The following is a 57,671-nucleotide window of genomic DNA, read 5'->3' as shown; positions in this document are numbered from 1 at the left end:
TTGCAATCCATCGACGGCCCGGGTAGTTTTCCCCCAACTTCACCAACCTCAGGAGGCACCTCCTCCCCCCCCAATCATGAATAATTTCACCCCACGCGCCCAACAGGTCCTGGCCCTTGCCCGCAAGGAGGCAGACCGCTTCAACCACAATTATGTCGGCACGGAGCACCTTCTCCTTGGCTTGATCAAGCTCGGCCAGGGTGTGGCGGTCAACGTGCTGACCAAGCTCGGCCTGGATCTCGAAACCGTGCGCATGCAGGTGGAGCAGCAGGTCGGCTCCGGCCCAGAGACCAAGATGGTGGGCAACATCCCCTATACCCCGCGTGTGAAAAAGGTGCTGGCCCTGGCCTCCAAGGAAGCCAAGGCGCTGAACCACAGCTACGTCGGCACGGAGCACATTCTGCTGGGCCTGCTACGCGAAGGCGAAGGCGTGGCTGCGCAGGTGCTGCGCAACCTCGATGTGAACCTAGACAAGGCCCGCAGTGAGATCCTCAAGGAACTCGACCCCAACTTCTCCTCCCAGAACGAGGAAGAAGCGGAAGAAGACAGCGAGCCCGTGAGCCCGACTGGCAACAATCCGACCGGTGACAAGAAGAAGAATGAGAAGACACCGGCGCTGAAGGCCTTTGGCCGTGACCTGACCGAACTCGCCATCAAGGGCGAGATGGACCCCGTCATTGGCCGTGCGGATGAAATCGCCCGTGTGATCCAGATCCTCTGCCGCCGCACCAAGAACAACCCAGTGCTGATTGGTGAAGCAGGTGTGGGCAAGACCGCCATCGTGGAAGGTCTGGCCCAGGAAATCGCCGCTGGCAATGTGCCTGAAATTCTGCGCGACAAGCGCGTGATCACCCTCGATCTGGCGCTCATGGTGGCCGGCACGAAGTATCGCGGCCAGTTTGAAGAGCGCATCAAGGCGGTGATGGACGAGATCCGCCGCAACAAGAATGTCATTCTCTTCATCGACGAGCTGCACACCATCGTGGGTGCCGGCGGCGCGGAAGGGGCCATGGATGCCAGCAACATCATCAAGCCTGCGCTGAGCCGTGGTGAACTGCAGTGCGTGGGTGCCACCACCCTGAACGAATACCGCAAGTACATCGAAAAGGATTCCGCGCTGGAACGCCGCTTCCAGAGCGTGAAGGTCGAGGAACCCTCTGTCGAGGACGCCATCCGCATTCTCTTCGGCCTGCGTGGCAAGTATGAGATGCACCACAAGGCCCGGTACTCGGAGGATGCCCTGAAGTCCGCCGTGAATCTGAGCTCGCGCTACCTGCCCTCCCGCTTCCTGCCGGACAAGGCGATCGACATCATGGACGAAGCCGGCTCGAAGGCCCGCATCGCCGCCATGACCCGCCCACCGGAACTGAAGGTGATCGAGGCCGAGATCGAGCAGATCCGCGTCGAGAAGGAAGGTTCCATCAAGGAGCAGGACTTTGAAAAAGCCGCCCACCTGCGCGACCGCGAAAAGAACGCCAAGAAGCGTTTTGACGACGTGCTGGAAAGCTGGCGCTCAAACAATCAGGAACGCATTGTCGATGTGACTGAAGAGGACATCATGGCGGTCGTCTCCAAATGGACTGGCGTGCCGCTGCAGCGCATGGAGCAGGCGGAGGCCGAGAAGCTGCTCAAGATGGAAACCGAGCTCAAGGGCAAGGTCATTGGGCAGGACGAAGCCGTCATCGCCATCAGTAAGGCGCTGCGCCGCTCGCGTGCAGACCTCAAGGACCCGCGCCGTCCTATCGGCTCCTTCCTGTTCCTGGGCCCGACGGGCGTGGGCAAGACCTTCCTGGCCAAGAACCTGGCCGAGTTCATGTTTGGCACCGCCGAGGCGCTGATCCAGATCGACATGTCCGAGTACATGGAGAAGCACACGGCCAGCCGTTTGATCGGGGCACCTCCCGGGTACGTGGGCTACGAAGAAGGCGGCCAGCTTTCCGAAGCTGTGCGCCGTCGTCCCTACTCCGTCATCTTGTTTGACGAAGTGGAGAAGGCCCATCCGGATGTGATGCACCTGCTGCTGCAGATCCTGGAAGAAGGCCAGGTCACGGACAACTTTGGCCGCAAGATCGACTTCCGGAACACCATCGTGATCCTGACCTCGAACATCGGTGCGGAGCAGATCAAGCGCCAGACCAGCCTGGGCTTCATGGCCATGCAGGAAGACACTGCTGACAATGTGGGCATCAAGGGCAAGATCACCGAAGCTGCGAAGAAGTTCTTCAAGCCGGAGTTCCTCAACCGCCTGGATGACATCGTCATCTTCCGCATGCTTGAGAAGGAGCAGCTCAACAAGATCGTGGACCTAGAAGTCAGCAAGGTGGTCACCCGCCTGAAGAAGAAGAACATCCACATCGCGCTGGACGACAGCGCCCGCGAGTTCCTCATGAAAGAAGGGTTTGACCCGCAGTATGGCGCGCGCCCAATGCGCCGTGCGGTGGAGAAAAACATCGAGGATCCGCTGGCAGAGCACCTGCTGCGTGGAGACATCCGTGAAGGCGATGTGGTCAAGATCTCCCATGACGCCGAGCAGAACCGCCTGAAGTTTGCCGCTGAGAAGCGCGAGAACAACGACGTTCCTGCTGAGACGCCCGCCACACCCGCCCCTTAACCATCGGCGATCCTCCGGGCACCGCCTGTCATGATTCGCGCCCTGCTCCTCGTCGTCCTGCTGGCCAGCCTCGGCTGGTGGCTGGACCGCGAGCAGCACGCAGGGCGCTTTCAGCGGGTGGATGAGGTGTTTCTAGACTTCCTCGTGGCCAATGCACGGGATCGTTTTGCCGTGGATGCCAATGCGGCGGCATCTGCACCCGTTGTGCTGGTGAAGATGCGGGCCGCTGACAAGGCTGAATACGCCGGGTGGCCACCGCGCCCGCTGGACTGGCAGATGGTTCTCAAAGGCCTGCAAACCTATGACCCCGCCGTGGTCGTGATCCCAGAAACACTTTTCTGGGGCCGGCCCGCGCCTGAATTTGTCAATGAGGCTGCTCAAGCCCTGATACCCCTGCCAAGCACCGTGCTGGGAGTGGAGGCGCAACTGGCATCCAGCCGTGATGCACCGGCTTTCCTAGGCGGACTGGATGCCACTTTGCCAAAGTTTGAAAAAGTCCTGGGGGACATGACTCCCGTGCCACCTCTAGGAGCGCTGATCTCTGCGCCAGATGATTTGCTGCGACGGCAGGCCGAACTGGGAATCTCGCTGCCACAAAACGCCAGCACGCCGGGCAAGGTGGCCTACGCCCTGCAGGAAGGAGACCATCTGCTGCCGACGGTGCTGGCCCAGGCCGTGGCACGCTTTACCAAGACCCCCTACGCCACTCAGCGACTTCTCCTGGGACCGGGAGCAGGAGCCTTTCTGGCCAACGGCAGCTTTGTGCCGCTTTCCCCAGGTGCTGAGTTTACCGTCAACATGCAGCTGCCAGTCCCCGAAGTAGATGCCCTGAACCTGATGACCTCGGAGCTGGCTGAGGCGCTCTCAGCCAAAGACAAGGCCAGTCTGTCGGGGGGCAAAATGATCGTGATCGGCACGGATGACGATTCTCCAGGCGGACTGGCCCGCCTGCATGCGCAGGCGCTGGCGCAGGTACTGTCCATGCCCCGTCTGCAACTGCTGCCTGAGTGGGCGCAGTGGATCGCCTGGGGTGCTGCCAGTCTGGTGGGAGTGTGGTTGGTGTTTTTCGTTCCACGCTCCAAGGCGGTGCTGCGCGGTCTGCTGTGCGTCTTTGCGGCGCTGGTCGTCTGCTTTCTGGCCTTCCAATCTCGTCTGATCTGGGCTCCGCCCACCATTCCAGCCGCCTTGATCGTGGCTTCCACGCTGTTTGCGCGGCTCGCCGGCCGCCGGGTGGAGGTCAAGGGGTGAACTTCTCCTTGTGGAACATGGGTATGCCCCTAGTATCGGCCTCCCCCTTTTTTAGATCTACTGCATGCGCTTTCGCAATCTGACCCGCCGACGTGAGATCGGTGCCAACTCCTACCTGCTTGAAGCCGGGGAACATCGTGTCGTGCTGGACTCCGGCATGCATCCTAAAATGGCAGGCTACAAAGCCGCCCCAGACTTTGGCCCCCTGCCCAACAAGGCTGCCAATGCGGTGATCATCACTCATGCGCACCATGACCATATCGGCTCGCTGCCCCTGCTGCAGCGCCGACAGCAAGACACTCCGGTGCTGATGACCGAGATCACGGGGGAGCTTTCCTCTGCCATGCTGCACAACTCCGTCAACGTGATGACGAAGCAGCGCACTGAAGAGAGCATCCCGGAGTACCCGCTCTTCACCCACCGTGAGCTGGATGAGATCCGCGCCATGTGGATCTACCGGGATATTGAGCGCCCGTTTGAAATTCCGGACACCAATCTGGAGGCCACGATGTTTGATGCCGGCCATATCCTGGGATCCACCGGGGTGCTGATCCGCGAAGGTGGCAACACGCTCTTTTACACAGGAGATGTGAACTTTGAGGCGCAGACGATCTGCCGTGCGGCCGACTTCCCTACCAGCGGGATCGACGTGATGATCGCCGAAACGACCCGTGGCGACTATGCACGGCCGGAGGACTTTTCCCGCAAGGCCGAGAAGGAGCGCCTTGCCTCAGTTATCCGTGAAACGCACGAAGTGGGCGGCGCGGTGATGATCCCCGTCTTTGCCCTGGGGAAGACGCAGGAGGTGATGCTGATGCTGCACGAGCTGCACCAAGAGGGACTAATCCCCGAGATGCCTCTGTACATCGGCGGGCTGAGCACGAAGATCACCGTGCTGTATGATCACTATGCCTCCCGCAGCCGTCGGAGCTATCCGGGCTTCCGCCTGCTGGATGACATGAAGATGCTGGTGCCGCGCAAGAACCGGAAGCGGGTGGAACTGGAGTCCAACTCGCGCACCCTGTATGCGCTCTCCAGCGGGATGATGACGGAGAACACGGTCTCCAACATTTTCGCGCAGACCTTCCTGGATAACCCACGCAACACGGTCTGCTTCGTGGGCTACACAGATCCGGAATCCCCTGGCTACAAGGTGCGGAATGCCGCCCCTGGCACCAAGATCAAGCTCAGCAAAGACAAGCCCGCCGTGGAACTGCGGGCGCGCGTGGAGAGCTTTGACCTCAGCGCCCACGCCAGCCGCGAACAGATTGCCGAGTACATTGAGAAGGTGAAGCCCAAGAAACTCCTGCTCGTGCACGGCGAGGAGCCCGCGCAGATGTGGTTCACCAACCGTTTTAACGAGACGATTCCCGGCACTGAGATCATCCGCCCGGAACCTCATCAGCCGATCGATCTCTGGTAAGCAGCCGCTTTTTCACTGTCATGCGCCTTATCGCCATCGTCGCCATGTCGAGCAACCGCGTCATCGGGCGTGATGGCAAACTACCGTGGCACTACCCAGAGGACCTGAAGTTTTTCAAACGCACGACGCTCGGGCACCCCATTTTGATGGGCCGAGCCACTTTTGACTCGATCGGCAAGCCGCTGCCCGGGCGCCAGAACATCGTGCTGAGCAGCACCATGGCTCCGCGAGAAGGCGTCACGGTCATTCGCAGTGCTGCGGAACTGCCCCAGGTCTGCGGTGATGCCGAGACTGTCTTTGTGATCGGCGGAGCACGGGTTTTTGAGGAACTGCTGCCACGATGCGATGGCTTGTATCTCACCTGGATTTCCCAGCCCTACGAAGGAGATGTGCTGCTCCCCCCCTTCGAAGACCTGTTCCAGCTCAAGGAAGTCGTTGCTGAGAGTGAAGGGCTGGAATTTAGGTACTACGAAAGACTCACGAAGACAGAATAACACTGTCCCCGAGGTGTTTTCACAGCGTCCTTACAACTCATTTACGACCACCTGACTCAAGGTTTTCGAAATGTGGAAGACTACCTTCAGACAACGAACCGGTAACGGTTCAGTCGAAAATTTCACGTAGTGGTTCTTCTGGCTGTTGGACTCCTATCAAGCGACGGGGCGGATCGGGTGATCCGTCCCGTTTGCTTTTCCAGTGGTGGAGCCCCCCTTGGTCAGGGGATGTTTCTGATACTGAATTGCTTGATTTCCCTGCTCATGTCCCGAAGGTGGGGTGTCCGACGCCAACCATCAGCCGATGAAATTCGCCATCTTTGGAGACATCCACGCCAACCTCGAAGCCCTGCAGACCGTTCTGTGGGACGCGCAGGAGCAGGGTTGTGCCAATTATGTCTGTCTGGGCGACATCGTCGGCTACGCCGCCAACCCAGCCGAGTGCCTGCAGACCGTGCAGGATCTGGGCTGCCCTGTGGTCCGTGGCAACCACGACGAGGGAGCTGCCAGCGAGAGCTCCCTGGAGGAACTCAATCCCCTGGCCCAGAACGCCCTGCTCTGGACGCGTGAACAGCTCAGCGAAGATCAGCGACAGTGGCTGCGAGACCTCAAGCTGGTGCGTCAGGTGCGGGACTTTACCATCGTGCATGCCACGCTGGATTCCCCCGGCAACTGGGGCTACGTGACCAACCGCTTTGATGCGATGGCCAGCTTCAGCTACCAGTTTACCCAGGTTTGCTTCTACGGTCATACGCACGTCCCGCGCATTTTTGAGAAAGATGACGCCGTTCGTGCTGCCCGTGGCACCGACATCACGCTTCAGCGTGGCGTGAAGTATTTCATCAATGTGGGCAGTGTGGGCCAGCCGCGAGACGGCGACTGGCGAGCCTCCTATGCGATCTACGATGCCCAGGAGCAGACAATCTCCATCCGCCGGCTGGAGTACGACATCGAAACCGCGCAGGCTAAAATCCGCGCTGCCGGCCTGCCCTCTTTGCTGGCAGACCGACTGGCCCTCGGCAAATGAGCGCCGCCCCGCGCCAGCTTCCCAGCCTGCGCGATTTCCGCTCCGCGCTCATCGTCAAACCCAGTTCTCTGGGGGACATCGTGCACACCCTGCCAGCCGTGAAGGCGCTGCGAGATGCCCACCCCAGGCTGAAAATCCGCTGGCTGGCCAACACGGAGTGGACGCCCATTCTACAGGGCAGCCCGCTGCTCGATGAGGTGATCCCCTTTCCGCGCAAGACCTTCCGGGGGCTCGCTGGCCTGGCGCGCTTCTGGGTCTGGCGGCGCACCTGGATGACACTGCCGCGTGAGGAGCCGGAGATCGTGCTTGATTTCCAGGGCCTGATGCGCAGCGGCCTGGTCAGCAGCTGGCGTGGGTCAAAAACAGTCGTCGGGCTTTCCGATGCGCGTGAAGGCTCGCGTTTCTTTTACAACCACACTGTGCCCGTGGACGCCGGAGCGCATGCTGTGGACCGCTATCTGGAGCTGCCGCGTGCACTGGGGATCAAGATCGAGGCTGAGGACATTGCCTTTGAGCTTGCTCCGGGCTCGGCTCCCATCGGCTGGACACAACCTGCACAGAGCTTTGTCGCGGTTCATCCTTGGTCGCGCGGGGAGGGCAAGTCGCTTTCCAATTCTGCCCTGCAGGCGCTGTGTGATGCCCTGGCCCCTCACCCAGTGGTGCTGGTGGGCATGACATCAGATCCGACCCGACCCACGGGTACGCACATCCAAGACTGGAGCCAGCGGACCTCGCTGCCGGAGCTGATCTGGATCATGCGGCAGGCAAAATACTGTGTCAGTGTGGACAGCGGCCCGATGCACATTGCTGCGGCGGTCAATCCGCAGACTCTAGGCATCCATACCTGGAGCGACCCACGCAAGGTCGGGCCGTATCCGTCGAAGGTGCATGTCTGGAAAGCTGGACGAATCGCTGCGCGAACAGAGTTCAGCGCAGAGGAATGCCAGCGCGAGGCAAATGTGACCGAAGCCGATGCGCGAGGCATGGGCGAGTGGGTGGGTCAGCGTCTGTAAAAAGGCTTACTTTTTCGCGGCAGCGTCCTTGACCATTTTTACGTACTTGGCGGGGTCAGCTTTGAAGTCCTTGAGGCAGGATTTGCAGCAGAGGTACACGTCCGTGCCTTCGTGTGTGACTTTGACCGGCTTGCCCATCTCGCCGCCAAAGGGCTCGTCTGAAATGACGCACTTTTTGAGCGGGTAAGAGGCTGGGATGCCGTCCGCAGCACGGGTGCAGCTAAAACTGAAAGCGACAGTGGCTAGGAGCAGGAGGGAGGGCTTCATAGGAGGCCGCATGTTATTCAGCCCCATGGAACTTCTCCAGCGGGATCATGGAACATGATTGAAAAAGACGTCGTCAGGATGAGGCCGTCGTCTGTGGTCATAAAACCGTTCTTAAGCAGGTTCTCATCCTGGCTAGGCATTTTGAACCTTGAAACTGAATCACCTCCTGCCACTTCGTACGCCGCCCAGCTTTTGCCCAGCCAACGAAAGCGTTCACCCGAGTTTTTTGCATGTGTCAATTATGCGACTGAGCCCCCGTTCGTCTTTAGCCCGAGGTGCCTTGCTGATCATCGCGCTGTTTCTGACAGTGGCGTTTTTCACCCGTGTCGCGCTCATGGTTCAAGGGCGGCATGACATCGCATGGGACGCCTCGCTGTTTGGCTCGTTTGGCTTGGGCTTGTGGTATGACATGCTGGCGGCCTGCCATGCGGTTGTGCCGTGGTTTCTGCTGACGGCCCTGCTGCCTACGGCGCTCTGGCGCAGCAAAGCAGCACGATGGGTCGTGTCATTTCTCCTGCTGCTGTATGCCGTGGTGTTCATCTTCATCGGCGTGGCGGAATGGTTTTTCTGGGATGAGTTTCAGGTGCGGTTTAATTTCATCGCGGTGGACTATCTCGTCTTCACCCAGGAGGTGATCGACAACATCCAGCAATCCTATCCCATGCCGCTGATCTACGCCGCGCTGGCGCTGGCGGGTTCTGGTGTGGTATGGGCGGCGTGGCGGCTGGGAGGCATCCGCTGGGTATGCGCTGGAGACAGTGCCTGGAGGCTGCGCATTCTACCAGTGCTGGGCATCGCTGCGCTCGTGGTGGGCATTTCCAACCTCTTCTCCCAGTCGCAGCTCCCACGCTTCAGCAACAACTTCAATCGTGAGCTGGCCAAAAACGGCCCCTATGCCTGGTGTGCAGCCTTTTGGGAAAGCGAGATCGAATTCGAACGCTTCTATCTCAGGCAGGACATCGACAAGGCGCTGGCGCGTGCGAAGGAGCTTCTCATCCTGACCGACACTCCGGCGGCCAGTGCAGACCCGCGCGATCTGCGGCGTGTGATCAAGCATGAGGGTCCGGAGAAGAGGCACAACATCGTCTTTGTTTCTGTGGAAAGCCTGAGCGCGGCCTTTATGAGCCACTTTAAGGTGAACTTCAAGATGCGCTCCTACCTGACACCGAATCTGGACCGGCTGGCGGATGAGGGCATTCTTTTCACCAATTTGTACGCCACCGGTACACGTACCGTGCGCGGTCTGGAGGCGCTGACGCTGAGTGTGCCGCCGACGCCGGGCCAGTCGATCGTCTGGCGGCCGCTGAATACCAACCTCTTCACCTCGGGCTCCGTGTGTCGCAGCCGCGGGTATGACATCAGCTACGTGTATGGCGGCGATGCCATGTTTGACAACATGCGCACCTATTTTTCCCGCAACAACTACCGGGTGATCGACCGCGGCACGAAGCCGAAGAGCGAGATTACTTTTCAAAACGCCTGGGGCGTGGCGGATGAAGATCTCTTCCGCTGGGCCATGCAGGAGGCAGACACCAACCATGCAGCGAGCAAGCCCTTCTTCATGCATGTGATGACGGTATCCAACCACCGCCCCTTCACCTTCCCGGCAAACCGCATCGACATGCCGCAGGGCTCACGCGAAGCTGCCGTCAAATATACGGACTGGTGCATCGGCGACTTCCTGGAGAAAGCGAAGTCGAAGCCGTGGTTTGCGAATACCATTTTCGTCGTGGTGGCAGATCACTGCCATGGCAGCGCAGGAAAGATGGAACTGGATGTGACCAAGTATCACATCCCCTGCATCATCTGGAATCCACAGCTCATTCAGCCGCGCTCGTATGACCGGCTGTGCAGCCAGATCGACGTGGTGCCCACGCTGTTTGGCCTGATGAACTGGAGCTACACCACGCGCACGTTCGGCCAGGATGTTTTCTCCCCAGGCTACGCTCCGGACAAAGAGCGCATCTTTGTCTCGAACTACCAAAAGATCGCTTACATCACACAGGGTGACTTTGCCATGCTGAAGCCAAAACAGGAATTCACCCTCGGCAAAGTGGATCTCAAAGCAGGAACGATCACGCCGGAGAAGTCGGATGTTCTGCAGGGTCGACTGAACGATGCCATCTCACTGTATCAATCGGCCTCATGGCTCTTCCGCAACGGGCACCTGGGAGCGGAGACAGACAAACCGTAACTACTGCCCCATGCGGAGCGGTCCGCCGGTGCGGATCTCGGTGAGCTGGCCATCGCGGATGACGACTCCGCCATTTACTACGATATGCGTAAAGCCTTCTGCATAGTGATGCGGATCGCTGAAGGTGGAGGGATCGTTGACCTTGGCCGGATCAAAAACCACGATGTCGGCATGGGCTCCTGTTTTGAGCATGCCACGATCTTTAAGGTGGAAGGTCTGCGCCGGCAGTGCGGTCATGCGGCGGATGGCTTCAGTGAGTGTGAGGATTTTCAAGTCGCGGACATAGCGGCCCAGCACGCGCGCGTTGTTGCCATAACTGCGCGGATGCGGGACATCTTCACCGAGGCGACGTGGACCGCCGTCACTGGCGATCATGGTCAGCGGGTGTTTGAGGAAGGTCTGCAGATCGTCCTCGTTCATGCCGTGGAAGATGGCGCTGGCACCGCCCTGGGCTTCGATCTCCAAAATGAGCTCGACCTGGTCTTCGAGCGTGTCCGAACCACGCCTCATCTTGGCTGCCTCAGGGATGGTTTTGCCATTGAGCGAGGGATCCGCTTTGCAGCGGGCGATCACCGCGTAGCCGTAATCCTTTCGTCCCTGACGGGTGCGCATCTCGGCCATCTTGGCAATGATTTCGGCTTTTTGCTTCGGATCTGCGATACGTGCGACAAAGTCTGCATGCTCTCCTTCCAGTGCACTGTCCGGCAGCGTCTGACGCAGACCAGTGCTGGAGGCCGTGTAGGCGTATTGGTCTTGGGTGATCTTGAGTCCTGAAGCGCGGGCTTTTTTGAGCACGTTCAGCACTTCATCGGCCTTTCCCCAGGCGGTGGGGCCGGAAAGCTTGATGTGCGAGACCTCGGCGCGAACATTTGCTTCTCGTGCGATGCGGATGAACTCCTCCAGCGCCTGAAAGATGCGCGTGGTCTCGTAACGCATGTGACTGACGTAGATGCCATCATGAGCGGCGGCGACTTTGGCCATCGCGATGAGTTCATCTGTCTTGGCAAAGGAGCCTGGCACATAGATCAGCCCTGTGCTGATGCCCACGGCACCGTCTGTCATGGCCTGATCGACGAGCCCCTTCATCGCAGCGAGTTGCTCGTCATTGGGAGCGCGGATGAAGCTGCCGCCCATCGCCTGCTCGCGCACGGAACCGTGGCCGATCAGTGTGGCGACATTGAGCGCCACCTTTGACTCCTCGATTTCCTGGAAGAATTTTCCCACATCCGTGCGGGAGTGGCCGCAGTTTCCGGTGATGATTGTCGTGACACCCATCCGCAGAAAGTTCTCCGCCACCGGATTGCGGCAGATGTCCTCTGAGTGGGTATGCACATCGATGAAGCCAGGCGCGACGATTTTGCCGCCGGCATCAATGACGTCGGAGGCGATGCCCTGCACCTGCCCCACCGCTGCGATCCGTCCCTCTTTGACCGCCACCGATCCCTCAATCAAAGGACCGCCGCTCCCATCCGCGATACGGGCATGGGTGATAAGCAGATCGTAATCCGCAGCCCGGAGCGAGGCCGCAAGAAGACAGGCGAAAAGGAGACGAATCATCATGATGGTGACAGGGAGAAAGACATGGCGGATGGCACGGACATTGCCAGGATTCCTTTTGCCAATCCGGCCTCCTCATTCCATATCTGCAACACCATGCTCGACCTCACGAACAAAAAAATCGCCCTGCTGATGGGCGGCCCAGGCTCTGAACGCAAAGTCTCCCTGAAAACCGCCGAAAGCGTGGCGGAGGCGCTGCGCAGCAAGGGAGCCACCGTCGTGGAGGTGGACGTGACCGGACCGGACTTTGAGGTGCCGGGAGATGTCTTCATCGCCATGAACCTGATCCATGGCACCTTTGGCGAGGACGGCCAGATCCAGTCGATCCTAGAGCAGCGGGGCATCCGCTACACCGGCGCCGGCGTGGCCAGCAGCCGAATCGCCTTTGACAAGCTGCTGAGCAAGGAGCGCTTCATCGCCGCTGGTGTGCCCACTCCACGCTCGCAGACCTACCCGCTGGATGGCAGCCAGCCGCTTGCCATCGGCCTGCCACTGGTGGTGAAGCCGCCACGTGAAGGCTCCAGCGTGGGCGTGCACATCTGCCACACTCAGGCTGAACTGGAGTCTGCCCTGGAAGACGCGAAGAAGTTTGGCCATGACACGCTGATCGAAGACTACGTGGCTGGCAAGGAGCTGACCGTCGGCGTGCTTGGCGATCAGGTGCTGCCCATCATCCACATCGAACCCGTGGAGGGCTTTTACGACATCAACAACAAGTACCCGTGGATGGGTGGCACGGGCAAAACGAACTACAACTGCCCAGCCAATCTGAGCCCCGAGGTGACCAAAGCTGTGCAGGACGCCGCGCTGAAGGCCTTCCAATCCTGCGGCACCGAGGTGTATGGCCGTGTGGATGTGATGCTGCGGGACAGCGATCAAGCCCCCTTTGTGCTGGAGGTGAACACCATCCCCGGCATGACGAGCAGCAGCCTGCTGCCCAAAGCTGCCAAGGCCGTGGGCATCGAGTTCCCGGACCTCTGCGCGAAGATCATCGAGCTGTCGCTGGCCGCGAGGCCGTGAGGCTTCTCAGGCCTTGCCGGGCTTTCGCAGCCAGAGATCGCCGCAAAACTGCAGCACTCCGAGCCAGATAAGGCCAAAGGAGAGCAGGGTTCCTGTGCCTACCGGTTCATGGTAGAGGAGAGCGCCCACCAGAAACTGACCGGTGGGTGCCAAAAACTGCAGCACGCCCAGCAGGGCAAACGGCAGCTGGCGCGCGCCATGCGCAAAGCCCAGCAGCGGAATAGTGGTGATGATGCCGAGACCGATGATGAGCAGCAGGTCATGTGCGGAGGCCGTGCCCCATATGGGCAGGCTGCTCTGCTGCGCCCAGATCAGATAGACCAGCGCCACCGGCACACCGACAACTGTCTCCATGGCCAGCCCGGGCAAAGAGCCCAAAGGCGAACGCCGACGCGCCAGGCCGTAAAGAGCGAAGCTCCCCGCCAGCAGCAGGCCGATCCATGGAAAACGCCCCACAAGCACGAGCTGCGTCAGCACCCCGCATGCTGCGGAGAAGATGCTGAGCTTTTGCAGACCCGTCAGCCTCTCTCCGAGCAACCGGCTGCCGATGAGCACATTCAGCAGCGGATTGATGAAGTAGCCAAGGCTGCAGTCGATGATGCGACCATGCTGGGCGGCCCACACAAAGACGCCCCAATTGATGGCTAATAGAAAAGCAGACCATGCGTGGGCGCCGAGGAGCCGTGCATTTCGTAAAGAGCGAAGAAAGCCAGACCACTCGCCACGCAGCATCAGCAGCGGCATCACCGTAGCCAAGGTCCACACCACACGCTGGGCCAGCGCCACATCACTGCCCAGGTGGCCGAGCTGCTTCCAGTACACCGGCAACACCCCCCAGAGGCCAAAGGCCAGAACGGCGCTCAAAGCCGCATTGGCGGATGTTTTTTCAGAGTTCATAAGAGGAGATTTTGCGGGTGGAAAGAATGAGCAGAGCCGCAGCCAGACCAAGAGCGGCATTGATGCCCCAGAGCAGCCCGGGGTGCTGATCATAGAGCGCCATTCCCAGCGCCGAGCTGGCGGTATTTCCTGTGCACCAAGCAAGGCTGAGAAAGCCCACATAGCGCCCCCTCATGTCCTCTGGTGCCAGACTGGCGGAGTAGGCCTGCTGCCGCGAGAAGGCGGACATCTCGCCAAGAGTGAACACTACCATCATGAACACAAAGGCGGTGAGCGAGCCGCTGACGAGAAAGATGAGAAAGCTGATGCCCATAAGGACGTAACCGAGTGCCAGCACCTGCCTGACCGGCCATGCGCGCAGGCTCACTGCCAGAGGCAGCTCAAACAGGCAGATCATGACGCCGTTCAGGGCCAGCACGAGGCCGCAGTCGTGCAGCGGCAGGCCGTTCCGCTCAAAGTGCAGCGGGAAGGTGGTGTTGGTCTGCCGGAAAATCCAGGCCGTACAGATGCACGCGGCGAAGAGGGCCAGGAAGGCGTGATTGCTTTTAATGGACTGCCACGCATGCCCCCAGCCTGCGTGCTCGCGTGCTGTGCGCCTGCCCCGGGGGAGGCAAACCCAGGCAATGATGCCAAAGAAGGCCGAAGTGGCGGCATCAACGGCGAAGAGCCAGAAGAAGGAATATTCCGCCAGAAAGCCTGCTGTAGCGGGTCCGAGAGACCAGGCAAGGTTGACCGCAAAGCGCTGTACGGCATAGGCGATGACGCGGTGCTCCGGCGGCACCAGATCCTGTACGAGCGCTGCGCTGGCCGGGCTCCCGGCCTCATTGATGGCCCCGGTAATGAAGGACAGCAGCGCCAGCGTGCGCCAGTCCACCGCTTGGGACATGGCGAGCATGCAAACCGCTCCAGCGAGAGCGGAGACCGCCATGGTGACATTTCGCCCGAGGCGGTCAGCCATCCAGCCGCCGATCCAGGCGGCGGCAAAACCACCCACCGAGTATGCGGCGACAGCGAGGCCCGCCTGCGCCGTGGTGTGGCCATTGCGCGTGATGAAGAGCGCCAGAAACGGCACGACGAAGACGCCGAACCGGTTGACGAAAGTCGCGCCTACCAGAACCCAGAAGGGTCTGGGCAGGAGGCGCAGTTGTGAAAGAAGGGACATGGTTGGAAAGAGCAGAAGAGGTTCATGGGAAAAGAATGGATGAGCAGGAACGCAAAACGGGCCGGCTCATGTGAGCCGGCCCGTCGAAGGCTTTAAAGGGTGTCTGTGTTCGGTTAGATTACAGGCCTTTGCTCACAATGTATTTCACGAGATCGACAACTCGGTTGGAGTAACCCCACTCATTGTCGTACCAGCTCACGAGCTTGAAGAACTTGTTGTTCAGCTCGATGCCGGAACCGGCGTCGAAGATGGAGCTGTGCTGGTCGTGCATGAAGTCGGTGCTCACCACTTCGTCGGCGGTCCAGTTCAGGATGCCCTTGAGGTAGGTTTCGCTGGCCTTCTTCATGGCGGCGGAGATTTCCTTGTAGCTGGTTTCCTTCTCCGTCTTCACGGTGAGGTCCACCACGGAAACCGTCGGCGTCGGCACGCGGAAGGACATGCCGGTCAGCTTGCCCTTCACTTCAGGGATGGCCAGACCGACGGCCTTGGCGGCACCGGTGCCGGAAGGAATGATGTTGATGGCAGCGCTGCGGCCACCCTTCCAGTCCTTCTTGGACGGGCCGTCCACGGTCTTCTGCGTGGCGGTGTAGGAATGAATCGTGGTCATGAGGCCTTCGGCCACGCCGAATCCTTCCTTCAGCAGCACGTGCACGATCGGCGCAAGACAGTTCGTGGTGCAGCTGGCGTTGGACACCACGTGGTGCTTGGAGGCGTCATACTTCTCATGGTTCACACCCATGACGACGGTGATGTCCTCATCCTTGCCAGGGGCGGAGATGATGACCTTCTTGGCACCTGCGTCGATATGTCCCTGGGCCTTGCTGCGCTCAGTGAAGAGACCGGTGGACTCGATCACGATGTCCACGCCCAGTGCCTTCCATGGCAGGGCGGAGGGGCCTTCACGCACAGCGAGGCATTTGATCTCGTGGCCGTCCACCACAAGGATGTCGTCTTCAGCCACATCAGGGCTGGACTTCTTGGAGTACACTTCCTCCTTGGCCTTGCCCTGGGTGGAGTCATACTTGACGAGGTAGGCCAGATTGTCAGCAGGCACGAGGTCGTTCACGGCGACGACGTCGATTTCCTTGCCCAGGAGACCCTGGTCACAGATTGCGCGAAACACGAGGCGGCCGATGCGCCCGAAACCATTGATGCCGATTTTGACCATGTTGTTTGAGTTAGTTTTGTATTTTGAGGGGAAACAGGATTACTGCCGGGGGGGGTGGGTGTCAACCGCCGAGGCAGCAGGATTCGGGCCTTGATAGCGATACGAATGCCGCCGTCACTACATTTGTAGTTGCCATTTCACGACAAATGTAGTGAAATGCATTTTATTCCTTTTAATCATGCCAGACGCACCCGACATCTCCGAATCTGAATGGTCCATCATGGAGGTTCTTTGGGAGTCGTCCCCGAAGACTGCATCTGAAGTGACCAAGGCCCTGCGTTCCTCCACCAACTGGGCGGAAAACACCGTCCGCACCCTGCTCACGCGGCTGGTGGAAAAGGGGGCGCTCAAGACTGCCGAAAATGCCAGCGGCACCCGCACCTTTCTGCCAGCCGTGAAGCGCGAGGCCTGCGTGCATGCCGAGAGCGAGTCCTTCATGCAGCGCATCTTCGGCGGCGCGGCCAAGCCCCTGCTCGTGCACTTCGCCCAGAACAGCAAGCTCACCGCCGAGGAGGTGAAGGAGCTCAAAAAGCTGCTCGACCAGTCTCTCAACTCCTGATCCACCATGAACACGCTTGCCAACATCTTCGACTGGCTGCTCGCCACCAGTTTTCGTGCATCGATTCTCACGCTTGTGGTGCTGCTGGCGCAGGCAGTGCTTCGTCGGCAGCTCACCGCACGAATGCGGCATGCGCTTTGGCTTCCGGTGCTGGTGGTGCTTCTGATGCCAGTCTTTCCGCAAAGCCGCTGGAGCATTGAATACGTCTTCCAGAAGGCACCGACGCCTGCACTTGAGCAGATCATTCCTTCAGACATGGCTCCTGCCGAGGAGCTCGCTCCAGTGATCTTTGAGTCAGCCAGAGCGATGCCTGAGCCCATCCATTGGCAAAGCATGATGCTCTTCAGCTGGATCAGCGTTGCGGCGGGCACACTTATTCTGGGCGGAATCTCATTCGTGCTCACACTTGGCCGTTTAAGACGCGCCAGTCAGCCCGCCAGTGAAGAACTCGTGGCCACGCTCGCACAGATCGCGCTCGAAATGCGTCTCCGCCATGTGCCACGTCTTGTCGTCGCCTGCAATGTAAGCAGCCCTGCCGTCACCGGTCTGCTGCGGCCCACACTGCTCCTGCCTGTGGAGTTTGACCGCGACTTCACACCCGTCGAAACCCGCCTGGTGCTCAAGCACGAGCTCATGCATATCAAACGCGGCGACCTCCAGCTCAATGCCCTCATGTGTGTGCTGATGACGTTGCATTGGTTCAATCCCCTGCTGTGGATTGCATTTTTCAAAATCCGGGCTGACCGCGAGGCCGCCTGTGATGCCCAGGTGCTCCACAACGCCCCTGCTGCCAGCCGCGTGGAATACGGCCATGCCCTGCTCAAAGTCGAGACCGCTTTTTGTCCGCGCGGTTTGAGCCTTGGCTTTGTCGGCATTTTTCAACGCGGCTCTGCGCTGCGCACGCGCATTCAGTTGATCGCCGTTCGTCACAACCCACACCCACTCATGAAAGCCATCATCAACGCATGTATTATTGTCATGACCTTCTTTGGCATCACCCGTGCGCAAAAGCCGGAGCCTGCGAGGGATTTCACGCTCGGCCAGGCTTCCTTCAAAGCCGGCGACTCCATCCGCATTCACTCAGTGCAGACAACAGCAGAGTCAATCACTGTGGCGGTTGACTACGAGCTAGCCAGCGAGGAGGAGGCGTATGTCTCTCTGTTCATCACCGTGAAGAACTCCGACCCCACTCCGGTGGACCCGCGACAGAGAGCCGCCATCAAAAAAGGCAGGGGCAGCGTCGTCCTCGTCCATCCCCATCCGCAGCCAGGGCTGCCGCATGTCACTTTTTACTCCAAGGACGGGCATCCTTTTGGCGGCATCTATTTCGGGACCCAGGAAGAAGCGGCTGCGTCCAAGGCGCTTAATTTGAACTACATGCTGGATGCCTCTGCCCCCAAAACGGCCACGCCAACTGAATACATCCAAAACAAGCTGGATAGGATCATCATTCCCACCGTCCGTTTTCAAGAGGCCACGGTGGAAGAAGCGCTCGAATATCTTCGCGTTAAAAGTCGTGACATGGACGTCACCACTCAAGCTTCCAACCAGAGGGGCGTAAACATCATTTTCAGACAGGACATTTCACCCTCCAAGGCAAACATCACACTCGACCTCAAGGATGTGCCTCTGGGCGAAGCACTGCGATATGTCGTCGAGCTCGCCGGCATGAAAATGAGCATCCAGCCCTACGCCGTCATCGTGGCAAAGAGTTTTCCCACAGCACGGTCAACAGCAACAGAGGTGCCCCACGCTCCTGCGGCCGGAAAAATCGTCATTCCAGATATTACCTTTCGCGAGGCCACCCTGACAGAATGTTGCGAGTTTATTCGCATCAAGTCCCGCGAACTCGATCCTAAAAAAAAGGGAGTCAACATCCTGATCAAGCCTGGCGCTGCACAAGAAGCAAACATCACCCTGTCGCTCAAAAACGTCCCGGTTTCCGAAGCTCTGTACTATTGTGCCTCACTGGCCCATCACAAGCTCAGCAGCGATGGCCAATCTTATTTGCTCACTCCAGTTTCTGCCGAAAGCCCGGAAAAAAAAGGCCAGGCTTCTGGCACAGCTGCAAAGCCAGCGATGAACACTGCCGAGTCTCAGGCGGCGGAACTTCGCATAGCCCGTCAGCGACAGTATGACTTCAACAAAGCAAACCTGGGCGACGTGCTACGCTATCTGGCGACGGATGCCGGAATTAACTTCGTCTCACTGTCCGAGGACAGCACAGCCAGCAAGAAATTGGTCACATTCAGTGTTCGTGCCAGTCCCTTTGAAGTCTTGGAGGCACTTTGCCGTACCAACGGGCTCGTCATGGGTCTGGAGCAGGGCCGTTGGATCTTTCGTGACCACGACGACAAAGCAGTGGTGATCAAAAGCTATGCCCTCAACAAGCCGGGCATGAACATTGATGTCGTCCTGAAAGACATCGATTCGCTCCTTTCGGCAGGCGAGGCCAAATCGGCTGTGGTTTTCGACAAAGACAACAACTCATTCAAAATTACCACTACCCGCCAGCAGCACTCCTGGGTGAGCGCCTATTTCCAAGGGATCAACAGCACGGCTCTCGCTGGCGGCACGAAGTGATCCACGGTTGAACTTGAGCCAAAGCTCGCTCTGGATGATTCGCTCATGGCATCACTCCCAGAACTCGACCTCACTCAGCGCCTGCGCGAAAACGCCTGGATCGGCGATGCCGTGCTGGAGCTTTACGTCCGCAGCTTTATCCTGAAGCAGCAGGGCAAGGTGGATGCCGAGATGAAGATGCGCTTCACCTGCAATCAGTTTCTCTCCTGCACGGGCAACCCCACCGCTGTGGAGGCGGACATCGGTGTAATCTACCAGCGTGAGGGGCTGGAAGCGGCCTTTGCCTGGGTTCACGAAAATCTGGAGCCCCTCTTTCTCAAGCAGGAAGCGAAACGCAAACGCACCGGCAAGTAGCTAGGCGCGCTGCCCCAGCGCCTTGAGCTTGGCTTCGGCCTCACTCCACGGCACGTCATGGGGAAGGCGTTTGGTGGTAGCTGCCAGCGCGGCGGTGACACCGGCTGCTTCGCCCATGGCCACCGAGTTCCCCGTCACGCGATAGCTGGCATGCGCGATGAAATCGCCGCTGATGTTGCGACCGGCCATCATCAGGCCGTCCACATCCTTTGCGATCAGTGCCCTCAGCGGAATGTCATACGGCTTCACTTTGATGCCCGCGTTGTGATAAGCGGTCTTCTTGTTCATGTCGGCACTGAGGGCGTGGATGTCCACGCTGAAGGTCGGGCGCACCACGGCATCGTCATAGCGCGCACCGGCGGCCACATCATCCTTCGTCACGGTGTAGCGTCCGGCAATGCGTCTGCCATCGCGCACGCCGATCTGCTCTGCCGTGGCGGCAATCTGCAGGGCCTCCCAGGGGCCGCCCAGCTTGCGCAGGGCGTTCACGATCTTGTTCATCTCCGCCCGGGCCTGCACCGTGGCTTCGGTGATTTTTGCCGCATCAAAACAGGGCACAGCATACTGGTGGTTCATCATCACCAGCAGCAGATTGTCCCGCACCTGCCAGAGCGTGGGCTTGGCATAGGAGGGGAAGAGTCCCGCACGCTTGATCTCCGCCAGAAACGCGTCTTTGGCCACACCGTCGGCCTTGCTGGGGTCAGACTTGTGGATGAACGCCTCCAAAGCCGCGACATCCTTGCACACCAGCAGCGCATTGAGGGACATGGGCTGGCAGGGGCAGGCGTCTGCCTCGCCATACTCAAAGGAGCAACCCGCGAGAGCGCCGAGGTCGCCATCTCCAGTGGTGTCGATGAAGACCGGCGCCTTCCAGGCCTGTCGGCCCGATTTGGACTCCGTCACCACCGTCGTGAGTCGCTTTCCGTCTCGGTAGGCGGCACACACATGGGTGTGAAGCTGGAACTTGATGCCCGCCTCGACAAACATCTCCTCCAGCAGCAGCTTCATGCCTTCCGGCTCGTAGCAGATGCTCTTGTGGCTGGTCCCACGGCGCATGCCACGCTCATCCAGCCGCTTCAGCAGCTCCTGGTTAAAGCCCGGCTTGTCGAAGTCGAGCAGATACCCCAGCAGTCCCGCAGTCCACACGCCGCCGAGACAGCCGCGCCATTCAAAGACGCGAACCCGTGCCCCGGCTCGCGCCGCCGTGATGGCTGCCGCAATACCGGCCGGTCCGGCTCCGCAGACGATCACGTCTGCATCCTCCACCAGCGGCAGATCCCGCGCCTGCTCATGAAAATGACCCTCTGATGTAGCGATGGCTTTTTCCACCTCAGCCGCGTTCATGACACCGGGCGTGACAAGGGCACCAGAGAAGGCGGCGCGCAGAAAGGAACGGCGCTTGAGGTCGGAGGAGGGGGTGGGTGTGCTCATGGTGGATTGTGAAGTCAGATTTACCGCAGCTTTGGACAAAAATCATGGGTCACTTTTTTCCATCAGAGACTCCGCCTGGACCGCCACGGCCTCGTCACAAAGTTTCAATGCCTCACGAATTTTCTCACGATCTCCGCCATTTTCCTGGATCAACCGCCGGGCAATCTCGACCGCAGGCTCAAAGCGCCCATCGCCGTCGGCATCCAGCCAGATCGGGTTCGTCGAACCTACCACACGAGGAATGAAGCTCTTGCTGCTCGGCTGGTACGGCCGGGGGATCTCCCAGAACGGCTCGGTGACACCCGGCCCCGTCGCGATCACCACCAGATGCACATCATGGGCGGGCTTTGGCAGTTCCCACACGATGCGCGCTTTTTCACCCGCACGGTGGTTGTCTTCAATCTTCTGCTCACGAATCAGAGTGCCGTTGGCAAAGAGTTCGATGTGGTCCGCCTGCGTCCATGCAGGCCCTGATACGATGACTTCTGCTTTGACTTTCTCCTTCAGCCCTGTCGCCAGATCTCCCACGGTGAACTTGTCATCCACCCTGAGCTGAGCCAGCAGTCCCAGGCTCACCAGCAGCCGCCCTTCCTTGTAGCTGCGCCAGACTTCATCCAGATCGGGGTTGGCCGGATCCGCATCCTTCGCGGCCACATAGGTGCGCCCCTGCCCGAGAATGAAGCGGTTCACGTCATGGCTGTCGCTTGAACCCACTGCCGCAATGCGATGACCGCAGTTGAGGAGCGCAAACCAGTCGCGATAAAGCAGGTGAATGTCAGACTGCATGGCGGCCGAGGTGATCACCTCCATCGCATCAATGCCGACCAGCGCTTCTGCCTGACGGTGCCTGCCCGTCTTCGGATTGAACTGGATGCCGCCAAACGGGATAAAGCCGCTGTGCAGGTCACGCGGATGATTCAGCGTGATCACCTTCACGCCAGGAGTGGCCCGGATATCCGGCAGCAGCTTGGCCCAGTCCTCCTGCTGGTGATTCACGACACGTGCGCCCGGCTCGATGGGAAAGGCATTGAAATGCCCGTGCTTGGTGGTGACCTCATTGCCGATCACCGGCGTGAAGCTCTTTGCCACGCCCATGCTGGCGGCCTGCGGTGCATAGTCTGTGTGATGATTGTGATCCGTGGAGATCGCCAGCTCAATCCCCTCCCCCGCGATGGTAAGCATGCGCTCTTCGATTTTGGCATCGCCATGCCCGCTATAAGTCAGCGTATGAATGTGGCTGTCTGCCGCGATCCAGCCCTTGGTATCCACCTCGCGCCGCAGCTTGACCGCCACCTTTCTACTCTCTCCTTCCTGAAGAGTTAGCGCCTCACGACTGACGCCCCATTCAAAGCCGCGCCCTGCATGGAGAATGTAATCCCCCGGCGGCAGAGAGAGTCTGGCTTTTCCATTTCTCGTATAAACTACCCCCACACGCACGGCCACATCTCCGGCTGGCTTGGCTCTCAGTGGCTGCAAGGTTCCATCCGCACGCGTCACCGTCAGCCTGCAGGGCAGTTCGTCTCCTCTTTGTCCATCGGTTACTGTAACCTCCACCTGAGCACCGCTGAGCAGCTCAGCACTCGTCTTCGGCGCGATGATCACGGGCCCCGCCTCGATGTCATCCAGAGCCGTAGGCGCCTCGATCACCAGCAGATTGTTCCCATCTTGCAAAGTCCCTGGCGGGATCGCGAGAAGGCTCTCCATCGCTGTTTCGGCCGTCACCAAGGCCCCCAGCTTTTTGCCATTCAAAAAGACAGGCCAGCCAAGCTTCACATCCCGCTGCCAGATGCGCAGCGTCTGCTCTGAGGTATTTGCCCTGGCCTCAAAATGCTTCTCCAGCCGCTCGGCGTCCACAGCCCTGTCCTTGAACTCCTCCCATTCAAACTGCCCCGGCTTTCCGAGATGCAACTTACCGGGCACCACGATGACGTCTTCCGCCATCAGAGTCAATGCAGGCAGGCAGGCTAAAATCCATTTCATCCACTATCAACGCCTCCGTTGGCAGACAGTTTTCCAGCCGTCATTGAAATGCAGCGAGTGCTTGCCAAAGCTGCCTCATGAAACGCTACCGTGTCCGCCACACCTCCTCCTCCGCCCTCGATTGGTCCATGGCCGAATCATTGACCGACTTTTCCTTTCCTTGGGAAGAGAACGCGGCCCCGTTCACCGAATTCCGCGCCTTGTGGGATGAAAGACACCTTCACTTCCGCTTTGACTGCCACGATGACGACATCGTGCTTCCAGATGGAGCCGATGCAAAAGAGCGCGTGCTTGGGTCTGATCGCGTGGAAATTTTCCTGTCGCCCGATCTCAGCTTGAAGCCCTACTTCTGTCTTGAGATGTCCCCTCGTGGAGATGTGCTCGACTACGAAGCCCATTTTTACCGTGAAATGAACTGGGACTGGCGATGCGCGGGCTTGAGCCTCTCAGCCGAGATGATGGGAAACCGCTACACCGTTACGGGCAGCATCCCTTTGGACACGCTGCGAACGCTCCAGGTGCTCAAAGCCGACAGCCGCGAATTTTATGCCGGACTCTACCGTGCAGAATTTAGCCACAGGCCCGATGGCTCCGTGCAGTCCGGCTGGATGCCCTGGGTCAATCCACAGACAGAGCGACCAGATTTCCACGTCCCAGCATCGTTTGGCATTCTCGAACTGGTGTGACGATCAATGCCTGAGCGCGCATCTCGTGCTACTTTCTTTTGATCTTGTAGCTGTGCGCGACGGAGCCATTGGGCACTTCGTCGCGTGTCACTCCGGGCACGATGGATCTCACATAGTCCACCTGCGCTTCACCCGGACCCACCATCACTCGCACATGCCCCGAGCTGCCAAGAATGGTGCCCGTGTAGCCATACTCCTCAGCGCTGCGCGTGCCACCGCTTGGGTGTCCGGGCTGAGGCACCTCTTGGTAGATGACACCGTCCAGCTCCTCCTTGGCAAAAAGGTGATCATGCCCATGAAAAACAATGCTCACACCATTTTTGACCAGGAGCTTATGGATGGGCATCGCCCAGCCTGGGCGGTGCTGCTTGAAGCCCTCGCTGCCATCTGCGTTTTTGCCGCCCCATTCCATGTAAGGCGCAGGCGTCACGGCTCCGCGCACATCCTTGCCCAGTCCACCGACAAGGTGATGCAGAAAGACAAACTTGAGCGGAGCCTTGCTCGCTTCCAGCGTTTTCGTCAGCCAGCGGTATTGCTCCTCCCCCAGTGTCATGTCCCAGTTGTCCTCACTTTTGCGTTCCCGCGTAAACCAAAAAGGATCCAGCACGACGAACAACGCGCTGCCCCACTCAAAGGCGTAGTAATCCTGCAGCATGCCCGCGCCTTCCTCAGGCTTTGGATTCCCCGTGTAGATGCCGCCGGGCTCGGGGTTGGGAAAATACTTCTTCCGCATGGCGATGGACCACAGCGGCATCGAATCCGGCTGCCCGGTGAGGCGAAAGCCCTGCTCACCGTCATGATTTCCCAGTGTTAGGAGGACCGGCACACTGTGCGCAATGCGCCCCAGATAAAAACGCTGCGCCTTGTACTGCGACTCCGCCCGTGTGTAAAAGCTGCCAAACTTGTCCACCATCGTGGTGTCCCCGAGATCGATCATGAAATCCGGCTTGTCGGCCAGCATGTTGGCCAGTGTCTGCTGATACACGCGCACGTCTGTGCTCATGTCGAGATGTGAGTCCGCCTGCATCGTGAAGGTGAAGGCAGATGCCGGAGCACGCTGTGTATGAAAGCTGCGCACTTCATCACGCACCGCCTCGCCGCCGCCGATGCGATAAGTCAGCTGATAGACATAGGCGGTGTCTGGCTTCAACGGCCCGAGCACAATCGTCTGCGGCTCTCCCGCTGCGAGTTTCACGACGGCGGAGCGCTGCGTCAGCGCCGCCGGACTGGCACCATAGGAGACAAAAGCCTCCATGTCCTTCCAGGCCAGCACGCTCAGGGTCACGGATTCCGCCCCAGGACGGCAGAGCCAGACATTGAAAAGATACGGCGGAACAACCGCAGGCTCCACCTGGCCTCCAGGGCCTGCCCCCTTGCCTTTGTTGCCGCGCTCCCCCTTGGGCTGCTTTCCTTCATTTTGAGCCACGGCCAGTGCCGCAGCCATGACGGTGAATGCGGCAAGCAAAGGCAGTGACGTGGAGGTCTTCATGCACAGAAATGATAACGGAAATGTCAAAGAGCCATCAAGCCGCAGCCGGAGAATTGTCAGCGCCGTGTCAGCAAGCGCTATGAATCCACCTCCGCATGCCCGGCTTCATCCAGAGCCGCCAGCTCGCGCAGAATGGCGGTGGCATACGTTCCTTTGGGAAGATCAAACCGCATGGAAAGACCGCCATCTGCCCCCACCTCCATGACAGGCTGCAGCGGCCGCAGGCGCATGACCCGACGCTCCTGCCGCAGATCGCAGGCTTTCAGACCAGCGGTGATTTCGGGAAACCGGTCTGCCACGCTTAGCTCAAAATCACGCACCTCTCCCACGCTCTGAAGATCTCCCTCTCCCCACAAGGGCGCAGTGAGTTCCACGATCCCTTTTTCAAACCTTGCCACCTCATCGCCACGCTGGTTTTTAGGCAGCAGAATGGTGCCATTGTCTGAGAATCCAAAGACCTCGCCAGCAAGCGGTCTGTCCCAGGTGCCTGCCGCCATGCGCTCCGCCACCACGGTGTTGAAAAGATAGCTTCGTGCGGATGAGATGAGGAGTCCGCGCAGCAGTCGATCTCCCGGATTGAACTCACCACGAAACATCGCCAGCGCCTTCGAGAGATTCTGCCCGTCATTGCCGAAGCGTTGGGCACCAAAAAAATTCGGCACTCCCTTTGCAGCGATCGCACTCCACCGCCGTCTGGCTGAATCCGCGTCAAATTCCGGCTCACGCAGGCGGATGGTGAATCGGTTGCCCTGGTGAATGCCACGGCGCAGCTTGCGAGTGTTGCGCGTGATTCGCAGCACCTTCAGCCCCTCGGATTCCAACGCCTCAGGCTCTGGCGATGGCTGCCCTGGCATGTGCAGGCTGAACCATTGCCGTGTGACCGCATGGCGATCCTTCAGTCCGCAGTGGCTCACCAGCCTGCGCCGGATGCCCACGGCGTCCGCAAGCTGAGCGGCAGCGGCATTGCTGTCCAGATTCCGCTTCTCTGCCCATACCAGGCAGTGCTCGCCCACGCCCGAGGGCTCAAAGCCCAGGATCTCCTCCACCATAAAATCCTCTGGCTGCACCTTGAACCGTGCCCGGCCCAGAGGGCAGCCGTGCAGATAGGGAAGTGCCTTCGGATTTGAAATCATGTGCCGCAAGGTCTGCGCCACATCCTGCGCGGAATCAATCCAAGATGCAGGATGTTTGCGGCAGCCTTACTCAGGCCACAAGATGCTTTGGCAGATCGGCCACTCGTTCACAGCCCACCTGCTCCATCACCTGCTTGATCTGGCGCTTGAGCATCGTCATGGTGTGGTCTGCCCCGTCTTTGCCCAGGGCTCCCACCCCGTACATGAAGGAGCGCCCCATGAAGGTAAACTTGGCGCCGCTGGCCAGCGCACACGCCACATCAGGGCCGGAACGCAGACCACTGTCCAGCATCACGGTGGTGCGATGTCCAAATTTCTTCGCCAGCTCGGTGAGCGGCTTGATCGTGGACTGGCCGGCATCGAGCTGGCGGCCGCCGTGATTTGAAACGATGAAGCCGTCCACGCCCAGGCCCAGCGCCGTCTCAGCGTCTTCTTCAGTCACCACGCCCTTCACCACCAGCTTGCCTTTCCAGCGCTCGCGAATGGCGCTGATCTTGGCGGGATTCAGGCGGCCAGAGAAAGTCTTGTTCATGAAGAGCCCGAGATGTTTCATGTTCAGCCCTTTTGGCAGATAGGGCTTCATGGTCTTGAACTCCGGCGCACCGGCCGCGAGCTGGCTGAAGGACCACGTGGGGTGCAGCATCATCTGGATCACATTGCGCAGCGTCATGCGCGGCGGGATGGAGAGCCCGTTGCGGATCTCCTTGGGCCGGTAAGCAAAGGTGGGCGTATCTGCCAGGATGACGAGCACCGGGAAACCCGCATCCTTCACACGTTGCAGCAGCTTGTCCCGCAGTGAATCCTCTGCGGGATGGTATAACTGAAACCACGCCTTTCCTTGCGTAAGCTCAGCCACCGTTTCTATGCTGGCCGTGGCCACGGTACTCAGGGTGAAGGGCAGGTTGTGCTGATGCGCCGCCTTGGCGATGATCTCGGTGGCCTTGGGCCAGATCAACCCCTGCAGGCCGATGGGCGAGACTCCAAACGGCGCATCATACTTGATGCCAAAAAGCTCCGTCTTGAGGTCTGAACCCGGATAATCCCGCAGGTACCACGGCCTCAGCTGTACCTGCCGTATTTCATCCGTGTTGCGCTGGAGATTGATGTTGGAAAAGCAGCCACCCTCAAGGTATTCAAAGGCAAATCGCGGCACCCGGCGGCGGGCCTTCTCTCGAAGATGTTCGATGGAGGGGTAGTTGGAATTGAAGACTTCGGACATGGAGCGTGAGTAAAGGGCACTGAAGACGAAAACAGCCGGACGATCAATCCGAGCGGGCCGCCTTCTTCATCACCAGTAAACGCCGGATTTACAATCTTCCAACACCCACACTGCAAATACCGAAACGCACATGGTTCGGCCGCCCGGTGCTTGCTGCCCTACTTGACCTCAAAGGGAGCATTCGCCGTCGCAGCATGGCCGTTTCCATCACTGACCCAGACATGCAGCCGGTATTTGCCGGGTTGTTTCGGCGCCTTCACCTGGGCCAGATCCCCCTCGGTCGAGGTGATCGCCCCCTCGACCGCAGCAGGCATCCGCAGGCGCCGCCCCGCATTGTGGCCAATCTTTTCAGGCAGCATGGCCCAGCGCCAAACGAGAGCATCCCCTTCAGGATCTGCGGCCTCGGCGCGAACTTTGAGTGACGTGCCTGTGGCCACTGCCTCCAAAGGAGTATCCTTCAGCGGCTGGATGATGGGAGCACGATTTGGTGGTGCATGTCCGCTCCATTTTTCTTCCAGGACATCCACGGCCGCGGTTGTCTCCCCGTCATGCGTCAGCAGGCCGAACCATGTCGCCGTGGCCTCATACTTCCAGCCCCATACAAACGCATAGCTCCCCAGACACGCTCCGCCTTGGGCGATTACTTCGTCATAACCACGCCGCATCATTTCAGCCTTCTCAGTGCTCGTTTGTTCCATGGGTGCTCCAGACTTGCTCTTCGGCCTCTCCCAAAAACCCTGCGGCCCCCATTCCGTGACCAGCCAGGGACGTGTCCAGCCAATCTTCGCCAGCTGCGCACGCAGGCCGAACAAACCGCCATAAGTATTGACGCCGACGTAGTCGAGATGCGGAGCATGTTCGTTCATTCCCTTCGCCTTTTGTTCTGTCATGCCAGCCACGGCGGTGAAGGTCGGATGCGCAGGGTCATTCTCCTTCACCATCAGAGCCAGCTTCTCCAGTTGCTGCCAAAAAGCTGCCTGTGACCCGTCACCCTCCACCTCATTTCCCAGCCCCCACGCCAGCAGCGCGGGATGATCGCGGAATTGCATCACCAGCTGCCTCACTCGCTCCTGCTGTCTGGCGCAATGTTCCGGCTTGGAATACGAGAACCAGGAGCATTCCGGCTCCAACCAAATCCCGGCGCTCACGGTCAGCCCCAGCTTCTCCGCCTCCTGCAGCGTCTGCTCCAGCCGGTCAGTACTCCATGTGCGCAGGGAGTTTCCGCCTCGTGCAGCCAGGATGTCCAGATGCGACTCCCCGCCCGCGCCTTTGACGAAATAGGGCTTCCCGCCGCGAGACATGCCATTCTTCACATCCACCGTCACCTGCACAGGCGCGGCGCAGAGAAACAAGGGGGACAGAATCAGCAGCAGAGCGATAACAGGGCGCATGGATATGGAAGGATCTGATTACCAGATCACTTTCCCTTTTTCATGCCATCTTTCTTTTTGCCTCCGGGGCCCATGCCCTTGCCAGGTTTGGGCCCTCGTCCCTGGGGAAATTCGCCGCGCTCCAGAGCCGCAAAAGCCTGCTCTCCGAGCCCCGCACGCAGATGGGCTTTGAGCTCGGCCTGCAGTTTCTCCGCCATCTGGGGATTTTGCTTTGCCAGATCTCGCGTCTCTCCCAGATCATGCACCAGATCGAAAAGCAGCCCCTCCTTGCTGTCCCAGAAATAGAGCAGCTTGTAGTCGCCTTTTCGGATCGCAGACATCGGGTGCTCCACCTCCACCACCTGGTGCCAGACAAAGCGGTCGATCGGCCGCCTCACAGGTTCTTTTCCACCGCTCAGCAGCAGCGGCTTCCAGCTTCCGCCCTCGACGCCCTTGGGCAGGGGAAACCCAGGCGCGGCAAAATCCAGCACAGTGGCCATCAGATCGTAGCTGATGACGGGCGTGGCACAGTACACGCCGCCTTTGACTCCTGGGCAGCGAATGATCATTGGCTCGCGGATTCCACCTTCTCCCAGATCTCCTTTTCCACCATTCAGCAGGCTGGTGCGCCCGCCATTGTCCGAAGTGTAGATGACGAGGGTGTTTTCCGCGATGCGGAGCTCATCGAGCGTCTTCAAAACCTCGCCCACGCAGGTGTCAAGGTCCTCCGTCATGGCGGCCATCACAGCACGGTCGCCCTTCCCTCCTTTTCCGGCATTTGGCATGCCTTCATACTTTTTGATCGTGGATGCCAGCGCCTGCGGTGTCTGATGCACGGCATAGTAGGAGAGCTGCAGGAAAAATGGATGTCCCTCTTTCACCTGCTTTTCCATGAACGTGCGTGCGCGACGTGTGATTCCAAACGACTGCTTCGGATCTTCCGGATCTGTCGAGTCTCCGTCCTCGTTCATGGTGATCCCATCACTGGCATCATACCCCATGGACTCCGGCGTATGAAACCACTGCCACTTGCCGAAGTGGGCCGCGCGATAGCTGCCGTCCGCCTTCTTCAGCGTGTTGACCAGCGAATCCGTCACGGGCGCGTTCCAGTTCCGCGAGTTTTTGTCCGTTGCATTGAGGGAGCTGGTGGTGCGTCCCATCTGGATGGAGGCACGCGAGCACTCGCATTTGCAGTGCGCTGCATAAGCCTGCGAGAACACCATGCCCTGCGCGGCGAGTTTTTCCAAATTCGGAGTGTGAAACTCCCGCCCCGCACTGCCCGGTTCATTGGGCATCATCCGCACCGAGGTCCCGCTCCACGACTGGTCATCCGCAAGAATAAAAAGGATGTTGGGCGCTTTGGCCCAGGCGCTGCCAGCCAGGAGCGCAATGCTCAGAGTAAGAAGTGTTTTCATTTCAGGGGTGCTCCAGTGACATCCAGATCAGGCTTGGTGTTCCACCGCGGCTGCCAGCCGGGCTTTTCCACCTTGGCTCGGAAGATGATCGTGTTGTCCAGCGCGAGGTCGTTGGTCCAGATGAACTTCGCTCCTTCGAAATCGTTCTCAAAGTAGGGCTGCTTGGGATCCACTTCTTCGACGGTGTATTCCTTCGCTTGCTTCCACGAACTGTCATTAAAGTCCACTGCCCACCAGTTGGCAGGCAGAGGCTCTTGCTTGACCTGCGGATTGGCCGTGTCGCCGTTGACCGGTCCGTGAAAGAAGCTTTTGGCCTTCCAGGTGGCATTCGTCACCGTGCCGTCGGCAAACTTCAAAATGAAGCCGCCATCGCCAATGCTGCTGCCGTATTCGAGCCCGGTTTTAGGATCGGCATTGTCCTTGGCGAGCACCGCTATCGTCATCGGATACTCCGGCAGGAAATCCACGCTGACGACGTTGTGCGGCGTGAACTGAATGGGATCCACCGCCACGAGACGTCCGTTCACGTAGAGCATGAACCAGTTGTCCGCATAAACGTTGAGTTTCATCGTGTCGGCAATGCTCGGCTTGATGAGCCCAGGTGGGCCGCCGCCTTTCTTCTTTTTACCACCTCCTTTTCCAGTTTCACCAGGAGCACTGCCTGAACGCGGCGTCCCCTGGCCTGCGCCAGCCTGCATCGGCTTCGCAGCTGGATCCCCCGCTCCAGAAGCAGTGGCAGGAGGTGGCGTGGGTGGCTGATCCCCACCGGTAGGCGCGGCCGCACGCAGTGGCGCATTGGGGGCATTTTGTACTTCCTCGGTCGTGAGCTTGCCATCGTGGTCCAGATCGGCCGTGCCAAAAATGTATTTGGCTGCATCAGCGAGTTCAGCGCTGCTGAGACGGCTGTCCTGGTTCACATCCAGTTCGTAGGCGTGCCGGAAGATAAAGCCGGCAAATGCAGCCCCTTCGCGGATGTCTCCCGCTGCATCGATTTCTGCGGGCGTGATGACGCCATCCATGTCCGCATCATACTTTGAGGCGGCGGTCTTCATATCCGCAAGAGTCTCGGAGATGGTGACAATGCCGTCCTGATTGCCATCCAGCTCAGCGCCGTGCATCTGCATCCAAGGCTTGCGCTGGCCCCCCTGCTGCCCTCCACCGCCGCCCTGCGCAGGCATGGGCTGGGTAGCTCCACCTGGAGCCGTGGTCGTTGTGCCAGCAGGCATGCCACTGGGTCCGGCCCCGCCACCTGCGGGCGCACCACCCCTCGAGTAAACGACACTCAAGTCGGCCTGGGCCAGAATCTTGCCATCCATCGCCGCCAGCAAGTCTTCGCGTGTCACTCCGCCACGTCCCGTGGCCTTGGGCTTCGGCTCTGCAGAGAGCGCATAGACATGCAGTACATAGGTCTTTTCTCCTGGCCCTTGCGAATGCGGCGGCTCATAGCCCTCCTCGCCTTTGAAGCCTACCCCCAGCTTGCCCACGCCTTTCGCATTCTTGGGCAGGCTGGTCGTTCCATCTGGGATGTCCCACATGACCCAGTAGCTTTTCATTTCATTGCCCGGCGCCAGGTGGTCCATGATCAGCGCATAGCTCTTCGTTCCAGCAGGTGCTCCGCGCCATTCCAGCGGCAGCGTGGCTCCGCTGCCATCTCCGGTGTAATCTGCCGGCAGATTACCACCCTCCTCCACCTCCGGGCTGGTCAAAACAAAGCCGCTTGCCTGGCTCGCAGACGGTACGCCGCCACGCCTCTCCATTGGTTGTGCAGAAGGCGTTGCGGATGCCGCTGGTAGCTCGCCCACATCCAGCCTGCCATCGCCGTTTCGGTCCAGTGCGGTGAATTCGCTCCGGGCCTTGGCCATGGCTGCCGCCAGCGTGCCGCCGCTGCGATTGGCGGCAAATTCACGCTTCACATTGTCTGCAAACTCCTGTGCTGTGACAATGCCGTCGCCATTCACATCCATCAGGTTGCTTGAGGCTTGTGGCTGCGTTGGCCGTGGTGCTTCTTTCGGAGGCGCAGGTGGACTTTCATCTGGTCTCATTCCCTTACCAGGACCGCCCTTGCCCTTTCCCATGCCTTTGCCTTTTCCGCCGCCACCGCCAGGACCTCTGCCTCCTCCGCCACCACGGCTGGTATACACTTCCTTCACGGTGCCCTCGCGCCCGTTGTTGAATTCAAAGGGATAGATGCCGTCGCTGTTGACGCTGTAGGAAATCCAGCGCTTCTCACTGCCCACCTGATAGCTCAGGCGGTAGCTGTTGGACCCTGTGCTCTCAAATCCGGTGATCTCCGCCCCACGCAGCGGTGCCGTGTCCGGACGCACCGGCTGCGCACGCGGCTGCGGATCCACCTGCCCCTCGGCTTCCACGACCTCTCCGTGAAACGCGCTCTGCAGATACGGCCTCTTGGTGGAGGCGTGGTAATGGTAGCCCACTTTTGCGTCCTCATGGCCATGGCACTCGTCCAGCTTGCCCACCGGCGATCCATCCGGTTCGGTAAGACCATAGATCGGATACCCGTCCAGCGCATACGCGATCGGCATGCTCTTGCCCACCACCGTCTGCAGATGCAGCGGCGCAATATGATAATGATAGTCGTCAGCACGTCCGCAATGACCGCCCCACTGATCCAGCTCGCCGATTTCATACGAGACCTCGCCTCGGTTGTTCTGCGGGTTGAAAATCGGGATTCCATTCACAGCAAGCGCAATCGCACCACGCAAAAAATGCCCTTCCACTACAGCGGGTGCCTTCGCAGGAACCGGCTTCAAAGGAATGCGCCAGGCATTGTCGCCAAAATACGCCTGCGGCAGCGGCACCTGCTGCTGCCAGGCCGTGATTCCCACCATCATGTTGTGGTCCGGCCAGCCGTTGGACCCCACATAGAGAAAATCTTTGTCCCATTTCAGTTCCAGCTTGGGAAAGGTCATGAACGCCTTGGCAGCCATCGGTGCGCTAGCCGCATTGGCCGCAGCGGCTGCGGCAAGCTGGATCGCGGGGCTATTCGCAGCTACGCGCACATTCGCGCTCACGCCTTGCTCTGGTTCTGAAACTGACGTGCTTTTTTGATGCTGCATCCACTCTTCCAAAATGTGCTGCCTCAGCACTTCTTTGTCAGCGGTGTTTCCAGCTTTCCAGGTGTGGCCAAAAGCAGCCGTGCTGGTGAGCAGCCCGATGAAAAAACAGAGAGGCGAGGGTGTTTTCATGGAGCCTAGAATGAGACAGAGGTGTCAGCCGATCATCAGCAAACGCGCAGCGAATTGTCAGCAAACCGTAAAGAAACTCGCGAAACCGAGCCCGGCAGCCCATATTTTCCCCATGCCCCAGGCAACCCGCATTCTCGTAATCGACGACGACACAGAGCTGTCTCAGCTCGTGGCGGATTATCTCAAGCCCATGGGCTTTGAAGTCGAATGCGAGCACGAGGGAAACAGCGGAGCCGAACGCGCCACCAGCGAGCCTTGGAATGCGATCATCCTCGACGTGATGATGCCAGGCTGCGACGGCTTTGAGGTGCTGCGACGCATCCGCGCCAAGACCAAGGTGCCCGTGATGATGCTGACCGGCCGTGGCGAGGAGGTGGACCGCATCGTCGGCCTGGAACTGGGCGCGGATGACTACCTGCCCAAAACTTTTTCATCCCGTGAGCTGCTGGCCCGGTTGCGCGCTGTGCTGCGCCGCTCTGGCTGGGTGGCGGAAAGCTCCCCCCAGGCCCCCATGAAGGAGATCGTCGTTGGCCCGCTGCGCATCAATGCGGACTCGCACGCCGTTGTGCTCGGCGACTCCCCCTTGGATCTCACACCTGCGGAGTTTGGCCTTCTTCTCTCCCTCGCCAATGCCCATGGGCGGGTACGGACACGCGAGCAGCTCATCGAAGACGTGGCAGATCGTGAGTGGGATGTGTTTGACCGCGCCATCGACATGCACATCTCCACCCTGCGCCGCAAGCTGGGGGACGACCCGAAGAACCCCCAGTTCATCAAGACCGTGCGTGGCTTCGGCTACCAGCTTGTGACCCCGAACCGCTGAAGCAGTATGCCACGCGTTCATCTGCCGCTGTATTTGAAAATCCTGCTCTGGTTCGGTGTAAACCTCGCTGTGCTAGCCGCGCTGTTCTTTGGTTTTCTCAGCATGCAGTTTCGGATGGGCCTGGATTGGATGCTTTCCGGCGAAGCGGGCGAACGTGTCTCCGCCATTGGTGACACCATTACTGACGAGCTTTCACAGCTACCTGAGCAGGCATGGCCGGAGCTGCTGCACAAGCATGGCGGGCAATACGGGGTGACCTTTGCTCTCTTCAACAGCAGCGGGACGCAGATGATGGGTGCGCCGCTGCAAATTCCTGCGGAAGTGCTGCCCAAGCTCATCGACAAGCGCGGCCCCAGTGACCGCCCGCCCCCGCCCAGAAGGCCTCCTAGCAGCACGCCTAGAAAACGCCCTGCCGATGCGCCGCCGAAACCCCGCTTCATCCTTCGTGCCGGTGAGCCTGCACGCTACTGGGCGGGCATCCATCTCGACCTCACCCTGCCCAGCGACAATCATCCTCTGACGCTGCTCATGATGTCACGCACGATCCACGGCGGCGGTTTGTTCTTTGATCTGCGCCCATGGCTGGGACTGGCGGCTGTGGCCCTGCTGCTTTCAGCGCTGGTGTGGATGCCCTTTGTCCGTGGCATCACCGGCTTCATCGGCAGGCTCAACCGCGCTGCAGGCCGCATCGCCGAAGGAGACTTCAAAGAGCGTGTGTCTTCTGCTCGCAGCGACGAGCTGGGCGAGCTCTCCACCTCGGTCAACAAAATGGCCGCACAGCTCGGAGAATACGTGGCTCAGCAGCGGCGCATCACGGCAGACGTGGCGCATGAGCTGTGCTCCCCCATCGCACGCATGCAAATGGCTTTGGGTGTGGTGGAGCAGCGTGGCACACCTGAGCAGGCTGCTTATTTGCAGAAGCTCGACGCAGAGCTCCAGCACATGGCCCGGCTGGTGGAGGAGGTGCTCGCCTTCTCCAAAGCCGAGACTCTGCCAGAACGCGAAAGCACCGAGGAGATCGACCTCCAGGATCTGATTCAAACCGTCATCGCCCGGGAGGCGCCTGATGCCGATGTCCGTCTCGTGATTCCCGAAAGCCTCGTCCTGCATTCCCTGCGCCACGCACTGGACCGAGCCATCGGCAACGTGCTGCGCAACGCCGTGCGCTACGCCTCTGATGCCGGACCGATCAACATCAGTGCCGCACGAGAGGGCGCACACATCGTCATTCGTGTTTCAGATCAGGGCCCGGGCGTTCCTCCCGAAACCCTGCACCGGCTGTTTGAGCCCTTCTACCGTCCTGAAGCCGCACGCCGACGCTCCACAGGCGGCAGCGGCCTCGGCCTCGCCATCACTCAAAGATGCATCCACGCATGCGGCGGCACGGTCACCGCCCAGCTCCGCGAGCCCACCGGTCTGGAAATCACGATCAGCATTCCAGCGGAGTGAGCTGCGCTTATAGGTTCTTCTTCAGCTCCGCCATCATCTCCAGCAGGTTGTTGGTTAGAATGACGCTCGTGTCCTCCTGCACCTGGTTCGTCCCCAGCCACGTCTCGTAGCCGCCCAGCTTGTGCTGCTCCGGGGTTGGCAGATAGCCATGCCGGCCATTCGCCAGCCCCACCACCATCGTCTGCGGAAACAGGCTGCGCTTTTTCAAATCGAGCCCGATTTCCACAAACGTCTCGAAAGGGATGCCGCACACGACCAGATCCCCGATGCGGATGGCCTGCAGTTGCACGGTGACCGTTTCTTCTTTCCGCTCCGCCGCCGCGACAACACTACCGGCGTAGTTTTTTGCCAGACGCGGCAGCTTTTCCACCGCCTCCTTGTCTTTCACCGCCAGCACCGCCTTTGCCTCCGCGACTTCCTGCTCCGATGGACGCCGATACTTCAGCGTGATCTCCCGCTGCAGCATGCCGAGCGTCACATCCCCGCGATGCTTTTCGATTTTCCGGTGCGCAAACCACGCCGTGTCCGCCGCCTTCTGCGCCACAATGCGGATCTGCTCAAACGGCTCGCGCGGCGGACGGGTCACGCCAAACGGAATGTTGTTGATGTCCCCCGAGGTGCCATTCGACATCATCGCGACAAAGTTTTCATCGCCACGCACCCGTGAAGGCATGACACGGGCAAACTCGCCAAAATAATCTGCTGACATCTCCCCCTCAGGCGCCCCACCCACATAGTGCAGCGAGTAATTGGCATAGACAGCCAGTGATTTCCTTTTGGAATCCTGCACCGAGATGATCGTGATGTCAGGATCCGTCGGCCCCGCCGGACGATCCAGCGTGTTCGGATCGGTGCCCGGATTCATCTTCACCTTGTCCATGCGGCCAAAGGGATTGAGCGGCATCTTGCCAGGCTTCAGATACCAGCGCCGGTTGAAGACCTCGTCAGGAAGCGGATGCGCCGCGGCACCAACCGTCGCCGGCCGCAAGGCTCCATGCGCCTTGATGATCGACTCCGCGATCCCTTCGACGAATCGTTTGTAATAACGCGCCGCCAGCTCGCTGCGTGTGTTCACCGAAGGCCCGCTGTGCGTGTGTGTGGAGCTGATGAGCATCTTGTCCACAGCCATGCCCGTCTTGGCAGCAGCTATGGCCTTGGCCTCATTCAGCACATCCGGCCCTGCGCCCAGCACATCCACCACCACCAGCGCCACTGTGGTTTTTCCATCATCCAGCACCAACGCTCGTGCATGAAACGGATCATGCGCCTTGGTTGCAGGATTGGCGCTGAATCCCCCAGGCATGTTCATGGGAAATTCAGTGGGCGTGATGTCCACCGCCGCCGCGCCTGCGCGAAGCGTTTTGTTTTGCGCAAACAATGCGGGTGCAACGAGCAGAAGGGCATAAACGACAGATTTCATGGCTCTCCAATACGTCTCATTAACTCCGATCCTCCTGCGTGATGACATTCGGATCGAAAAAAACAACGCTGTCCCTCCTTCTACCTGGCGGTCAGAAAGGCCAACAAATCCCGCAATTCTTCATCCGACAGCGACATCACCAATCCGGCGGGCATGAGCGATGAGTCGATTTCGGTGCGCTTGACAATATCAGTCTGCGGAAAGCTGCGCTCCTTGCCGGTGATGTCCCGAAAGACCTCCGTGTTGGACGACCTCAGCATGATGCCTACAAACTCGGTACCGTCCTTCAGCTTGACCTGCGAAGGGTGATACTGCGGCGCCACCTCACGGCTGGGCTCAAGAATCGAGCTCAAGATCGCCATCCGATCTCCCTGCTGCGAGACGAGGCTAAGATCCGGCCCCACTACATTGCCGCGCCCGCTGTGACGATGGCACGTAGCGCAGAGCCCCACCTTGGCATGGAAGAAAATGCGCCGTCCCGCTTCTGGGTCTGCCTTTCCGGGCAGTGCATCCAGCATCTTCAACCAGGCGGCCGTGTCATTGAATGCAGGCCTCTTCGTATTCATCGCAAACCACTTGTCCTTGTCGGTATAGCGCAGTGCACGCCGCGCTTCATCGCGAATAAGAATGTCCTTGCTGGCTTCAAGCATCACGAGCGTAGTCTGGTCTTCCAGTCTGGTGGAACTCGAGAGTCCCGCAATGGCGTCTGCCCGCAGCGTCATCTTTTGCGCTTCATCCGCTGCGATCTCGGCTAACAAAGCACGCGCATCATCCGAATTGCGGGATGCCAGAGTTCGCACGACCTCCAGCGAAAGCACCGGATCGCCCGCCGCAAAGAGCTCCTTCAGCAGCGGCACCGTGATGGCCTTGTGCGTCGCCGGGGCAAGGCGCAGCGCATATCCTTTGAGACGAGCCGGTGTCTTGGCGTTGGTGATTCGCTCCGCCAGAACCTCGGGATTCGTCACTCCAGCACCCGGTTCACCTCGCAGCGTGTTCCAGGCTGCAAGGACAGCCTCAAAGAGATGATAATCCAGCGAGGCATCCGAAAGCATTGCCTCCACCTGCGGCGAAAACTGAGTCATCACGGCATCCGCGATCCAGCGCAGGCACTCAAAGCGCATCTCAGGATCAGCGTCGTTCATGAAAGCCTTCACCCACTGGTCATCCTTCAGATCCACCCGGCGCAGGGCCACCAGCACCCACACACGATCCACGGGTTCCAGCTTCTTCATTGCCTCCACTGTCCATTTCTTGCGCGACAGCGCGGTCAGTGCCGCATCGGCCAGATACGCATCCTTGCCTTTCGCCAGCTCCAGCATCGCCTTGGCATCCATCTTGGCTTTGCCGGTGCGCAGATCATTGGCCAGCCGTGCCTGCTCATTGAGCGGATCAGCCTTGGCTTTGATCCACGAAGCCTTGGCAGTATCGATCTCCACTTTCCAAAGACGTCCCCGTTTGTGGATGGGATAGGAGCTGAACACCCAGTCGTTCAAATAATACGCCCCATCCGGACCCACGGCCATGCAGGTCGGGCGGAAGAAGTCACCGCCTTTGAGCAGCGGAATGCGCTGGGAAGCATAGCCCGCACCTTTGCGTGTGAGCGGGTAATAGTCCACGCTGTGATCACTCCAGGAGGGAATCAGCACGCCACCACCGAGCTCCAGAATATCGCATGGTCCTTCACCGCAAGGATGCACCATGCCGATGGTGCCGCGCAGCTCGCCATTCATGCCCACAAAAGGATGCACCGGCGCGCTGCCATACACCCACTGAAAGCCATAGTCCGCACCCTCCACCACATTCAGCAGACGGCAGGGCGGACGGCTGCCGGGATCATTCTCCGCAGCAAAGATCTCGCCATCCTTGCGCACCAGCAGGCCAAAGGGATTCCAGAATCCCAGCGCAATGCGCCGCAGCTTGGAACCATCCGCCGTGCAGCGAAAAACCCCGCCCTCGCCACGTCCGCTGACCTTGCTGCCATCCTTGCCAGTGAGCGTCCAGTCTTTGCCAAAGTTTTCCCCCAGCGAGACGACCAGACCGCCATCCGGATGCCAGCACATGCCACTGAGGCCGTTGTGCGGGTAGTCGGACACCGTATCCAGCGTCGCCACGTTTTCCTCCACATCCCCCACCCCGTCTCCGTTGGTGTCCTTCACACGCAGCACACGGTCGCGCTCCGCGAGGTAGATCCAGCCGTCCGGCCCGATCTCCACATGCATGGTTGCATCCGTCTTGTTGTAAAACACCCGGCGGTTTTTGCCGTTCGCATCAAAGACCACCACTTCGTCGTGCACCGGACCTTCATAATCATCCGGGCGGAAATGCGTGTGGCAGGAGATGGAGTAAATGCTCCCGTTCTTGTCCACGGCGATGCCAGTCGGCGTGACCAGGTCCGGATGCTCCGCGATCAGTGTGATCTTCACGCCCGGCTGCAGCGTTTCGAGCTGCGGAGGCAGCTGGTCTGGCACGACCGGTGCCTTCGTCGGCGTGGCTCCCAGCGCAGCCATGGCTGGCAGCAAAAAAAGAAAATGGAGTGGTTTCATAGGCTTAGGCGTTTCGGGCCCGTTCCAGAGCCGCTGCGATTTCTTTTTCGATGACGGGCAGTGGATTGAGCAAAGCAAGCGGGTCAGGCACAGGCGTCACTTCGTTGGTACGCGGATCCCAGTTCACCGGTCCAAACCGGCAGGGTGCCGGGTTGCCCGTGAGAATGTGCATGCCGGCGTCGTCTTTGTCGAAGTGCCAGAACTCGAACGGAAAATGGATGAAGCCGTGCTTCTCCATCATCGCCGCAATCTCAAGCCGCGTAGCTACATGCTCGGGCGCGACAAAAGGCGAGCGCATCGGCGTGCACTCGCTCATTTCAAGATAGGGGTAGCCTCGCCAGACCTCGGTGCCGTCGTCACGCCGAAACACAGAAATATCAATGGCCGAGCCCGACATGTGCGCCCCGATCTTGGGCATGTTCGCCGTCAGCACGATGGCACGCCGAAACATCATCTCCGTGCTCGGAATCTCTCCGCCTAGCTCCCAGATGCATTTCTTCAGCACCGCGTCAAATACCGAAGGCTTGCGGACCAGCTGCCGCTGCATGTCCAGTGAACGAAAGCCATCCTCGATTTTCAGAATCCAGCCGCGCTCGTTCATCTCTCGCCCGATGGTGACGACATCGCGAACCAGGCTCTCACGCAAGAAATAAACACGGTCCAGATCCCCCGCGATCTTGCTAGTCGAAAACAGCATCTCAACCTTGGCATCGGCCGCCGCATCAGGGATCGAGGCGAAGCGCTCGCCACACTCATTCACTGGAAAGGTGATGAGCTTCTGCACGATCTCATAGCCCTTCTCCATTTGCTCCGCCCAGTAGGCGCGCCGCGCTGCTTCGTCGTGGTTCATGGTCGTTTTCAGCTGGCTTTTCGCACCGCCACCACCTCCACCTCGTATCGCAGGGATGGCGGCAGGCAGTTGGTGATCGTTGTTCGTGCAGGCGAAGGCTGCGGGAAATATTCGCGGTAGATCTGGTTGTACAGCGGCACGTCCTCAGCATCCCGCACGTAATTCCGCGTCTGCACCACATGGGCTAGATCGCTGCCCGCGGCCTCCAGCACCTTGCGCACGTTTTCAATGCTGCGGCGGAACTCGCCCTCAAACGTGTCGCTGATGATATTGCCCTTTTGATCGACGGAAGCCTGACCGGAAACAAAGATCAGGTCTCCCACCACCACGCAGGGGCTGAAGGGCAGATGAGAAGTCGGGGTGTCGGGAAGCTGAGGATAAGAAACGAGGGGATGGGTCATGAGGGCAGCGTCATCAAAATCAGGGTTTGCTGGCAGGCACAGATTGCAGGCGGGCCTTTTCCTCCGCCTCGCGTTTCTGCATGTCCTTCGGGTGCTTGGAAAAACTCTCGAACACATCTCCGACCACCCGATCAGCCAAAGCCCCCAGCTTCTTTAAAATGATCGGCTCGGCCTCAGGTTTGAGTTTGGAGAGATTGGGCTCATACCCGCCCACCTTGTGCGCCTCAGCCGTGGCGATGTAGCCGATGTTTCCATTCGCGTAGCCCACAATGATCGGCGTGGCCCGGTTAGCGATGGCCTGTTCCAGCTTGAACCCATACTCCACCATCGGCTCTCCCGGCATGGTGAGCAGAAGAAAAGGGCCGATCTTCATCGCCATCAGTTCAGCACGGATTGGCTGCTCTTTACCCGGAAGCTCCACCACCTCGCTGGCCACGCGAATGGGGTAAAAAGTTTCGCGCTTGCGCAATTGTTCGCGTGTCACGCCAAAGGCCGCCGCACGCGCCACCGCTCCTCCGAGATCACGCCCCGCCCACTGGATGTCCGCCTCATCAGCACAGCGGTAGGGATACCCAGGCAGATTGGGCCGGATGTCTCCAGCGCAGCCCTGCATGAAGAGCGTGCTGGTTTTCTGCGCATAGCTCATCTCCACAAAGGTCTGTGCCTCGCCCGGAAAATCCGCGCTCATTTTGGGATAGCCCTTGGGGTACGGCTGGGAACCCTTGTCACCCCAGGTGAAAAAACACGGATGACACACCGCATGCATGATGACCGCCAGCGGTGTCAGCGTACTGCCGTCGTCAAACCGCAGCACCTTGACACGCTGGTCATTGGGGCCGTCGGGATTCAGGCTTACCACCGCCCGGCCGTCATAGGTTTTTCGGCGGTTGATGCCAAAGCTGATGCGGTCTTCTGCATAGCCGACGCTCACCGTCCTCATGCTGGCGACGGCTCCCTTGGCAGCAGCCCCCAGCTTGTTGATCAAATCAGCCGCCCACCGCATGTTTTCAATGTAGCCGGGTCCGGAGTGGTTGTGGGAGGCCGAGACAAGGATGTTCGCAGATGGGATGCCTGCTTCCGCCTCGATCCGCACACGCGCATCCTTCACCATGTCATCCCAGGCACCGATGGTGTCCAGGGTGACAATGGCGGCTTTTGTTTCGCCATCATCCAACACCAAAACTCCGGCACGCAAGGGATCACGCACACCGCTGACCTGACGCACATGCCCGACAATCTTGACTGCCGCCGCGTCAGGCGGTGTGATGTCCACCTTGGCTACTCCAGCTTTGAGATTGGAGGTGACAGCAAACCTCCCATCCATGACTTCCTGCGCCTGGGCGCTGAAACTGATGAAGCAAACACCCAGAAGAAGGACCGGTCGGAGATGCATGACTCTCTTTACGTGTTCAAATGCCGTAAATCATCACGCGATTAGCTCAGCTATAGGCCTGCCATTTTCCACGATGTGAACAGGACGCCCGTTGAGGTCATTGATGGTGACCTTTGAGTAATCAATGCCCAGATGATGGTAGATCGTAGCCAGGAAGTCGCTCGCGTTGCATGGACGCTCGACCACATCCTCGCCGCGCTTGTCAGTAGCGCCGATGACGCCGCCCGTCTGGATGCCGCCTCCGGCCCAAACATTGGTGAAGGCACGCGGCCAGTGGTCGCGGCCGGGCTGCAGCGTACCGGTAGGTCCGCTGGCATCACCTGCGCCAGTGCTTCTGTCAAAGCTGATCTTCGGTGTGCGGCCAAACTCGCCCGTGACAATCACCAGCACGCGCTTGTCCAGTCCGCGTGCATAAATGTCCTCGATGAGTGCGGAAACTGCCCGGTCATAAGTGGGCATGCGGAAGCGCAGCGCCTCAAACTGATGCTGGTTCACCGCATGGTCATCCCAATTGTTCACGCGCCCGCACAACGGCCCGCTCAGGCTGCTGGTGATGATCTCCACCCCGGCCTCCACCAGTCGGCGTGCCAGCAGAAGCTGCTGCCCCCAGCGGTTGCGACCATAGCGATCACGTGTTGCGGCGTCTTCCTTGCTCAGGTCAAAAGCGTCGCGGGTGTGGGGATTGGTCAGCAGCGTGGCTGCTTGGGCCTCAAATTCATCCAATGCCCCAAGCTCGCCTTCACGGTCAAAAGCGCGCTCCAGCTTGTCCAGGCTCTTACGGAGAGCGATGCGGTCGCTCAGACGTCGCGTTTCCGAATCATCGGAGAGGCCGATATTTGGCACCTGGAAGTTAGGGCGGTTCGGGTCATCACTCACTGCAAAAGGTGCAAATGCGTCTCCCAGATACGCCGGGCTGGAATACTCAGGAGAGGCCGCTGGGACTCCAATGTAGTTCGGCAGCGGGTTGGAGCGGCCGCCTTCCTTGGCGCGGAGGTAATGCGCCACAGACATCCAGTCCGGCAGCCTCGGCTTCGGCTTGTCACGCGTGTCGCTGTCTCCGGAAAACATCTGCATCGTTCCCGCCGGATGTCCCCCTGCCGTCTGATGCATGGAGCGCACGATGGTGAATTTGTCCGCGATCTTGGCGTTCATAGGCAGCATCTCCGTGAAGATCGTGCCTGGAACCTTGGTGCTGATCGTCTTGAACGGACCGCGGTACTCGCTGCTGGCGTCCGGCTTGGGATCGTAGGTGTCGATGTGCGACTGTCCGCCAGGAAGCCAGACCATGATGATGGACTTGCGCTCCCCTTTGGGTTTGGCCGCGTTCTCAGCACGCAGTTTCAGCAGCCCCGGCCAGCTCATCGTGGCCATGCCTGCCAGTCCAAACTGCATAAACCCACGTCGCGACAGAGGACCGGCGCAGCGCACTAGTGAAGGAGGCTGGATAATGGAGGACATATGGAGAAATCGACGAACTGAGGGTTGAGTCTTGGGTTTTAAAACGGTCTAATTGGCGCCAAAAACGGCCAGTTCTTTTCCGGCACCATCCCAGACGCGCAGGATGCTGTCTTCACCGCCACCAATGAAAGTGCTGCCATTGGGCACTGAAACCGCAGCCTGCATGTAGTCAGGCAGGTTGGCGATGGCGCGCACTTCGGTGCCGTCGTCGGTCACAAGTCGGATGCGGTTGTCTCCGGCGGAGGTCACGAGCTGATTCGTGGCACCGATGAACTGCAGCGAAGTCACTTCCTTGGTCCATCCTTCGATCTTTCTCTTCCGCTCTCCGATGATCATGTCCCACGTCACCACAGTGCCATCGGCTCCAGCGGTGGCCAGCACTCGGCCATCGGTGCGGTAGGCAATGCTCGTCACATGATGCGTGTGCCCCTCAAAGAGATTCAGCTGCTTGCCAGTGGCCACATCCGTCACACGAGCGATTTTATCCGCAGCCCCTGAGGCGAGCCGCTTGCCATCCGGCGAATAATCCAGGCAGAGCACAGCATCGCTGTGTTTCTCCTTCCACGTCTTCTTTACCTTGCCGCTTGCCGCATCGAAAAAGATGATGTCGCCGCTGCGCGAGAGCTCACCACCGCCTGTGGCCAGCGTCTTGCCATCCGGACTAAAGCGCACTGCATTAACACGATCGGCAAAGAGCCCCTTTTCATCCAGCTTGCGCTCCAGTGACCAGCGCGAAGAGCTGCCGACAGATTGGATGAGCGTTTTCGTTGCTGTAAAAGAGCCGTCAGATGATGCGGTAATTCCCGTGACAGTCAGACTGCCAGAACCTTCTTCGAGGGGCAATCCCGTGGCCGTGGCGAACACTCGCAGCGTGCCATCTTCAAAGAAGCCTGCCACACGGCGCCCATCGGCGGAGAAGGAAACGGCGGCTGGCTTTACCGTAGCAGCCGCCAGCGATTTTTTCAGTTCAGCCTGTTCAGCAGCGGCCTTGTCCTGGAGCGCTTTGGCTGACGCGATGGCTTTGTTGGCAGCCTCCACGATCTTGGCATTGGCAGCCTTGGCATCCGTGATGCGCTTCATGTCCTCCTCGGCATCCTTCACATTGCTCTGCGCGGCGGAGACTGCAGCCTGCGCAGACACCTCCGTCATTTTCGCGGTGATCAGCTTGTCCTGCGCATCTTTGAGCTGCTTTTCCAGCGCGGCATCAGCCTTGCCGCCGGCGGGCAGTGCTTTGATTCTGGCTGCAACTTCATCCACGACTTTCTGAGCACTCGTCTTGGCCTCAGTCGTCGCTGGCACAGCTTTCTGCTTTTCAGGCAGCACCTTGTTCATCGCCACAATGGCTTCCTTCGCCTTGCCCAGCAGAACATCGAGCGCCTTTTCTTGTGTCTCGACACGGGTGATCTCGCTCTTCTGGAAGGTTTGCTCCAGCGTTTGTGCTGCGATAGCCCAGTCCAGCTCCGCCATTTTTTTGGCTGCCGCCACTCCGCCGCGCATTTCAGCCAGTTGCTTCGTTGAAGCCACATCCCACACACGCACAGAGCCGTCGGCACAGCCCGTGACCACCTGCTTGCCATCGGCGGACATCGCACTGTTCAGCACCGTCAACTTGCCCGCAGCGGCGATCTTTTTGACTAAATCCGCATTCGCAGGTGCAGAGCTGGACTTTTCGCCGCTGGTCGTGGGCTTGCCCTCTGCAAGTTTCCAGATTTTCACTTCACGGTAGCTGCCGCTAGCCAGCCGCGTGCCATCCGGGCTGAAGGCCAGAGACTGCACCAGCGCCCGGTGCGCCGCACCGTTTTTTTCCGCAGGATCACTCAGTTGTGCAATGAACTGACGCGTGGCCAGATCATAAACATAGATGTGGTTTGATCTTCCGCATGCCACGTAGCGACCGTCGCGGGTAAGCGCCACTGTGTAGATTGGGTCGATGCTGGCGGAGAAAGCCTGCAACACCACCGCACGCTCTTCCATGACAGAACCCTTGGCCCCTTGGTCGATCCATTTCTTCAAAATGGCGATCTGCTCCGGGATAAGATTCACCGCGCCAGATTTGTTGTTGGGCGGCGGCATCTCCATGTCATTGGTATGCAATGACGCCTGCACGATCAGGCTCTCCGCGCCTTTGCCAGGAATGATCGAAGGTCCGTTTTCTCCACCTTTGATCATCAGCTCCGGCGTCTCCATGTTCAGATCCGCCTTGGCCGTGGTCTTGTTGTGGCAGGAGATGCAGTTCGCCTTCAGGAAGGGATAGACATCCCGGTAATAGTCCAGCTCCTCCGCAGCCGTGGCGGCAGATGTGAGGCAGCAGAGAGCCAGGAGAGCATGCGGTTTCATTACTTGCTGGCGGTAGTGGCGGCGGCCGGTTTGATGGAAACACGAATCGGTTCCGAAATCAGGATCTCCACCGTGTCGGTGGGGGAGGCCGCAGTGGTCACGGCCTTCATGCGGCTGGTGGCGGTGGCCATCGCAGCTTCAGCCTGCTTTTGTTTCTCAGCCGCTTTTCTGGCCGCCTCAGCATCGGTGGCGGCGATTTTTTTGGCCTCTGCTGCCGCAGCCTCAGCCATTTGTGCGGCCTTCTTCTGCTCCGCCTCTGCCAAAGGCACCGCAGCAGGATTGTAGCGGTACTTGCAGATGCCCAGGCTCTGGAAGGCAAAGGTGTAGTCTCCCGGCACGATCTTGAGAGCAGCGAGATCGATCACCGCCTCATAGGCAGCCGCTTTGAGCGGAATGTCGAATTCCTTGATGGCGCTGAATCCATCGCCATAAGCCTTCACTTTGATCGAAGCACCATTAAATTCATTTCTCCACGTCAACTTGAGAGGCACCTTGAGCTTGTCGCCCGCCGTGGCCACCAGAACTTTGTTTTCGGCTGGTGCCATGGTCAGCGGAGCCTGCTCAGAATCGCTCACAGACACAGGCACATCCGCCATGAGACGCGGCGCGGGAATCTCCCCCTTCGCATCTTTCACCGGCCATTCCATGCTGGCCAGACGCACAGGTCGTGTCACGACAGCACCGTTGACTGTTGCCTTGCCCGTGATCTTGGCCAGCGAGAAGCCATGCTTGGCATCACTCGCAGCGGTCAGGATCAGATGCCCGTAGGGCTTGCCCTTGGCAATCTTCAATCCGGCTGCGCTCACTCCTGGTGGCAGATTTTCCATGCCGATTTCGATTTCGCCATCAAACCCGTCGCGCCTCTGCACCACCACCTCGAACGCGCGCGTCTCGCCTGCACGCAGCGCCATGGGTTTGGAAAGCGCGGCACGGTCTCCGTTGCGCAGAGTCATGTGCACCGCCCATGCGGCCAACGAGAAATCTGGCGCAGCCTGACGCACGATGAGGCGGTAGATGTTGTTCGCATCGCTCCGTGTGCCGCCAAACAAATCGCGCACCTGCAGGCGGTAGGTGCCGTCTTCCTTGATCTCAAACTTGCCATTGATATCCGGCGAACCCGCATCATACGGCGGGCCGTCATAGGAGTAGCCATTGCTGGTGACCTTCATCGGCGGCGCGATGTCATACAGCTCAGCCACATCAGTGAGCTTCTCTTTGTCGCCTTCCTTTTTCACCTGCTGCACAAGCACAAAGGGGTCGGTGTTCAGCCCCAGTCGCTCGGAGGCAACCTCCACCCACCAGACTTCGCCCTTCTTGGCGGTGAACTCATAGGTGTCCACATCCGCTGCCGGAAAGAACGAGCCGGCTATGTCACAGGGCAGCGTGATTTTCTGCGCCTCAGCCGCTTTGTTATTCGGCTCGGATTCATGCATCTTGGCAGCCTCGGCCAGTCCAGCAGGCGGCCAGGACATGGCGCTCACTGTCTGGGTCTGCGGCTGGCGAGGAGCAGGCCCGTTGCCAGCTACTTCCTGCAGGGCCAGGCGGTAGAAAAAACGCTCTCCGCCTTGATAGGTCAGGTCGCTGACCTTGATCAAATACGTCCCATCTGCAGGCGGTGTGAAGTCAATGACCCCGCCCGTGCGGTTCACCTTCAGATCACCGCCTTTGGCATCCGCCAAAATTAGCACAGGAGTCAGGCGTGAGTCGATCCCAATGGCGGCGCAGTCCACGGCCAAGCGCTTGCCCTTCATACCTTTAAAGGAATAAAAATCCACCGCACGCTTGGTCATGGTGGCATTGCAGATCGTGCCCACTGGCAGTTCCATGGCGGTCTCCACGGTGTTATTTGCCTTCGCACGCGTCACCTCTGGCAGCTTGCCCACGGAAAAGGCACGCGCAGAAGAAACCCCCAGCCGGGAAATCACCCGGGCATCATAGACACCTGCAGGTGCATCTGCGGCAATGCTCACGGTAAACTTGTTCGGCGCTCCAGCCACCGGCTTGGCCGTGATCTTTGACGAAGAAAAAAGAAGCTCGCTGACATCCTCGGTGTTCTCTCCGGTGAGAGTGATCTCCACTTGGGTGCCAGCCTGTCCGCCCATCGGCATGAGAGTCAGCAGACGCGGCAGGGGCAGAGTCACTTGCTGGGCCAGGGCCGAAGCCCCTGCCAGAGTACAAAATGCCAGGGTGAGTGTGGTTTTCGCGAACATAAATCAGTGGTTGTACATGAATTCCTTCGTGTTCAGCAGCGCCCAGAGCAGGTCTTCATACCCGTTCCTGCGGGCGCGCTGCGAATCCAGCGGCTTGCCAGCGGCATCGGTGCGGGGTTTGGCGATGTAGGACTCGCTGATTTTCACTTCATCCGCCGTGGGCTCTCGGGAAAAAGCCGCCAGATACAGCTCACGAATACGCTTGGGCTCGGGCATTTCCGCCTTGGTCAACTGCTCGGCTCGTCCACCACTGGCAGTCAGCTTGGCCTTCACATCGGAGGCATTCATGAGGTGCAGGCTCTGTGCCAGGCTGGCGGACTGCACACGCTCGCACTCGCATACACTGGCTCCTTCCGGGCGGCCAAACACTTTCAGGAAGGGCGCCGCACGGTTGTAGCTGTTGTCCGGCAGCGAGATAGCACGCGTGCCGGGCGGCAGATCGGCAAAGTCCGTCTTCGATCCGGTCAGCATGTCAATACTGTCCAGCATCACCTCCGCCGTCATGCGTCGTGGATAATAGTGGGAGAAGGCCTGCCGGTCGATGGCATTGTACTGGTTTGGGGTGGAGCTGAGTTGATAAGCGTGGCTTTGAGCAATGGTGCGCACGAGCTCCTTCAGGTCATACCCGCTGTCAGTAAAGCTCTTGGCCAGCGCATCAAACAGCTCCGGATTCGTCGGTGGGTTCGAATCACGTAGATCGTCTTCGGGTTCCACCAGGCCGCGTTTGAAGAAATGCTTCCAGTAGCGGTTTACCAGCGCCCTGGCGAAGAAAGGATTGTCCTTTTTACTCATCCAGTCCACCAGCGCAAGACGCGGATCATCATCCGGTGCGATGTCGAGCTCAGGCTCACCGAGTCCGGCAGGCTTCAGCATCACCCGAGTCTTGCGGTGTTCCGTCTGTGCGATGCCTCGTTTGTGGAAGATAAGGTCCTCACCCGCGATGGCAGTCGGTTTGCGGCCGATCTGGCTGAAGAACGCCGCCAGATGATAATACTCAGCCTGCGTCCAGCGCTCAAAAGGATGGTGGTGGCACTGCGCACACTGCATGCGTACACCCAGGAAAAGCTGCGCCACGTCTTCGAGCTGGGTTGTGGGCTCCTTCACGCGCTTGTACCATGCCACGGGCGGATTCGAGACAATCGTGCCCGTAGAGGCCAGGATCTGCCGCACGATCTGGTCGTACTTCAGGTTAGCCAGCAGGCTGTCGCGCATCCAGGCGTGGAAGGCAAAGTTGGAGGTGATGTCCGCGTTTTCCGAGCGCGTGTTCTTGAGAAGTGCTGTCCACTTGTTGGCAAAATAGTCCGCGTAGTCCGGACTGTTGAGCAGAGTGTCGATCACCTTGTCTCGCTTGTCCGGCTCATGGCTGGCCAGGAAGGCCTTGGTCTCCTCTGCCGTAGGCACACGACCACCGATGTCGAGGTACACCCGGCGCAGGAAAGTGGAGTCATCGCACAGCGGCGAAGGCGGCACGCCGATCTGCTTCAGATTGGCAAAGACATGCTGGTCGATGAAGTTTTTCACCGGTGGCATGGAGTCCACCGGTGCACCCAGGGGCACCGACACGCTACACACTGAAACACGCCCACCATAGCGCACCATCACCGCCACATTGCCAGGGATGTCCAGCGTCTTTACCATTCCCAGTTCACTCGCCTCGGCCATGGCGCGGTCATTGGCTTCATAGAGCGCCAGCTTGGTCACATCACGACTGCCCCCGTTGGAGTAGTGTGCCGTCACCTTGAGCTGCTGGGTCGTTTTGACCTTCATCGTCACACGCGCAGGTTCCACACTGATGCCGGTGAGCTTGGCCTCATCCTTCACCGTATAGTTCATGCCTTCCGCGATCCAGCGGACCAGTGTCTTGTAATCTTCCGAACCGGGCTCCAGCTTTTTCCCGCCCGTATGTGGCACGATCGCCGCCCCTTTGGTAATGAGGAGACTCTCTTCCGGAGCCGGCGGAAACACACGCCGTCCCTTACCCTGCTTCACGATGGCCTCATAATCTTCTTCAGGCTCAAACCCCAACACGCTCAGGCGAAATCCGCGCTGGCCTGTGATCGCCTTGGCATGACACACCCCTGCATTGCAGCCCGCCTTGGTCAGGATCGGCTCAATGTCATTCACAAAGCTCAACGGGCGCGATGCTTCCGCCGCGAAACTCGTTCCGGCACACAACAGTAGCATCCATGCTTTCAGCGGGACTTTCTTTGTCTTCACAGCTAAAACTACGGATTTTGGTCCCATTTTTTCGCAATAGAATGATTGGGATGTCACTTTAATACCAATAACTGCTCATGAGATACCAAGCTCGCGCCCTTCTTTTCAGTCTTTCCCTGCCCACATTGGCCCTTGGCTGGGGTCAGCCTCATCATGCTATTACACGTGGAGCCTTGGAGGTTCTTCCAGCATGGCAAAAGGATCTGCTGGGAGCAGAGTTCACGCAGCTGGGAGACAGCTACTGCATGATTCCCGATAACGTTTTCTCAGACAAGCAAAACGCACGCTTTGCCAAAATGGAGTCAGCCCCTGGCGAAGTGTATCTTAAAATCCTCCACCTTCCCACTCAGCAGCCGGAATACCTGGAAGTCATGCGCTACTTCATGGATCTGGCCGTCAAATCATTACGCGATGGCAGGCGGGGAGATGCGGCACGCTACATCGGTACGATCTGCCACCAGATTGAAGACTACGGCAGTCCTTCTCACACTGTGCCTGGAGACAACATGTTCACTCTCCTGCAGCAGTTTCTGCCGCCCACCGAGGTCATGAAGGACCAGCTCATGCACGGCCCCATTGAAAACGGCGACTTCAAAGTGAGCATCGCCGGCTACTCTCCAAAACTGCTCGGCACCACCGTTAATGAGGCCTCCTGGCGGCTCATGCATCGAGTGCATGATGAGATCCTCAATGCACGCAGCACCACCGTGCCGATCATCCAGTCATTGTACGCCGGTGATCAGGAATCCGTTGTGAAGCATCAGCTGCGCGCAGCCACCATGGACGCCCAAGTCGTCGCTGATGCGGTTTATACCATCCTCTGCCTCGGCTCGGAAAAATATTCTGCCGAGGAAAAAACTTCTCTGCAGCAGGTGCAGTTCGGCAGCTTCTTCCCTCTTGAGGCAGCGAGTCTCTACTATCCGCAGCAGCAGTTCTACAGCTCGCCACACTGGAGCCATCCGCGCAGCGGTGTCATCCTGGCAGGAGGCAGCAAGGCCATGCCCTTGAAGCTTAGACTGGCCTCCGGCGAAAAGGAGTTCGCCAACGGCATCAGCGCTGGCATGGGCAAGACACTCACCTTCCTGCTGCCCAAAGAGGTTTACGCGCGCTTCACGGTCTTGGCCGGTCTGCACCCTGAGCTTGGTGCCAAAGGCCGTGTGGAGTTTGCCGTCAGCGGTGATGGCAAACCTCTTCGCACGATCACTCTCAACGGCACCGATCCGGCCACACTGATCGAATGCGACGTCAGCGGCGTGTCACAACTCCAACTAACCCTCACTTCACGTGGCGTCGATTCCAAGAGCAACTACGCCATCTGGGCAGAGCCGACGCTGCTGAAGCCGTGACGATTACTTCAGCATCTGATCCAGCCACTCATACGCCGCCCGACGCTCCGCCTCAGGAAAATCATGCGGGGCATCCGGAGTGACCAGCCGGAGATTTTTATCCGCTTTCAGTAGAGCAAAAACCTCACCGGCTTTTGCCATCGCTTTGCGCACGCCACCCACGTCAAAATTGCTGTCGCTCACCGGCGAGTTTGAAAAGACACCACGCGGAGCAATGGCGGCGATCACCTCATAAAAATCAAAAGGCAGCTTGTCTGCATTGTTTTCATACACATCCCGGATGCGCGGCATATAGCGATCGCTGGTCCACCCCGCCACCTTGCCGCCATAGTAGTCATGAAACGGCGTGAATCCGCAGCTCGTCACCACGGCCTTGAGGCGCTCGTCAAATACCGCCGTGAAAAGCGCATTGTGCCCGCCCAGTGAGTGCCCAATCACGCCAATACGATCTTTGTTCACCTCCGGCAGAGATTGCAGCAGATCCACAGCGCGCATGTTGTTCCAGACCGCCTTGATGGAACCGCTCGCACGATGCACCCCCTGCTTTTTAAAATCATACGGATACTCCCCGAAGGATGGATAATCCGGAACCAGGCACACATACCCACGCTCCGCCAGCTCATGCGCATAGTGCAGCGAGGGCTTGCCGCCAAGACCGACAGGCTCATCTTTGCCGCTCTTGGTGGTCTGGTGAAGGCACAGCATGGCTGCCGCCTTGGCGCCAGGGGGCAGCTCGTTCGGGATCAGCAGCCACGCTGGCACACTGTCTCCCCGCTCAGGTGTGAAGCGGATTTTGCGCCTCACATACTTCTCCGTCTTCTCTTCCGAAACTGTCTCCACATTCAGAGGCGCCCACAACGAGGTATCATGCAGCGCACCCATCGCCTTCTGCATGCCCGCCTTGATGTGCGCCACACGCACAGCCCAGTCCGCCGCACTCTGCACCGGCCGCTCACCACCAGCTTCATCGCGCACCACCATCAGATTGGAATGAACCGGATAAGCCACTGCGGCAGGCTCTTCAATCGGCTTCACCTGCTCCGGCCGTGTCAAAAAATCTCCCGGCATCACCTCATGCACCGCCCCCATGATCCGCTCTTCGACATCCGGCGCAAATTTCGTCGGCCGGTCGTAATAGACCATCGCTCCAGCACCTTCATAGCCCCCTTCCTCCAAAACTCGCCGCGAGGGTACATAGCACGGCACATCATTCGAGTACCCGTTCACCCACAGCCGTGATCGGTCAAACTCGCGCTTGATGCGCAGTGAGTAATCCACCGTGATCTCCCCCGGCAGAAACACCATCGCCATGTCATCACCAAAACTCCAGCGCTGCACCAGATAAGGCAGCTCCGTCGGCAGCTTCTCGCCACGGTCCAGACGCGCGAGGTTCTTCTTCGCATGATAAGCGATTGCCGCCGTCTTCGACTCAACCAGCACCTGCCACTCCTCACGCGTTGGCAGCTTGTCATAGGCCAGATCAATCTGCTTCGCTTTGCATGTCAGCGCACCCTTGATCGGACGCAGCTCCCCCGTGGCCAGACGTTTTGCTTCAGCACTCAGAGCTTCACCATACTGTTTCACCAGCTCCATCGTGCGGCGTGGATTCGGATTCTGGTCCGCACCACAGCCGAGCGCCGTGAGTGCGATGGCTCCTGGAAACTCCCGCTGCAGAGCCTCCTGAGCTACACCAGCCCAGTCCCCATGAATTTCATCGATGCCGATAGTGGTGCAGTGGCAGGCGTAGCTGGTGAAAATCGCACGCACCTTGCCATCCACACCTGTGACTCGCAGCACCGGCAAGTCATGATCGACCGGTTTCAGCGGAAACAAACGCCGGTTCGCCGCAAATCCTACCTTTCCCACTCCCCAAGACAGCGTGGCAGGCTTGCGATCCGCCAGAGCCGCCCGCACCACTTTCTCCAGATAATCCGTCAGCTCACGAGTGTAGCGCTCAATGGCGGGCAAGTGCTCTGCCGGAATGTCCATGCCAAAGAGATTTGGCAGAACACCGATGAGCATCGGCGCACAGTGCGTATGGCTGGAGCAGATGGCGAAACGCTCGCTCTCCACCTTGGTGTCAGGCTTGAGGCGTCGCAGAACCTCGTCACGCATGGAAGCAGGCACGCCAACGTTGTCCACGGTGACGAGGATGGCTGGGCCTTCGGCATCTGTGCCGAAGGCCAGTGCTTTGGCAAAAATGTGCTGCGAGACACCTGTATTGGGAGCCCGGCGGTAGCCATACCCGCTCAGTCTCACCGGATAATCTGGCGAAATGTCCACCGAGGCCACGCCCACCTGTCGGACGGCATCTGCCGCAAAACCCGCCAGTGGCACCAATAGAAAAACGAGAACACGGAATGTCATACGCGGGAGACCACTACGCGTCCCCGGAATCAAGACTTGCTAAATTCAGCCTTCGCAAAAAAGCCGGAAACTTGCCTCTTCAATGTTGGGTCAAAACAAAACCGGCCTCCATCTAAAGGAGGCCGGTCAAAGTCACTTTCTATACAATCGCAAGGCATCACATTCGGCAGATCAGCAGCTCGCGCTCGTAGATCAGCTCCTTGGGCAGATGTGTCTTGAGATCGATGAAAAGCTCTTCGTGCGAGAGGATCTCCGCACGCCAGGCGGCACGGTCAAAGCGCTGCAGCTCATCGAATTTCTCTTTCGGGAAATCCATGCCCTTCCAGTCAATGTCCTCATACTGCGGCACCCAGCCGATGGGTGTCTCCTTGGATTTGCTGTGTCCATTAGCGCGGTCCACAATCCACTTCAGCACGCGCATGTTCTCACTGAATCCGGGCCACAGGAATTTGCCATCGGCATCCTTGCGGAACCAGTTCACGTGAAAGACGCGTGGCGTTTCGCTCAGCGTGCGCTGCATGCTGATCCAGTGGCGGAAATAGTCGCCCATGTTGTAGCCGCAGAAAGGCAGCATGGCCATCGGATCGCGGCGCACCTTGCCGATCGTGCCAGCCGCAGCTGCCGTCATTTCGCTGCCCATCGTGGCACCGGCATACACACCACCGCTCCAGTTGAAGGCCTGATACACCAGCGGCATCGTCGTGGCACGACGTCCGCCAAAGATGATCGCGCTGATCGGCACTCCTTCCGGCTTCTCCCAGTCGGGGTCGATCGTGGGGCACTGTGAGGCCGGCGCAGTGAAGCGTGAATTCGGATGCGCAGCTTTGGTGCCCTTCTCCTTGGCAATATCCGGCGTCCACAGGTTGCCCTGCCAGTCGGTGCATTGCTTCGGCGGCTCATCCGTCATGCCCTCCCACCATACACCTCCATCGGGTGTGAGTGCCACATTGGTAAAGATGGTATTCTTCCGCAGCGACGCCATCGCATTTGGATTCGTCTTGTCGCTGGTGCCCGGGGCCACGCCAAAGAACCCGGCCTCTGGGTTGATGGCATGCAGCCTGCCATCTGCGCCCGGCTTGATCCAGGCGATGTCATCGCCCACCGTCCAGACCTTCCACCCCTTGTCCGCAAAATGCTTCGGCGGAATGAGCATGGCAAAGTTCGTCTTGCCACAGGCGCTTGGAAAGGCGGCAGCCACATAGGTTTTCTTGCCCTTCGGATCCTCGACTCCCAGGATGAGCATGTGCTCGGCCATCCAGCCTTCGTCTCGCGCCATCGCAGAGGCGATTCTCAGTGCGAAGCACTTCTTGCCCAACAGCGCGTTTCCGCCGTAGCCGGAGCCGTAGCTCCAGATCTCACGCGACTCGGGGAAATGCACGATGTACTTCTCCTTGTTGCAGGGCCAGGGCACGTCTTTCTGTCCCTTCTTCAGCGGCGCGCCCACTGTGTGCATGCACGGCACCACGCGCTTTTTGCCTTGGTCGATCTTCTCAAACACTTTTTTTCCGATGCGAGCCATGATGCGCATGTTCACCACCACATAGGGAGAGTCCGTGAGCTGCACCCCAATCTGCGACATCGGGGAGTCCACCGGCCCCATGCTGTAGGCCAGCACATACATGGTGCGGCCTCGCATGCAGCCGTTGAAAAGCTTGCGCAGCTTCTCCTTCATCTCAAAGGGGTTCACCCAGTTGTTGGTGGGCCCGGCTCCTTCCTTGGAGTGGCTGCAGATAAAGGTGCGCTCCTCCACACGCGCCACATCGCTGGGGTCGGACTTGGCGTAAAAGCACCCCGGCCACTTCTTTTGGTTCAGCCGGATGAAGGTGCCAGCTTCGACCATCTCATCACACAGACGGTCATATTCGGCCTTGGAGCCGTCCACCCAGTAGATGCGGTCAGGCTTGCACAGCGCAGCCATTTTAGTGACCCATCTCTGAAGGTGAATGTTTTTACTCAGGGGTTTGGTTGAGGGAATCGGTGTCATACATTCTTGGGGAGGCTGAGGAACACATGCGGTTTTCGTGCCAAAAGTCCAATGTGTATGATTCACTTATTTTGCTGAGCATAGAGCCGCAGATATTCACTCAAATACGCACCTCAGCCGTTTACGCCTGAGCGCCAGCGCCATGAGACCTGCCATCAGCATCAACCCCAGCGAAGGCTCTGGCACAGTGGCAACAACCGAAATCACCCCGCTTGTGCTGAACAATGATGTGTCCCAGCGCCAGGAGGGATCAAAGCCGGCAGTGCTCAGGTTGAGCAGCGACTCAGTCAGGCCGCTGATCCCAGTGCCAGAGACCGCCGCCCAGTCAATCAGATCGAAGGAATGGCCCGGCTGCGGAATATAACCGGCAGAAAACGAAACGATGAGACCGCCCGCACCCATGGCCGAAAAATCCATCACTCCTGCGCCAGTGGCATTGAAGACGATCTTGTCATTGCTGCCGCTGGCCAGAAGCTCAAATACCACCGCGCTTCCACTCTGAAACGAAAGCGTTCCATCCACAGGTGTGAATGTCAGTGTTCCCACCCCGGAATTTTCTCCCGGAACCCCAGGTGACACGGCTCCTCCGATGACGACGCTGTTGGAGCCTGTGGACGCAATTGTCCCTTTCCCGCCCAAAGCGGTGCCTGGAGAAGTAATCACGCCGCCGGTGCCAGTCGCCGAGCCTGTCGTGTTGGTCACCAGCAATGAACCTGCAGTAACATTTGTGCCACCACTATAGGTGTTGGCATTGCTCAGGGTTGTGATGCCGGAACCTGAATGAGTCAGCGTGCCCGTGCCGCTGATCTGATTGGCCAGAGTGTAGCTGTTGGATCGCGTGATGAGGAGCGCGCTGTTGTCCACCACGTTGCCGGATCCCAGACCGCCTGTGCTGCCATTATTTCCCACCTGCAGCGTGCCGGCAGAGATGGTCGTGGTCCCAGAATAACCATCGTTGTTGTTTTCCAGGCGGACCACGCCCGCCCCGGTTTTGGTAATCCCACCTGAACCGCTGATGGCACCCTGCATGCGCATGGCCAGTCCCGTAGCGGCCTCGCTGCGAATGACAATGCTGTCGTTTAACGTCAGCGCTCCCGAGAAGACCGAACTGCCAAACCCTGTCACACTGCTGGTGTACGAAAGCGTCAAGGTGCCACCGCTTCCTGACACGGTGCTGATGTCATTGCTGGTGATCCAGCCTGCCAGATAGTTTTCCATGGTGGCATCTCCTCCTCCGACACTGCCGAGAGTCACGGCTCCGCTGCCGAGGGATGATGTGCGCCCGAACTGCAAAGTCCCCTTGGCGACCACAGTGCCTCCGGAATAGGTGTTGGTGTTGTTGATGGTGGTTGTGCCAGTTCCAGCCT

41 protein-coding genes and 1 pseudogene (2 of these 42 running past the window's edge) are annotated in these 57,671 nt (G+C 59.3%); 16 read left to right on the top strand and 26 right to left on the bottom strand.

Annotated features, from left to right (window positions below):
- The 7 genes from HNQ65_RS23370 to HNQ65_RS23340 all read left to right on the top strand — a co-directional run.
- Positions 1-84, top strand: the 3' portion of a protein-coding gene (locus HNQ65_RS23370) for a protein arginine kinase (protein ID WP_246438619.1). 1,041 nt of this gene lie to the left of the window's left edge; the window shows 84 of its 1,125 coding nt (coding positions 1,042-1,125); the start codon falls outside the window, past its left edge; it ends in the stop codon at positions 82-84.
- Complete coding sequence (locus HNQ65_RS23365; RefSeq protein WP_184343628.1) at positions 77-2,611, top strand: ATP-dependent Clp protease ATP-binding subunit; 2,535 nt, start codon at positions 77-79, stop codon at positions 2,609-2,611. The genes HNQ65_RS23370 and HNQ65_RS23365 overlap by 8 nt, the downstream gene beginning before the upstream one ends.
- A gap of 30 nt (positions 2,612-2,641) precedes the next feature.
- A complete protein-coding gene (locus HNQ65_RS23360) occupies positions 2,642-3,859 on the top strand; it encodes a CHASE2 domain-containing protein (protein ID WP_184343626.1) in 1,218 nt (405 codons plus the stop codon).
- A gap of 64 nt (positions 3,860-3,923) precedes the next feature.
- Entirely contained in the window at positions 3,924-5,282 is a 1,359-nt protein-coding gene (locus HNQ65_RS23355; protein WP_184343624.1) for an MBL fold metallo-hydrolase, read from the top strand.
- Between the two features lie 20 nt (positions 5,283-5,302).
- Complete coding sequence (locus HNQ65_RS23350) at positions 5,303-5,776, top strand: dihydrofolate reductase (RefSeq protein ID WP_184343622.1); 474 nt, start codon at positions 5,303-5,305, stop codon at positions 5,774-5,776.
- Between the two features lie 304 nt (positions 5,777-6,080).
- Positions 6,081-6,803 (top strand): metallophosphoesterase family protein, encoded by a 723-nt coding sequence (locus HNQ65_RS23345; protein ID WP_184343620.1) that lies wholly within the window; start codon positions 6,081-6,083, stop codon positions 6,801-6,803.
- The gene (locus HNQ65_RS23340; protein WP_184343618.1) at positions 6,800-7,816 is read left to right on the top strand and encodes a glycosyltransferase family 9 protein; all 1,017 of its coding nucleotides are present in this window, start codon (positions 6,800-6,802) and stop codon (positions 7,814-7,816) included. Before HNQ65_RS23345 ends, HNQ65_RS23340 begins: the two co-directional genes overlap by 4 nt.
- 6 nt (positions 7,817-7,822) lie before the next feature.
- On the opposite strand, the gene HNQ65_RS23335 is transcribed toward HNQ65_RS23340, so the two are convergent.
- Positions 7,823-8,083, bottom strand: a complete 261-nt coding sequence (locus HNQ65_RS23335; protein ID WP_184343616.1) for a hypothetical protein — start codon at positions 8,081-8,083, stop codon at positions 7,823-7,825.
- 241 nt (positions 8,084-8,324) lie between these two features.
- Between HNQ65_RS23335 and HNQ65_RS23330 the strand changes: the two genes are divergently transcribed.
- Positions 8,325-10,277, top strand: a complete 1,953-nt coding sequence (locus tag HNQ65_RS23330) for an LTA synthase family protein (RefSeq protein WP_184343614.1) — start codon at positions 8,325-8,327, stop codon at positions 10,275-10,277.
- Here HNQ65_RS23330 and HNQ65_RS23325 read toward each other — a convergent pair whose 3' ends face one another.
- Positions 10,278-11,837, bottom strand: a complete 1,560-nt coding sequence (locus HNQ65_RS23325; protein WP_184343611.1) for an N-acyl-D-amino-acid deacylase family protein — start codon at positions 11,835-11,837, stop codon at positions 10,278-10,280.
- A 93-nt stretch (positions 11,838-11,930) separates the two neighbouring features.
- Here HNQ65_RS23325 and HNQ65_RS23320 point away from each other — a divergent pair, with 93 nt between their 5' ends.
- Complete coding sequence (locus HNQ65_RS23320) at positions 11,931-12,854, top strand: D-alanine--D-alanine ligase (protein ID WP_184343609.1); 924 nt, start codon at positions 11,931-11,933, stop codon at positions 12,852-12,854.
- Between the two features lie 6 nt (positions 12,855-12,860).
- Here the strand turns inward: HNQ65_RS23320 and rarD are convergent, their stop codons facing one another.
- From rarD to gap, 3 genes are all read right to left on the bottom strand, one after another.
- Positions 12,861-13,751, bottom strand: coding sequence for an EamA family transporter RarD (gene rarD / locus HNQ65_RS23315; protein ID WP_184343607.1), 891 nt, complete (start codon positions 13,749-13,751; stop codon positions 12,861-12,863).
- The gene (locus HNQ65_RS23310) at positions 13,741-14,913 is read right to left on the bottom strand and encodes an MDR family MFS transporter (RefSeq protein ID WP_184343605.1); all 1,173 of its coding nucleotides are present in this window, start codon (positions 14,911-14,913) and stop codon (positions 13,741-13,743) included. The genes rarD and HNQ65_RS23310 overlap by 11 nt, the downstream gene beginning before the upstream one ends.
- Before the next feature lie 118 nt (positions 14,914-15,031).
- Entirely contained in the window at positions 15,032-16,081 is a 1,050-nt protein-coding gene (gap, locus tag HNQ65_RS23305) for a type I glyceraldehyde-3-phosphate dehydrogenase (RefSeq protein WP_184343604.1), read from the bottom strand.
- Positions 16,082-16,259: 178 nt separating this feature from the next.
- Between gap and HNQ65_RS23300 the strand changes: the two genes are divergently transcribed.
- From HNQ65_RS23300 to HNQ65_RS23290, 3 genes are read left to right on the top strand one after another with little or no spacing between them, the layout of a single operon-like run.
- A complete protein-coding gene (locus HNQ65_RS23300; protein ID WP_184343602.1) occupies positions 16,260-16,640 on the top strand; it encodes a BlaI/MecI/CopY family transcriptional regulator in 381 nt (126 codons plus the stop codon).
- A 6-nt stretch (positions 16,641-16,646) separates the two neighbouring features.
- Positions 16,647-19,223: a M56 family metallopeptidase gene (locus tag HNQ65_RS23295; RefSeq protein ID WP_184343600.1), complete on the top strand. Its 2,577-nt coding sequence runs from the start codon at positions 16,647-16,649 to the stop codon at positions 19,221-19,223.
- A 45-nt stretch (positions 19,224-19,268) separates the two neighbouring features.
- Positions 19,269-19,577, top strand: coding sequence for a ribonuclease III domain-containing protein (locus tag HNQ65_RS23290; RefSeq protein ID WP_184343598.1), 309 nt, complete (start codon positions 19,269-19,271; stop codon positions 19,575-19,577).
- On the opposite strand, the gene HNQ65_RS23285 is transcribed toward HNQ65_RS23290, so the two are convergent.
- A complete protein-coding gene (locus tag HNQ65_RS23285; RefSeq protein ID WP_184343596.1) occupies positions 19,578-21,008 on the bottom strand; it encodes an FAD-dependent oxidoreductase in 1,431 nt (476 codons plus the stop codon). It lies immediately after the preceding gene.
- Positions 21,009-21,050: 42 nt separating this feature from the next.
- A complete protein-coding gene (locus HNQ65_RS23280; protein WP_184343594.1) occupies positions 21,051-22,988 on the bottom strand; it encodes a CehA/McbA family metallohydrolase in 1,938 nt (645 codons plus the stop codon).
- A gap of 77 nt (positions 22,989-23,065) precedes the next feature.
- On the opposite strand from HNQ65_RS23280, the gene HNQ65_RS23275 reads away from it, so the two are divergent.
- Positions 23,066-23,674, top strand: a complete 609-nt coding sequence (locus tag HNQ65_RS23275; protein WP_184343592.1) for a carbohydrate-binding family 9-like protein — start codon at positions 23,066-23,068, stop codon at positions 23,672-23,674.
- Positions 23,675-23,702: 28 nt separating this feature from the next.
- Here the strand turns inward: HNQ65_RS23275 and HNQ65_RS23270 are convergent, their stop codons facing one another.
- The 7 genes and pseudogenes from HNQ65_RS23270 to HNQ65_RS27055 form a co-directional block, all read right to left on the bottom strand.
- Positions 23,703-25,163, bottom strand: a complete 1,461-nt coding sequence (locus tag HNQ65_RS23270; RefSeq protein WP_184343590.1) for a purple acid phosphatase family protein — start codon at positions 25,161-25,163, stop codon at positions 23,703-23,705.
- A gap of 77 nt (positions 25,164-25,240) precedes the next feature.
- On the bottom strand, positions 25,241-26,296 hold the full coding sequence (gene truD / locus HNQ65_RS23265; RefSeq protein WP_184343588.1) for a tRNA pseudouridine(13) synthase TruD: 1,056 nt from the start codon (positions 26,294-26,296) through the stop codon (positions 25,241-25,243).
- Positions 26,297-26,366: 70 nt separating this feature from the next.
- Positions 26,367-27,515 carry an alpha-hydroxy acid oxidase gene (locus HNQ65_RS23260; protein ID WP_184343586.1) on the bottom strand — a complete coding sequence of 383 codons (1,149 nt, stop codon included), beginning with the start codon at positions 27,513-27,515 and terminating at the stop codon, positions 26,367-26,369.
- A 158-nt stretch (positions 27,516-27,673) separates the two neighbouring features.
- Positions 27,674-28,906 (bottom strand): glycoside hydrolase family 2 TIM barrel-domain containing protein, encoded by a 1,233-nt coding sequence (locus HNQ65_RS23255; RefSeq protein ID WP_184343584.1) that lies wholly within the window; start codon positions 28,904-28,906, stop codon positions 27,674-27,676.
- Positions 28,907-28,932: 26 nt separating this feature from the next.
- A complete protein-coding gene (locus HNQ65_RS23250; RefSeq protein ID WP_184343582.1) occupies positions 28,933-30,300 on the bottom strand; it encodes a sulfatase-like hydrolase/transferase in 1,368 nt (455 codons plus the stop codon).
- Positions 30,297-30,998, bottom strand: a complete 702-nt coding sequence (locus HNQ65_RS27060) for a hypothetical protein (protein ID WP_408004808.1) — start codon at positions 30,996-30,998, stop codon at positions 30,297-30,299. The genes HNQ65_RS23250 and HNQ65_RS27060 overlap by 4 nt, the downstream gene beginning before the upstream one ends.
- 585 nt (positions 30,999-31,583) lie before the next feature.
- Positions 31,584-33,149: pseudogene (locus tag HNQ65_RS27055) on the bottom strand (YHYH protein); the annotation flags it as partial.
- A gap of 469 nt (positions 33,150-33,618) precedes the next feature.
- On the opposite strand from HNQ65_RS27055, the gene HNQ65_RS23240 reads away from it, so the two are divergent.
- Positions 33,619-34,329 carry a response regulator transcription factor gene (locus HNQ65_RS23240; protein ID WP_184343579.1) on the top strand — a complete coding sequence of 237 codons (711 nt, stop codon included), beginning with the start codon at positions 33,619-33,621 and terminating at the stop codon, positions 34,327-34,329.
- Between the two features lie 6 nt (positions 34,330-34,335).
- Complete coding sequence (locus HNQ65_RS23235) at positions 34,336-35,778, top strand: sensor histidine kinase (protein ID WP_184343576.1); 1,443 nt, start codon at positions 34,336-34,338, stop codon at positions 35,776-35,778.
- A 7-nt stretch (positions 35,779-35,785) separates the two neighbouring features.
- Here the strand turns inward: HNQ65_RS23235 and HNQ65_RS23230 are convergent, their stop codons facing one another.
- The 9 genes from HNQ65_RS23230 to HNQ65_RS23190 form a co-directional block, all read right to left on the bottom strand.
- Entirely contained in the window at positions 35,786-37,198 is a 1,413-nt protein-coding gene (locus HNQ65_RS23230; protein ID WP_184343574.1) for a neutral/alkaline non-lysosomal ceramidase N-terminal domain-containing protein, read from the bottom strand.
- An 80-nt stretch (positions 37,199-37,278) separates the two neighbouring features.
- A complete protein-coding gene (locus tag HNQ65_RS23225; protein ID WP_184343572.1) occupies positions 37,279-39,741 on the bottom strand; it encodes a PVC-type heme-binding CxxCH protein in 2,463 nt (820 codons plus the stop codon).
- Positions 39,742-39,745: 4 nt separating this feature from the next.
- A complete protein-coding gene (locus HNQ65_RS23220; protein WP_184343570.1) occupies positions 39,746-40,591 on the bottom strand; it encodes a M15 family metallopeptidase in 846 nt (281 codons plus the stop codon).
- A gap of 8 nt (positions 40,592-40,599) precedes the next feature.
- Entirely contained in the window at positions 40,600-40,992 is a 393-nt protein-coding gene (locus HNQ65_RS23215; RefSeq protein WP_184343568.1) for a RidA family protein, read from the bottom strand.
- Between the two features lie 19 nt (positions 40,993-41,011).
- Positions 41,012-42,385, bottom strand: a complete 1,374-nt coding sequence (locus HNQ65_RS23210; protein ID WP_184343566.1) for a hypothetical protein — start codon at positions 42,383-42,385, stop codon at positions 41,012-41,014.
- Positions 42,386-42,418: 33 nt separating this feature from the next.
- Positions 42,419-43,843, bottom strand: a complete 1,425-nt coding sequence (locus HNQ65_RS23205) for a DUF1501 domain-containing protein (RefSeq protein WP_184343565.1) — start codon at positions 43,841-43,843, stop codon at positions 42,419-42,421.
- Between the two features lie 48 nt (positions 43,844-43,891).
- Positions 43,892-46,180, bottom strand: a complete 2,289-nt coding sequence (locus tag HNQ65_RS23200; RefSeq protein WP_184343563.1) for a c-type cytochrome domain-containing protein — start codon at positions 46,178-46,180, stop codon at positions 43,892-43,894.
- Positions 46,180-48,390, bottom strand: coding sequence for a PPC domain-containing protein (locus HNQ65_RS23195; protein ID WP_184343561.1), 2,211 nt, complete (start codon positions 48,388-48,390; stop codon positions 46,180-46,182). The genes HNQ65_RS23200 and HNQ65_RS23195 overlap by 1 nt, the downstream gene beginning before the upstream one ends.
- A gap of 3 nt (positions 48,391-48,393) precedes the next feature.
- The gene (locus tag HNQ65_RS23190) at positions 48,394-50,514 is read right to left on the bottom strand and encodes a DUF1549 and DUF1553 domain-containing protein (protein WP_343076581.1); all 2,121 of its coding nucleotides are present in this window, start codon (positions 50,512-50,514) and stop codon (positions 48,394-48,396) included.
- A gap of 338 nt (positions 50,515-50,852) precedes the next feature.
- Between HNQ65_RS23190 and HNQ65_RS23185 the strand changes: the two genes are divergently transcribed.
- Positions 50,853-51,953: an NPCBM/NEW2 domain-containing protein gene (locus tag HNQ65_RS23185; protein ID WP_184343557.1), complete on the top strand. Its 1,101-nt coding sequence runs from the start codon at positions 50,853-50,855 to the stop codon at positions 51,951-51,953.
- 3 nt (positions 51,954-51,956) lie between these two features.
- Here the strand turns inward: HNQ65_RS23185 and HNQ65_RS26600 are convergent, their stop codons facing one another.
- The 3 genes from HNQ65_RS26600 to HNQ65_RS23170 all read right to left on the bottom strand — a co-directional run.
- Positions 51,957-54,320, bottom strand: a complete 2,364-nt coding sequence (locus tag HNQ65_RS26600; protein ID WP_221306265.1) for a neutral/alkaline non-lysosomal ceramidase N-terminal domain-containing protein — start codon at positions 54,318-54,320, stop codon at positions 51,957-51,959.
- Between the two features lie 157 nt (positions 54,321-54,477).
- Entirely contained in the window at positions 54,478-56,304 is a 1,827-nt protein-coding gene (locus HNQ65_RS23175) for a phosphoenolpyruvate carboxykinase (GTP) (RefSeq protein ID WP_184343555.1), read from the bottom strand.
- A gap of 96 nt (positions 56,305-56,400) precedes the next feature.
- A protein-coding gene (locus HNQ65_RS23170; RefSeq protein ID WP_184343553.1) for a PEP-CTERM sorting domain-containing protein crosses the window boundary here: on the bottom strand, positions 56,401-57,671 show its 3' end. Its footprint extends 1,405 nt past the window's final position; the window shows 1,271 of its 2,676 coding nt (coding positions 1,406-2,676); its start codon lies beyond the right edge, outside the window — the gene reads right to left on this strand; it ends in the stop codon at positions 56,401-56,403.

It is taken from the genome of Prosthecobacter vanneervenii (assembly GCF_014203095.1).
Taxonomy (GTDB): Bacteria; Verrucomicrobiota; Verrucomicrobiia; order Verrucomicrobiales; family Verrucomicrobiaceae; genus Prosthecobacter; species Prosthecobacter vanneervenii.
This window is presented reverse-complemented; position numbering and strand designations above follow the sequence as displayed.

What these genes read in the sequence shown, in the direction of transcription:
- HNQ65_RS23300 (WP_184343602.1), top strand. Translation starts at nt 16,260, where the DNA reads ATGCCAGACGCACCCGACATCTCCGAATCTGAATGGTCCATCATGGAG.
- HNQ65_RS23210 (WP_184343566.1), bottom strand. Translation starts at nt 42,385, where the DNA reads ATGCATCTCCGACCGGTCCTTCTTCTGGGTGTTTGCTTCATCAGTTTC.
- HNQ65_RS23340 (WP_184343618.1), top strand. Translation starts at nt 6,800, where the DNA reads ATGAGCGCCGCCCCGCGCCAGCTTCCCAGCCTGCGCGATTTCCGCTCC.
- HNQ65_RS23365 (WP_184343628.1), top strand. Translation starts at nt 77, where the DNA reads ATGAATAATTTCACCCCACGCGCCCAACAGGTCCTGGCCCTTGCCCGC.
- HNQ65_RS23275 (WP_184343592.1), top strand. Translation starts at nt 23,066, where the DNA reads ATGAAACGCTACCGTGTCCGCCACACCTCCTCCTCCGCCCTCGATTGG.
- HNQ65_RS23185 (WP_184343557.1), top strand. Translation starts at nt 50,853, where the DNA reads ATGATTCCCGATAACGTTTTCTCAGACAAGCAAAACGCACGCTTTGCC.
- HNQ65_RS23175 (WP_184343555.1), bottom strand. Translation starts at nt 56,304, where the DNA reads ATGACACCGATTCCCTCAACCAAACCCCTGAGTAAAAACATTCACCTT.
- gap (WP_184343604.1), bottom strand. Translation starts at nt 16,081, where the DNA reads ATGGTCAAAATCGGCATCAATGGTTTCGGGCGCATCGGCCGCCTCGTG.
- HNQ65_RS23215 (WP_184343568.1), bottom strand. Translation starts at nt 40,992, where the DNA reads ATGACCCATCCCCTCGTTTCTTATCCTCAGCTTCCCGACACCCCGACT.
- HNQ65_RS23330 (WP_184343614.1), top strand. Translation starts at nt 8,325, where the DNA reads ATGCGACTGAGCCCCCGTTCGTCTTTAGCCCGAGGTGCCTTGCTGATC.
- rarD (WP_184343607.1), bottom strand. Translation starts at nt 13,751, where the DNA reads ATGAACTCTGAAAAAACATCCGCCAATGCGGCTTTGAGCGCCGTTCTG.
- HNQ65_RS23230 (WP_184343574.1), bottom strand. Translation starts at nt 37,198, where the DNA reads ATGAAATCTGTCGTTTATGCCCTTCTGCTCGTTGCACCCGCATTGTTT.
- HNQ65_RS23260 (WP_184343586.1), bottom strand. Translation starts at nt 27,515, where the DNA reads ATGTCCGAAGTCTTCAATTCCAACTACCCCTCCATCGAACATCTTCGA.
- HNQ65_RS23310 (WP_184343605.1), bottom strand. Translation starts at nt 14,913, where the DNA reads ATGTCCCTTCTTTCACAACTGCGCCTCCTGCCCAGACCCTTCTGGGTT.
- HNQ65_RS23240 (WP_184343579.1), top strand. Translation starts at nt 33,619, where the DNA reads ATGCCCCAGGCAACCCGCATTCTCGTAATCGACGACGACACAGAGCTG.
- HNQ65_RS27060 (WP_408004808.1), bottom strand. Translation starts at nt 30,998, where the DNA reads ATGCAGGCTGGCGCAGGCCAGGGGACGCCGCGTTCAGGCAGTGCTCCT.
- truD (WP_184343588.1), bottom strand. Translation starts at nt 26,296, where the DNA reads ATGATTTCAAATCCGAAGGCACTTCCCTATCTGCACGGCTGCCCTCTG.
- HNQ65_RS23285 (WP_184343596.1), bottom strand. Translation starts at nt 21,008, where the DNA reads ATGAGCACACCCACCCCCTCCTCCGACCTCAAGCGCCGTTCCTTTCTG.
- HNQ65_RS23350 (WP_184343622.1), top strand. Translation starts at nt 5,303, where the DNA reads ATGCGCCTTATCGCCATCGTCGCCATGTCGAGCAACCGCGTCATCGGG.
- HNQ65_RS23280 (WP_184343594.1), bottom strand. Translation starts at nt 22,988, where the DNA reads ATGAAATGGATTTTAGCCTGCCTGCCTGCATTGACTCTGATGGCGGAA.
- HNQ65_RS23360 (WP_184343626.1), top strand. Translation starts at nt 2,642, where the DNA reads ATGATTCGCGCCCTGCTCCTCGTCGTCCTGCTGGCCAGCCTCGGCTGG.
- HNQ65_RS23355 (WP_184343624.1), top strand. Translation starts at nt 3,924, where the DNA reads ATGCGCTTTCGCAATCTGACCCGCCGACGTGAGATCGGTGCCAACTCC.
- HNQ65_RS23345 (WP_184343620.1), top strand. Translation starts at nt 6,081, where the DNA reads ATGAAATTCGCCATCTTTGGAGACATCCACGCCAACCTCGAAGCCCTG.
- HNQ65_RS23225 (WP_184343572.1), bottom strand. Translation starts at nt 39,741, where the DNA reads ATGAAACCACTCCATTTTCTTTTTTTGCTGCCAGCCATGGCTGCGCTG.
- HNQ65_RS23220 (WP_184343570.1), bottom strand. Translation starts at nt 40,591, where the DNA reads ATGAACCACGACGAAGCAGCGCGGCGCGCCTACTGGGCGGAGCAAATG.
- HNQ65_RS23235 (WP_184343576.1), top strand. Translation starts at nt 34,336, where the DNA reads ATGCCACGCGTTCATCTGCCGCTGTATTTGAAAATCCTGCTCTGGTTC.
- HNQ65_RS23295 (WP_184343600.1), top strand. Translation starts at nt 16,647, where the DNA reads ATGAACACGCTTGCCAACATCTTCGACTGGCTGCTCGCCACCAGTTTT.
- HNQ65_RS23250 (WP_184343582.1), bottom strand. Translation starts at nt 30,300, where the DNA reads ATGAAAACACTTCTTACTCTGAGCATTGCGCTCCTGGCTGGCAGCGCC.
- HNQ65_RS23320 (WP_184343609.1), top strand. Translation starts at nt 11,931, where the DNA reads ATGCTCGACCTCACGAACAAAAAAATCGCCCTGCTGATGGGCGGCCCA.
- HNQ65_RS23200 (WP_184343563.1), bottom strand. Translation starts at nt 46,180, where the DNA reads ATGAAACCGCATGCTCTCCTGGCTCTCTGCTGCCTCACATCTGCCGCC.
- HNQ65_RS23205 (WP_184343565.1), bottom strand. Translation starts at nt 43,843, where the DNA reads ATGTCCTCCATTATCCAGCCTCCTTCACTAGTGCGCTGCGCCGGTCCT.
- HNQ65_RS23335 (WP_184343616.1), bottom strand. Translation starts at nt 8,083, where the DNA reads ATGAAGCCCTCCCTCCTGCTCCTAGCCACTGTCGCTTTCAGTTTTAGC.
- HNQ65_RS23325 (WP_184343611.1), bottom strand. Translation starts at nt 11,837, where the DNA reads ATGATGATTCGTCTCCTTTTCGCCTGTCTTCTTGCGGCCTCGCTCCGG.
- HNQ65_RS23290 (WP_184343598.1), top strand. Translation starts at nt 19,269, where the DNA reads ATGGCATCACTCCCAGAACTCGACCTCACTCAGCGCCTGCGCGAAAAC.
- HNQ65_RS23270 (WP_184343590.1), bottom strand. Translation starts at nt 25,163, where the DNA reads ATGAAGACCTCCACGTCACTGCCTTTGCTTGCCGCATTCACCGTCATG.
- HNQ65_RS23195 (WP_184343561.1), bottom strand. Translation starts at nt 48,390, where the DNA reads ATGTTCGCGAAAACCACACTCACCCTGGCATTTTGTACTCTGGCAGGG.
- HNQ65_RS23255 (WP_184343584.1), bottom strand. Translation starts at nt 28,906, where the DNA reads ATGCGCCCTGTTATCGCTCTGCTGCTGATTCTGTCCCCCTTGTTTCTC.
- HNQ65_RS26600 (WP_221306265.1), bottom strand. Translation starts at nt 54,320, where the DNA reads ATGACATTCCGTGTTCTCGTTTTTCTATTGGTGCCACTGGCGGGTTTT.